Genomic DNA, 57,671 nt, shown 5'->3' with positions numbered 1-57,671 from the left:
GCTGTCCACACCGGCTGTAGGGATATGCAAAACGAGGATGCCATCCACAGAACTGTCACGCAGTAACGGCTTTATGGCGTTGGCGTACATGTCAGCATCGGCCTTGGCATCAATTACTAATGGATTCCAATACGACCAGCTGCTTCCGAGTGCGTCGTCCAAATGCTGACACGCTTCGTCTGTCAGCTCAGCAAGCTCTCCGCCTCCCTTTAGCAACAGATCAGTGGCAATAAATGCCGGTGCTCCACCGTTTGTGACAATAGCCAACCGTTTACCTTTCAGAGGCTTTGACCATGCAAGCGCCTGAATGGTGTCAAAAACAGAGTCAATGGAATCCATCCGAAGCATACCGGCTCGTTTGAATGCGGCTTCGTACACTTCGTCCGCACCCAGAATCATGCCTGTATGTGCAGCCACAGCTTGCTCTGCCGCATGGGATTTGCCCGCTTTAACAACGATGACAGGCTTTGAACGCGAAAGCGCACGCGCAGCAGACATAAACTCGCGGGCATTGGCGACTGACTCAAGGTACAGCAGCACGGCACGGGTATTCATGTCTCTGTTCAGATAATCCAGCACTTCGCTGAAGCCCACATCTAGCACATCTCCGAGAGAAATTACGTGAGAAAAGCCAAGAGATTTGGACACTGCCCAATCGAGCACAGAGGTAAACAGGGAATCTGACTGTGTGACAAAGGCAACTTTGCCCGTGGTAAATGGAGATGAAGCAAGACTGGCATTAATGCCGAGGGAAGGATTGATGAAGCCGAGCCCGTTAGGCCCCAGCAAACGTACAGAAAATTTATGCGCCAGCGCAACGAGTCGTTCACGCTTACGAGTGGCTTGCTTTGTGTTGAACCGTGAAAAACCGGAAGAAAACAGAATAGCGTTCTGTGTTCCACGTTTACCAAGCTCTTCTATGTAATAAGGAACCTCGTCTGCATCAACGCAAATGATGGCAAGATCCGGTGTAATAGGAAGTGTATCAATGGCAGTGTAAACAGGCTGACCGAAAATAGTATCCGGCGAATCCGGCTGTGTCACAACCGGAAGTATTGGCCCCAGAAATGTACCGCCGAGCAAATTTTGCATGCAGTCACTGGCAGGGGTTCCAGACTCTTCAGAAGCACCAATTATTACCACAGAGGTCGGTCGAAACATCTGTTTTAGCGTCGAATGACTCACACAGACTCCTACGATTGGTTCCGGTTGGGATTATGCAACAGCAAGTAAAAAACACTGTAGTTGAAACTCATGGTAAGTTCAAACAGTTGTATTGCTTTTACCTCTGCAAAATCAGCCCCCTTGAATTCAGCCTTCAACCATACCTTTGCCATGCCATTCACTGTGCCTTTTTCTACCGCTTACCGGTAGCCATGTTATTCACCTTTCGATTCATACCGTTCACCGAAAAAGAATGTCTTTTTTGAAACAGATGGTTGCATAGTGCAGTTGTTCATTAACAAACCGAAATGCTCTCGCAGGTTACATATAAAATGTTTCCACCTTTCCCTTATGGTTTGTTTGCGGTTGTGGCGAATACTATTCCTTGCAGCACCAGTATACGCCACAACCGGAACATACAAATTTTCGGGTCAACATGCGATGCAGAAGCATCTGGAAGACCACTGCCGTATGATGTCACCATTTATTTCGAGGAGAATCCCATGAGCCAAAACAACATCATTTCCATGCAAGATGAGCAGCGTCTGTTCACCCCTTCTAAATCCGTAGGCGTAGGAACTCATATCCAGTCCCTGGAAGAATATGAGCGTCAGTATAAGCGTTCTATTGAAGACAATGAAGGGTTCTGGGCGGGACGGGCAAATGAGTTGCTTGACTGGTTCTCCCCGTTCACCAGTGTGCTTGAAGCAGACATGGACACACCGGACATCCGCTGGTTCACCGGCGGCAAGTTGAACGTTGCTCATAACTGTCTTGATAGACATCTGGGACTTGGCCGTAAGGATAAAGCAGCTCTTATCTGGCAAGGGGAGCCGGAAGGAGATGTAATTACATTCACGTATGAGGAACTCTACGAAGAAGTATGTAAATTTGCTAACGTGTTAAAAAAATACGGAGTAGGCAAAGGCGACCGAGTAGCCTTGTACATGCCGATGATTCCGGAATTATCCATTGCCATGCTTGCCTGTGTTCGTATTGGCGCAGTGCATTCAATCGTTTTTGCAGGCTTTTCTGCCCTCAGCCTGCAAAGTCGCATGATAGATTGTGAAGCAAAAGTGCTTGTTACCGCAGATGCTGTTTTACGCTCCGGTCGCGTAATTCCCCTTAAAGCTAATGCAGACGATGCACTGAAATCCTGCCCGAGTGTTGAACACGTTGTTGTTGTAGACCGTGCAGGTATTGCAGAACAAGGCAAACTGGAATGGACGGACGAGCGGGATATCTGGTGGCATCAGGCAATGCAACAGCCTGACATCAAGCCTTTCTGCGAGTGCGAGCCTATGGATTCTGAAGATCCGCTGTTTATTCTGTATACAAGTGGATCAACAGGAAAACCAAAAGGCGTTGTGCATACTACTGGCGGGTACCTTACCTATACAGCGCACACATCACAGTGGGTTTTTGATATTCAAGAATCCGACGTGTACTGGTGTACCGCTGATATCGGCTGGATTACCGGTCATTCTTACATCGTATATGGCCCGCTGTCCCTCGGTGCCACAACCGTTATGTTTGAAGGTGTTCCAAGCTACCCTAGCCCGGATCGTTTTTGGCACATCGTAGAAAAATTCGGCGTTTCTATTTTTTACACTGCCCCGACAGTTATCCGCGCCCTTATGCGCGAAGGAACAGAGTGGACCCAACGCCACGACCTTTCTTCATTGCGGGTACTTGGATCCGTTGGTGAACCGATTAACCCTGAAGCATGGATGTGGTATCACGATGAAATAGGCAAAGGTAAAACTCCTATCGTCGATACTTGGTGGCAGACAGAGACAGGCGGCATTATGATTGCTGCACTCCCGTTTGCGACTCCACTCAAACCGGGGTCTGCGACTCTTCCACTTCCGGGAATTGATGCTCGGATCGTGCGCTCTGACGGAACAGATGCCGAGCCGAATGAAGGCGGACATCTTGTTATCCGTAAACCATGGCCGGGTATGCTTCGCGGCGTCTTTGGTGATCCGGAACGCTACAAAAGCACCTATTTTGAAAAATTCCCCGGAATGTATGAATCCGGTGACGGTGCTCGCGTAGATAGTGACGGCTATTTCTGGATCATGGGGCGCCTTGATGACGTAATCAACGTATCCGGTCACCGTATGGGCACAGCTGAAATTGAATCAGCATTGGTTGCTCATCCTACGGTTGCAGAGGCAGCAGTAGTAGGAATGCCGCACGCTATCAAAGGTGAAAGCATTTATGCCTACGTGACCTTAAAGGCAGATGAAGATGAGACTGAAGAATTGCGCGCGTTACTTCGCACCTGGGTTCGAAAAGAAATCGGACCGATTGCTACGCCGGAAGTATTGCAGTTTGCAGAAGAACTGCCAAAAACTCGAAGTGGTAAAATTATGCGGAGAATTTTGCGGAAAATTGCTTCAGGAAGCACTGGCGATTTTGGTGACACATCCACTTTGGCCGACCCAAGTGTCATCACCGAACTCGTTGAGGGTCGTACAGAGCTGACTGGAAGCTAGGCTTCAGCCTTCTACCGCTCTTCCCGGAGACAAAGGACGCAATCTGACTGCTTCAATGGTGCACAGCTTATCAGCACATGTTGGAGGTGTTGATTGCGTACCTTTGCTCAAGGGATGCATGAAAACATTCATAGCATTCCCCCCCTTTGAATTAATTTTGGGCACTGAACAGATGGTAACATTTGTTCAGTGCTTTTTTTTGATAACAAACTCTGCACACGGAATGAGACGATTCCATGTGCAGAAATGTTATCTAGTAGAGCATACCAACGGGCGTAACGCGGTATGCTCTGATTCACCAGCGAAGAGCGATGAAATTTTTCTATAAATCGCTAAACAATGGTTACAGAAAAAAGCTGAGTATCGAGACAGATACTCAGCTTTTTTTCTATAGCACTCACTAACGGCTATTTAGCCGAATAACATTCTCGCAGTATGTTGCGTTAACTGTGGCGGTAATACCGTCCATCAGTTTCCCCCGCAGTCACAAAATCAAAAGATTCTTCTGCGAAATAGAGTGAGATATTACCTACTCTATTTGTGGTATAGTTTGAGTACTATACCCCCCCGTGCCCCGATGAAGATAAATCTTCACCCGGCTATCCCCTGTTCTGCACCCTGAGGTGCAGACAAATGCGTGCAAAATCTTCCATGAGCCTTACTATTCCCCAGCGGGGCTCAAACAACCTTTTCCCCAAGATTGTCGGAAGATTTTACACCTTCAGGCGTAGTACAGTATCGTATAGGACACTGCTGACCGAAATTTGTAATCCCGTCGTCAACTGTTGCATTGTGACGAGCAGTCTTTGTGTTTCTATTATAGCAAGCACAATGCCAACTTTTCAAAATTAATTAATTATAATATTTCAGTTGGTTATGATCTGTAGAAAAAGTGATGAAAACAAAAAAGTGTCTCATGAGACGTCTCATGAGACACTTTGAGACATCCTGAGACGCCTTCAGTATTTTTATTTCGGGATAATTATCCCAAACCAAGCTCTTTTAATTTTCGGTACAAGGTCGCTCTGCCCATACCAAGCAATTTAGCTGCCGCTGTTTTGTTGCCATTGGCAGAAGCAATCGCTGCCTGAACTTCTTCAACAGAAACGGTATGACAAGGCACACGCGCCTGTTGCATGGAAGCCGGCATATAGGCATTCGGGCTGATAAGCGGCTGCGGGGAGTAATGTGAACCATACCCGCCGCCATAACCACCACCGTACGGCGGATAACGAACAGTATCAGAACTGGACAACGGATCTGCACCCAGAATCTGTACAGGCAGGTGATCCGGCGTAATACGTCCGGTTCGGGCAAGAATAGAAGCATGCTCGATAGTATGTTTCAATTCTCGAATGTTACCCGGCCAAGAATGGTTCATGAAAACTTGCATAACCTGCTCTGATAAACCGGTGATAGAAACCCCGAGAGTATCGTTGAACATATCAATAAAGAACTGCACCAGCAGCGCCAAATCATCCAGACGCTCACGCAACGGCGGAAGGTGCACGTTCATGACATTCAGTCTGTAAAACAAATCTGAACGGAACACGCCCTGCGCCACACGCTGCTGTAAGTCTGCATTGGTTGCAGCCACAATACGTACGTTAGCTTTGCGAGTTACTGTATCGCCCACGCGTTCAAATTCGTGTGACTCAAGGAATCTGAGCAAAAGAACCTGAATACGTAATGATACGTCACCGATTTCATCAAGGAAAATTGTTCCGCCTTCAGCAGCTTCAAAACGACCGACCTTATCTTTGGTTGCACCGGTAAATGCTCCGCGAACATGACCGAACAACTCGCTTTCCAGCAAGTTTTCAGACAACGCTGAGCAGTTCACACGAACAAGCGGCCCGTCTGCACGGGCACCGTTATGGTGCAACGCTTCTGCCACAAGCTCTTTGCCCGTACCGGATTCACCGGTAACAAGAACAGTTGTGTCCAGATCAACAAGGTTTTCAAGCATTGAATACAAGTTGAGCATACTTTTGCTGGTACCGATAATGTTCTTGAAGGAACGTCGCTCCTGCAACTGTTCTTCCAGAGTAACAAGGCGGGTAATGTCGCGCAGCATAAGCATAGCGCCACGTTGCCCATCAGCACCGGATGCAAACGGCGAGCAGTTGATCATAAAGATATGTCTTGCGTCAGCATCCAGCAGCAACTCGACTCGTTCTTCAACAATCCGTTCACCGTATGAAAGCACGTCGTGGAAAAATTCATCACAGCGCAATGCAAGGTCAGGCATAACCTGCGGCAGCAGCTTACCCACAACATCATCCTGCATAACACCGAACAGATCTTCACCCGCACGGTTAATACTTTGCACGGTAAGTTCCGGATCGACAGAAATCATCACGTCCTGCATGGACGAGAACAGCAACTCTAAATGCTGTTTGTATGTTTCTTTTTCTTGAAGGGTACGTCTGAGCTGTCTATTGGAAGCGCTCAATTCTTCTGTACGGCTGGTAACTTTTCCTTCCAGTTCGCTGTTGCTTTCAGAAAGCTGCTTGTAGAGAAAAAAGTTTTCAATGGCGATGCTTGCTGCAACAAGCGTCATAGAAAGGAGATAAAACGAGACATCTTCTGCCGGCTCGTCGCCCTGCAAAACGCCCACAAACATCCCCACAGGCCCTGAAGAGGTCTGTAATGGATGCAGCAACACGTCTCCAAGTCCTTCGGAGGTGACAGTCGTAGGCTGATTGCGGCGCAGCGCCCAGGAAAACATATGGTCTTCCATGAGCTTACGGCACGCATCGGTAATGCTGGCTTCTTCTGTTTCGGATGAACACCATGACATAACAAAATCATGCGATTCATCATCCACCAGCAAAAATGCCATCGTCTTAAAAGGGTGGATAGCCTCTACATTGGCAGCAATTTCCGTGAGCATGCTTGAAACATCGGCAACTTCACTTAGCCGATATCCAAAATGCCCCATTCCTGTTGCTGCCTCCAGAATCTTTAACAACGCCTGCCGGCTCTCCGGTGTATTGTTTTTATCTGGAGAAACAAATGCTTCATGCTCTACCATCTCACCCAACTTTGCTTATAAGTACGACGTCATCAACCGAAAAGCACGCACTCTCCGGCTCTCATGCCCGCGACAACTCGTAAACTGCGCAAGCGCAGTCCGTTGCCTTTCTCTCTTGAATTACACCAGCTACACCAAGGCTGCAACACCCGCATGGCTACATACCGTCGGTCAAAATCTCCAGAGTATCTGCAAACTGCCTATCATATTGCGAAAGAATAGGGGCGAGTGCAGAAGGAGAAATCTTTGTTTCATCCAATGTAGCTGAAAAAAAGTCCGGCAAATGGAATGTGCAGAAATCTTTTCTACGCAATCCGGTCGCCATAATCGTTGCCAAATGCACAATACTCGAATCTGTCGGCAATGGTGACGACAGAGGCGTGTAGCAATGGCGAACAATATTTGTCAAAGTTTCCGGAATATTCCATGACTCCAACAGAGCTGCGCCCACTTCCGCATGGTTAAAGCCGAACACCGCTCGTTCAGCAACCGGAAGGGGAACATCTTTTTTACGGCTCAGCAGTACGGCCTTACACATAGATGCAGGGTCATAACTGATCATAAGCAACATACCGACAGGCTGTAACAACCCGCCGACAAACAGGCGTTCTTCCATCAACTCCGTGCAGTGTGCACCAAGCAGACGAGACAGAATACCACAGGAAATCGCATATTCCCAAAAGTCCTGAACGTTAAAGACGGTATCCGGAATCCCGGAGAAAATGTGTACAACACTCAGTCCCAAGGTCAGCGTCGTCAATTCGTTAGAACCAAGAATTGTCAACGCACGTTCAATGCTTTCGATACGGGATGGAAACCCATAAAACGGGCTGTTAACCAGTTTCAAAATGCGGGCGGCAAGTCCGGTATCTTTAGACACGATACCAGCAAGCCTGCGTGATGTCGTGAACGGAAACTCCAATTCACGAACAATCTCATAATAAATATCCGGAAACGATACCAGCTCCAGTTGTGTTTCAACAAGATCCTGAGGCGTAACCATTCCCGGACGCAGAGTACTCTTTGCTGCCTGATCGTATAGACCGCGCATGTTCTCTGCTGTCATCACAGAAAAATTTCGGCTGCGTATAGCCTTCGTTGTGCGTTTTATACACTGAACTTTAAACTGGCGCATAAAACTGGAACCAGCTTCCTGCCCACGGAATGCCTGTGTAACAAACCGTTTGGCAAGTAATTGCGCTTCATCCGCAACAGACTCTTTTTCCAGCTGAGCCTGACGTGAACTTTCGCGTGTACCCCCTATTATATCGGCCTCTACCACTCCCCATGCTTTAAGAATTGTAATCTTTTGTTCATCCAGCTCTACACCGGCAGGAAACAGACGTTTTCCCTTCATCCCCCGAACTTCGTCTTGAAGCACCATACCGGATTGAAGCAGGTCAATACTGAGTTTTCCCACAACCATCTCCTGCTATAAATAATCACAATGCAACGTAACTTATCTATCTAAAATATGATATAATTCATAGTCCTCATTGCCGTAAAAAACTCTATACACTGTTGGTAAAATCATACATAGGTATAGAAGAACCATCTTGTAACCTGTATGCTACAATTCTAGATTCATAAATATAGTAAACAATCACGCACAATGGTGTAGTCATGTCAGAACACAGCAGCAAAGCTAAGCAAATCGTTATTCTAGGCGGTGGATTTGCCGGACTCTGGGCAGCAAAAGAGTTCGGGAAAAAAGATGGATACCAAGTTACAGTTATCGATCGTAACAACTATCATCTATTTCAACCTCTGCTTTATCAAGTTGCATCCGCAGGACTGGAACCGGAGCAGATTTCATATCCACTCCGCGGAACCTTCCGTAAAATGCTGAATGTAGAATTCCGCATGGCCGAGGTAACCGGACTTGATTTAGAAAAAAAAGTCCTCCTCAGCGATGTAGGGCCTATCCACTACGATGGTCTTATTATCGCTCTCGGCAGCGTCACCAGCTACTTCGGCGTTCCCGGTGCAGAAGAGTTTGCCTTCTCGCTTAAAAGTGCAGAAGAAGCCATCGACATCCGTAACCATATTCTTTCCTGCTTCGAATACGCACAGCACGAGCCAGACCCTGCAATACGGGAACAACTGCTCACCTTTGCGATTGTAGGCGGCGGCCCTACAGGCGTTGAGTACGCGGGCGCTCTTGCTGAACTCGTACACACTTCACTGCGTAGAGACTTCAGAGGACTTGATAAGAATGATGTAAAAATCATGCTCATCGAGGGAGAAGACGGCCCTCTCAAAGGCTTTCCTGAAAAATTACGCAGCTACGCTAAAAAAAGACTTGAACACCTTGATGTACACGGCACCTACAAACAGCATGTAGTGCAGGTTGAAGCGGACAAAGTTACCCTGAAATCCGGTGATGTCATTTCCACACGTACAGTCCTTTGGACAGCCGGTATTCGCGGCAACAACGTTGCCGAAAAAATGGGAATGCCTCTGGGGCATGCAAACCGCATTATAACGACACCTGAACTTAATCTTGCAGATAACCCTGAGGTATTTGTTGCCGGAGACCTTGCCCTACCGATGGATGGGGATACTCCAATCATTGGCCCGACTGTTGCTCCAAACGCAATCCAGCAGGGCGCACTGGCAGCCAAAAACCTCATGAACTTTTTTGAAGGTACAAAGCTTGAGCCGTTCTCCTACTTCGACAAAGGCTCACTTGCCACCATCGGCCGCTCCAGCGCAGTTGTTCATCTTGGAAAATTTAAAATAACAGGCTTCTTCGCGTGGGTGACATGGCTCATTGTTCACCTGCTGTATCTCATCGGATTCCGTAACCGAGTCATCGTATTTATTAACTGGTCGTTCGAGTATCTCTTTTTCGAACGCGGTGTACGGCTCATTATGCCAAAAGCAAAAGATACAATTCCGCACGGAAAAGCAGATGAATATGAACCTTCAGGCACCGAGGGCGCGGCATTGAACGAACGCTCTACAAAAGAAAAATGAATATAGCCTGCTAAGGTTGATAAGTATGAAAAGTACAGGCAGTATACAGTCATGATAATGGTTCTCTTAACGATGCCATATAACTACTGCCCCGATCGCTCTCTGTAAAAGCTACAGAGTACCGACAGAGCCTTTTTTAGGCAGATTGAGACAACACGATGCAACGAAAGACGCACCTGAACCGGCAGAAATCTTACTGTTCTGCTTGTAGTTACCTGAACGTTTCCGGGAATAATCATTTTGAAATACATAAGAAAACGTATGCATTTCAAATAGCTTCCTGAACTGACAGCCAACAGCCGGTGTATTTTTAAGCTGCACAGCACCTATCCTCGAGATGTGTGTCCTTGTGCGAGTTTGTCATCAACCTGAGAGGATGTGCTTATGATTTTAAATGCTAATCAACTGACTGCACTGCGCCAACGCAATGATGAAGAGCTGCGCAAAGACCCGCAAAGCTACGGCTACCCTGCACAGACGATACGGGACTTGCTTCATACAATTGAAGCAACAAAGAAAGAAAAGAAAAAGTGGAAACGTCTTGCGCAGGAACGCGGCAGCGTCATTGAAATTATGAAGAAAGCACTGGAAGAAGAAGTCTAGCGTAACGTTCACCGAACACAAAAAAAGGAAAGGGAGTACCCTTTCCTTTTTTTTATTTCTTCGGATCTTTTGTTCCGGAGTATGTGCAGGCATTACGGATCATTCTGTAATGCCCTTCTTTATCTACTCCAATGGGACGCCCGCACAGGCAAAACACTTTCCCGTCGCGTTCATCTATCTCAAAGATTTTTTTTATCCGATCTTTATGACATCGGACGACTTCGCCCTTGCCGATCTTAAAATACTTCCAGAGTTTTCTACGGCACGCGGCACACTTAAATGTCAGCATTAGTATCCTCCCGAAGTATATACGCAAGCCTTTTGAACCTAAGCGCTGCGATGTCTGCAACCCATTAGCTAATCAGTCCATCAGCTAATCGGGGCAGACTACAATAAATTAAAAATCAGGTGCTCTGTCAAATTCAAGAGTCTCACCGGAAACAGGATGTGCAATCTTTAAATAACGAGAGTGCAACATAAGACGTTCACCGGGCTTACGTGTGCCGTACAGATTATCCCCGACAATTGGACATCCAAGCCCGAATTTATGGGATGAATGTACACGAAGCTGATGTGTACGTCCTGTAATGAGATCAAACGCTATCCGAGTCTGCCCGTCAGAGTAATCAAGCTTTTCCCACAAAGTAAGACAACGCTTGCCCTGAAGCGGATCATAAATGCGAATAGGGCTGTTAAACCAGTCCAGACGCAACGGCAGATCAATTGTACCACTGTCCCCGCGAACTTCACCATCGAGAATTGCTTCGTACTTTTTCCCTACGCGTCGTTCACGAAACTCTGTGGACAAATCGCGTTTGGCTTCAGCTGTAAGCCCAAGAATAAGGATGCCGGATGTAGACATATCGAGGCGATGCGCTTCTGGATGTTCAATACATCCGGGAAACATTTCACGCACGCGGCTGACAACACAGTCAGCTTTTTCCGGCCCTTTTCCCGGTACAGAGAGCAGTCCCGCAGGCTTATATACCACTACGCAATGTTCATCTGCGTACAAAACGTCTATTGAAAGATGCGACGCATCATATGTATCAAACATAAATTTATCCATCGTTATTGTAACCCGCAAAGCATAAAGCCGAGAATCGGCTGGCATTTTTCTTCGCACGCTTCGTAAAATTTACCGTGCTGCCGCGTTTGCGATTTATTTTCAGCTCCATAGAAAAACTCTGCAATTCCAAGCGGAGTCAACTGATTCTGCTGCGCATAATGAATCAGCTTAGGAGCACAACAATCTGCCGTACCGGTTCGCATACCCTGTTTGCTGTAGAAAACTTCTTTAAGCGGCTTTTTTCCGCCTGAAAAATTTCCCAGAATATACAATCCGTACAGTTCATCCATTAAAGAGCGAGAGCGAGCTTTTCGCTCCTGCTTAAGCTGTTGCAGAAGTGCCTTGTCGGAAGGAGCAAGCCCATTAATCTGATCCGTATAATCGTTCACGATCTTGTTCCCCACAGAATTTACCGCATTATACTGCGCTAAATCCATTACAGGCGGTGCCCATCCGGGGATTTCGTACAACCTGTCATACTGACCGGAAAAAGCACGCACAATACCCACGGTACCGTCCTGCTTTCTGCAAACCATAATGCCAAGCATCTGCCCCAACGCGGAGCCCCATAAATACTCCATACTGTAGCGCGGGTTTCCCGCAAGTGCGTCCACTTGTGCCTGAATTTTCTGCTGATCCGCAACACTGTCGGGAATAGGGAGAAGCATGTCGCCTTTGGCCTCAAGCTGCTGCCGCAATTCATGCGCATAGAGTTTCGCATGACCGTACGGTAGCGAATGCGAAACACCACACGCGACACAATGTCCGAATGCGGATGCTTCTTCAGAAAACTCATCTGTACACGTATCCAATGGGATAAACACTCGCATCTCCTTGCGCTCAATATGGCAGAATTCACTGCTCTGCACCGAAAGGTATATAGGCACTGAATGCAAGAACAGCAAGAAAAGATAGGCACACGGATAGCAGGCAGGCACGGCGGCACAAATGCTACCCTGCAAACGCAGAAAAACGAGATGATAAACATCTCGTTTTCTGTTGCAAACCTACCGGACAAAATCAGTATATCCTACAAAGAGCCTCTGACTGTCGACGAAAACTTGCGTTGGCGAATGCCGTGCAGCAACAATCTTCAGCAGAGGAAATCCATTTATTTAAAGAAAACTCCGGTAGTTGCTCGATGTTGCCATCGATTGCGTTGCAAATAGGTTTGGAGGGATTGGAAACCCGTATCCGCGGTCAGGAAATGCAAATTCAGAAAGTCTAAACTTGCAGCGCTGTTTTCCAGCCCGCACGCATTACCTGTTCCAGACCCTATGCAATATTTTTTCTAGTGGCTGCCGCAGCCTTCTGTGCTGTGACTGTGGTCTGCGCCGCCGCCACAAGTGAATTCCTGAGAGAAATGTGGAAGAGTACCGGCGATGAATGCGCTTACTGCATCCTGAACGCTTGCTGCGCCGTTGCCGTGCAGAACTTCGATACCAACCTGATTAAAGCCCATCAGAGGACGCATGCCCATGCCACCGGAGATGATAGCCTGAACTTTGTGACCTGCAAGGTAATTAACAGGAGCCATACAGCCACCCTGCTCATGCGGGATGTTAGGAATGATTTCAACATTAGCAATGCTGCCGTTTTCCACGGAAATAAGGGTGTACATCTGGCAATGGCCAAAATGTGCGTCTACGCCTGCTTCAAGTCCACCTGGTGCTGCAGATGGAACTGCTACGAGAGTTGAGGACATATTGTCTCCTTGTAACCTGTCAAAAATTCGGTGCTGCAAGGGTAATTACAGCTGTGAGAGTACATTGTTCCAGATACCGGCAAAATCAGTGTACATTGATGAATCATATTCTGTAACGGCCTTCCGCTCCACCATTGCTGCTGTAACAACATTGGAGTGCGGAACTCGACCAGCAACCGGGTACCCCTTTTGCTCGCAGAATGATTCAATCTTTTCTGTCATGTCGGTATTTAAATCGTATTTATTAATGACCACGCATCCTTTAACTCGGAAGTGGTCACATAATGCGGCAACGCGTTCTAAATCGTGCAGACCCGATGGAGTCGGCTCAGTTACGAACACGGCAAGATCAGTTCCGGAAAGTGAGCTGATAACAGGACAGCCGATGCCCGGTGCGCCGTCTGCAAGCATAATCTCGTAGCCATACTCTTTGGCGGTCTTACGAGCTTCATCTTTCAGCAGTGCTACCAGTCTGCCGGAGTTTTCTTCTCCGGGATACAACTGTGCATGAACCAACTGCCCGAAACGGGTATGTGATCTGTACCATTCGCCACATTTTTTTAAATTAAAATCAATAGCGTCACCCGGACACAAAGCAACGCAGACTTTACAGCCTTCGCACTTGATCGGGTCTACTGTATACAATCCGTCTTCTTCTTTGATTGCATCAAAACGACAACGCTCTAAACAGTCGCCGCACTTCATACAATCGTCCTGACGGATATGAGCTTCATAACCGGACCAGAACTCATGAGTCTGATATTTTTCAGGCTGGCTGAGAAGATGGAAATCCGGTGCATCAACATCCAGATCGCAAAGGATTGCATTGTCTGCAAGATGGGCAAAAGCACCGGTAACTGATGTTTTACCGGCTCCGCCCTTACCGCTGATTACGAGAATCTCATGCATGGACGGACTCCTGAATAGAACGGGTCAGCTCTTCGAACACAGGTTTAAGTGAAGGAACAGCTTCTGTAATCACTGATCCCATAGAATACGCTTCTGCAATGCCTCTATCGTACGGAATTTCCGCCCAGATAGGGATATTGTGTTCTTCACAGAAGGCATAAACCTGCATGTCGCCGATGCCTGCTTTGTTTACAACAACACCCGTTGGTTTGTTGAAAACTGAGAAGGCTTCGTAAGCAATTTTAAAATCGTAAAATCCAAACGGGGTCGGCTCCGTTACCAGTACTACGCAGTCCGCGTCTGCCACTGCGCAAATCGCAGGGCAACTCGCACCGGGAGGAGAATCTAGTATAACGTCACGAGTCTCATTCTCATAGGATGAGAAGACATCGTTCTTAACCAACTTCATTAGTGGAGGACACATCGCCTCACCGATGCGAAGTCGACCCATATGGAACGCAATATCACCGGAAGTGCCATGGCACAGCTCGCCCAGCTCGCGAGAACTCTCTGTTAATGCACCGGTTGGACACACAGCAATACAACCGCCACAACCATGACACATTTCAGGAAATGTTAATAACGTATCCCCAATTAATGCAATTGCCTTAAACTGGCACAACTCAGTACAGGCACCACAAGAGGTGCACATCCTCTCGTCTGCTTCGGGAATTTCGATATAACCTTTCTCTGTTCCGGTGATGCTAGGATGTAAAAATAGATGAAGATTAGGCTCTTCAACATCCAGATCAACCGCAGCAACGGGGGTTTTCCAGTTCGCTGCTAATGCAGCAGTAACTGTTGTTTTACCAGTACCACCTTTGCCGCTAGCCACTGCAATAATCACTAGAAACGACCTCCGCCTTTACGACCGCCGCCCTGACCGCCGCCCTGACCGCCACCTTGGCCGCCACAACGTCCGCCGCCTTGTCCACCCTGACCTCGTCCGGTACCCTGACCACGTCCGCCGCCCTGTCCGCGACCGGCACCCTGACCAGCTCCCTGAGCCTGCTGAGTAGGTTGGGCCTGTTGAGTAGACTGAGCAGCACCGCCGCCCATTCCACTTTTGCCCTGAGAGTTAGGTGTGGAAGCAATAGTGATATTGCCACTGTTAAATTCTTCAACTGCTTTACGCACAGTCATGTTTTCAACATCCTGTCCAATCTGAACCTTCGCAGCTTCAAGTGCTGTAAAGGCTTTAGGACCAACATAACCGGTGAGCACAACCTGTGCGCCGCTACCTGCTACATTCTGAGCAGCCTGAATGCCTGCCCCTTGAGACATTGTCTGTGAAAGACCATTATCCAAGTAAGTAAACTCAAGGCTCTGAGAATCTACAATCAAAAAACCAGGCGCTCGTCCGAAACGAGGGTTAACAGTATCATCAAGTGTTGGGCCATTGGTGCTGATTGCTATTTTAATTGATTCCATCGTGTTACTCCTTGGTGATGTCGTTGCATCAGAAAATGGTCATTTTTGACGCCGCAAGCACACATAACTGTGCACCGGGCTTACCTCTCTGTTTGCTTACCACCAGAACAACAAGGCTGTCCTGTTTCGTTCTTAGCTTGTAAGTCTGCTTCAAATTTATAGTCTCCACCTTCAACTCGAATGGCGCATCCGTTTGAAAGGGCAGTTGCAACTGTTTTTCGTGCTCCTGCTAAAATGCGTCCGAGTGTAGGACGGGAAACACCCATTTGTGAGGCAGCTTCTTCTTGTAAAAACCCTTCAGCATCGATCAACTGTAGTGCTTCAAACTCATCTACAGATATCTCTAATGTTGTTAAGTCCATCATCGGAATTCCCTGCGGCTTATAAAACACCACATGGGGCATCCGCCTGACAACACGGGTTATTTTTCGTCTGCCCACAAATTCTCCTGTTCGGTTAGTAAGTACTCACAATTTATGCATCCGCTTCTCAAAGTCAACAGAAAAAATGAGCGTAGGTTCAAAAAAATCCATAACTATCTGTTTTATAATGAACATACGCTCGAAACTTTTTTGCCGTCATCTCGCTCAGTTAACGAAACGAATCTTCTTTATAATCGCACTACTACCTTTTGAGATGGTGGACACTGTGTTACAACCGCCCCCGTCAACTGCCTCATTCTAAAAACAAAATTTTCCCGAAAATTTCATTCTCCAGCTTCTGCTCCAGCTTCTGTCCCACCCTCTTTTTAAAAGCTTTTTCCTGAATATCTGGTGACTTGATTTTAAAAAAAGAGTATTTCCGCCCGCAGTAAGACCATCCACGGTACACAATACCTGCTAACTTAAGCTTCGAGACACAAATGCATTCTGAATATATGAAAGGCCTACTCCTGACCGCGTTAGGCGTACTTGTACTGAGTTTTGATTCGCTTATGATCCGGCTCATAGGAGCACAATCGTTTGACCTGCTCTTCTGGCGAGGGACCCTGTTAAGCCTCATGGTATTCCTCTGGTGCCGACACAGCCTCCCAAAGCAGCCTCTTTTATCATTCGACCGTGCTCTGATCAGATCGGCACTGCTCTTTACTGTCAGCACTATCTGTTTTGTTTCTGCCGTTTCGCTGACATCAGTAACAAACGTCTTGGTTATGATCAGTACCCAACCGCTGTTTGCCGCAGTATTCGGACGAATTTTTCTTAAGGAAAACCCGCCACCCATCACATGGGTAGCCATTTTTGTATCGATGATTGGGATATCGTGGGTACTTTTGGGTTCATGGCACAGTCCAAACATTATTGGTGACATAATCGGACTGGGGTGCAGCATTGCTTTAGCAGGTAAATTTGTAAGCGATCGTGCGGCCGGTACGCGAAATATGACGCCCAGCCTTATTCTTTCGGGAGCAGTTACGGCAGGTATCAGCGCTCTTGCGGGACATCCGATAGAAATTATCAATAACGGATGGGGATGGATGCTCCTGCATTGCATCATCATCGTTCCTATTTCATTCATCCTCATAACATTAGGCCCTAGACGCATTCCGGCAGCAGAAGTAGGCATGCTGATGCTTTTGGAAACAGCAATCGGTCCGTTATGGATATGGCTCTGCCTTAACGAAATGCCGAGCCAGAGAGCCGTAGAGGGGGGCACTCTGGTTGTGGGGACACTCTTACTCCACGGCCTTGTTAAATGGCGAACCAGCCAGCCCCAAGTCGCAACGTCGAATTAAGAACAAAAAAAGCCTTCATACAAATGTATGAAGGCTTTTTTTTAATATTTTATCGTATTCCTACCGGCGTTCTTTGCTTCGTAAAGCTTTATGTCCACGCGGTGTAATAAGGAATCAATTGTCTCGTCAGGATGATGCTCCGCAAGACCGATCGAAAAGCTCATGGGCAATTCTGTTCCGCCATATTCACAAGGCATTTTCTCCACAAACTTTTGAATGGCATCGGCAACATCCATGCACTCATCCAATCCCATCTCAGGAAGATGCATAAGAAATTCATCTCCACCTATCCTGAACACAGAATTACATCGCTGTGCTGATGCATTAAGACAGAAGGCAGAATGCTTTAGAAGATGATCACCAGCCGGATGTCCGAATTGATCATTAACCTCTTTAAACAGGTCAATATCAAGCATGAGAACTGATAATGTCTTATTCGTATATTTTGACTTTTGAATTCCGCGTGCCAGCGCTTGCATGCCAGCCCTGCGGTTACCAACACCTGTAAGTTCATCCTTTAAGGACAATTCCATCAGGCGTTCATTCAAAAAAGAAATTTCTTCCTGCTTTACGCTCATCATGCAGCGCTGAACAAAAATATAGATCGCAATTGTTATTGAGAAAAATGCGATAAAAATTCTAGCCAACGAATAGTATTTATTCGTTATAGGATCGTGTCCAAGCCTGAGTGTCCAAGTGCCGTTAGGGACTTTAATAGTCATGGCAACATCATTGCCTTCAACCCACTTATCTGACGAAAACAACACAGCCGGATCTTGAGAATCAGGGTTCTCACCTTCCAACTTTATATACAGCCCCTGCTTTTCCAACTGCCGCACCCTATCCGGCAACACATCGTCCACCAGAAGAAGAGCAATGGTAAATCCCCAGAAAGTGTCTACACCGTCTATGTCTCTAAACACAGGCTTTCTGGCGATAACGGCATATTTACCGTTCTGGATAAGCTTTATGGGACCAACAAAAGTCACCTCACGACTCTGTATTGCAAGGTTAGCACCGTCATCGCGCCTTTTATCAAGCAATAGGTCATGTCCGAGAGCACGCTCATTTCCTTCCAAAGGGTATATGTAGGACACAACACCATTTGGTGCGAGTTGAATAGAACTGGTGCCAGAGCCAAGGGCGAACAACCGCTCTCCCCATTTGGAGAAATTCGTAACTTGATAATGAGTAGATTCAAGAAGGGCATGAAGTGTTTCAGTCACAACTATACCATAGGAGAGATTGCGTTGAATTTCCTGACCGATCAAAGCGCCTGTATTAAGGAGGGTATCATGGATAAGTGCTGTTTCATGCTCTGTATCCCGACGGATAAGCACTTCGACAAGACTTATCGTAATCAAGGTCATGCAGATACAGAGAATCGCGGTACCAAGTATCTTAACATTATCCTTTCTCTGCATATAACGCTCACTAAGCTAAGAAAAGTTTTTCAAAAAATTCAGATGAAACCATTAAAGCTGCACCATCCTCAAATAATGAATCTGCTGCTAAAGAATCAAGCTTCTTACAACAGTAACTATTCCTAAAGCAATAGCGATTTTAGTAAGGTATCGATAAAGGCACTCATAACTACATGAAAATTGTTGCACCACGCACGATCCCAAGACGAGCCCTCTCACGTTAAAAAAAATGATCAAATTAACCGCTGCTTGCCCCGCACAACATTCTGGCAAGTGCAGAAGCTTCAGCTTCAATAACTGACACATCGTTCTCAACTTCCATTGACTGGCCGGTTGCCCGAAGCACTTTCACGTCAAACCCAAGCATTGCTAATGTTTCTGTGTACCGTTCAACAACATCAAGATGTGTATTTTCATCACTTGCCTGACTTAAAATGAGCACGGCAACTTTCCCCTCGGGAATGCGATTCACAAAAGGATAATCCTTGGAATAATCAACCGCCACATGTGACCACGTACGATCCATGAGCAGTTTGAGCTGACCTGAGATATCTCCCAAGTAAACTGGACTGGCAAGCACCATGACATCAGCAGTACGCATGGAATCTAAAGCTTTTTTCCCGTCATCTTCAAATGCACAATGATCAAGCTTTGTGTGGCATGCCTCACACCCCTGACAGCCGCGGTACTTCATACTGTTCAAAGGAAAAATCTCAATGTCGGCACCCAAACGTTTTGCCTCTTCTGTAAAAGAAGCCGCAATTCGGCTGCTTGATCCTTTGATTCGTGGACTTCCGAGAATGCTGACAACTTTTTTCATATTATTCTCCGAACCATGTTCTGTTTGCTCAGGATAAAGCTCAGTTAACCAATGCACACTGCAAACAATTTCATATAATCCTAAACAGTTGCATACTATTTAATATCACTTTTTAGGACTATTTTCTGTCAATCTACATTAACAAAGCCCTCCGGGATGATGAATATCATCCCGGAGGGCTTTGTTTGCATACAAAACGAACTATGTGGAGAAAGGACAGTATGAACCCGTCACAACTGACAGAGGTCAGTAGTTCAGTCGTGAAAGATAAAATTTAGACATAAAAAAAGTCCTCATACTTACGTATGAGGACTAGATTTGCGTGGCGGAGCCGACGAGACTCGAACTCGCGGCCTCCGGCGTGACAGGCCGGCGTTATAACCGACTTAACTACGGCTCCGCAAAAATGGTGGGCGGTACAAGGCTCGAACTTGTGACCCTCGGCTTGTAAGGCCGATGCTCTCCCAACTGAGCTAACCGCCCGATGGAGAAGTTTCTATATGCACAGCCTTCCGAAGTCAACAGAAATTCGAACTTCTATGCACTTTTTCTCCGAACTATAGTACCTACTAAAGTCTTTTGAGCCTGAACATTATAAAATGGCTGCATCCTCACAACCCACACCTGCAATACTCTCGACTTCCGTAGGCTCATCACAAAAAAACGACAGTAACTTTCGTCACTGCCGTTTACATGCAACATTAGCTGATTCAGAAGCGATTCTGAACCAACGTACACACAAACTAACTTACTTCTCAGCGATAACTTCAATCTCAAACATGGAATCCATCGGAAGACGGGAAACTTCCATTCCACTGCGTGCAGGGAATGGCTCGTTAAAGAAGTCTGTGTACACTTTTGCAAGGTCTGCAAAGTATTCCAACTTAGTTGCAAACACAGTAACTTTAATAACTCTATCCAATGAAGTGCCTGCCGCTTCCAGAACATGCTTAATATTTGTAAGAGTCTGGCGAGCCTGTGTTTCTGCATCTCCAGCTACTTTTCCTGTTTCAGGATTAATAGCGAGCTGACCGGCAGTGAAGACAAGACCTGCAGCTTTGATTGCGTGTGAGTATGGACCTGCAGCTGCTGGTGCTTTATCGCTTGTAATTACGGTTGCCATTCGATTATTCTCCAAAAATTCAAAAATATAATAAAAAATACAACAAGTTAAAAAGCGAAGCGCATTAAGCCTTCGCAAGAGTAAACTCGAGTGTATTCCTGTGACAGAGTGTTCAGCATAACTCTATCGTACTACATAATATGGAAGAAACATTACTTCAACGGATTTCTCTATAAGAAACGTACGTAGCCTACTGTTTATCGACAATAAAAACGTCATAGCTATACGTATCGTCAATGCGCCGAATCATTTTCTTATCAAGCCGCTATAAACATAAATCCGTTGCAAACATAAATTGGACAAAAAAAAGGACTGGATAAAAATCCAGTCCTTAAAAATGGTGGGCGGTACAAGGCTCGAACTTGTGACCCTCGGCTTGTAAGGCCGATGCTCTCCCAACTGAGCTAACCGCCCGAAATTTTTCGGTCGTAAAACAAGACTATATATAGTCCGCTTTACTAAAAAGTGGCGGAGCCGACGAGACTCGAACTCGCGGCCTCCGGCGTGACAGGCCGGCGTTATAACCGACTTAACTACGGCTCCGCATTTCTCTTACGAGAAAAAATATATATTCAATTGTATGAAGCTTTCGCCTCTTGCTTTCAAGTGGCGGAGCCGACGAGACTCGAACTCGCGGCCTCCGGCGTGACAGGCCGGCGTTATAACCGACTTAACTACGGCTCCGCTTCGTGATTGAATGGTGGGCGGTACAAGGCTCGAACTTGTGACCCTCGGCTTGTAAGGCCGATGCTCTCCCAACTGAGCTAACCGCCCATTCAACGAGGACACGTTTTAGGGAAAACCCGCTCAGGTGTCAACAAGAAAGCTTGAAAAAAGTACTTTTTTTATTTTCTATTCTTTCGCAAGCCCCGCAGAGTTCATGTTTTCCCACAACTCAACTGGCTCCCAAAAGGCTTTCAACAGATAAAAAAATCTATTTTACCATATGATTACAGAAAAGCATTACGCAACGTCAGCTCACACTTAAAAATCTGGCTCTGAAATAAACTCTAACACTTCTTGTGTCTTAGGATGCACAAAACGCAGGTACGCTGCATGTAACTTCATCTGCCCCGCCTGAGTTCCATTCCCATAAAGCCGATCTCCCACAATAGGAAAACCCAAGCCATAAAGAGCATGTAGACGCAATTGATGTGTTCTGCCTGTATGCAAAGCAAATTCTACACGAGTATACGCACCTTCAACACCAAGGTTGCGCCATTCTGTCAAAGCCTGTTTTCCATTTTCATGATCAACAACACTATAAGGCCGGTTGTTTAAATCCATCCTCAGCGGCAAAGATATCGTACCGCCTTCTTCTTCAAGCTGCCCTTCAATGAGGGCTATGTATCGCTTGCTCACTTCTCTATTTTGAAACTGTTCAGACAACTCTCGCTTTGCACGCTTTGTCAAAGCCAGCACAAGCAAACCGGAAGTATCCATATCAAGCCGATGAACAGTTGGGATTTTAGTGCAGTGCGGATAACGCTCACGAATTCGTGTTTCCACGGAATCCTGATTCTCTTCCCCTTTTCCCGGCACAGAAAGCAACCCGCTGGGCTTATTTACCACCACAAGCTTGGTGTCTTCGTAAACAAAAGTAAGGGAAAGCATACACACTCCAATAAATATCGTTGTTGGATTCTTATGTAGTAAGGAAGGAAAGGTGAAGCAAGCAGTCGAATGAAGAATTGTTTCATCTGATAGAAAATCAGGCAATGAAAAGGAGGGCTGCCTTCATGTGTTCTCTAGAGAACATTTGAACAGAAAGCACATTGAAGCGCCAACTCAGGGCTAGAAATAGAAAAAAGCGCTTAAGCTTTCGCTTAAGCGCTAAAATTTCATGGCGGAGCCGACGAGACTCGAACTCGCGGCCTCCGGCGTGACAGGCCGGCGTTATAACCGACTTAACTACGGCTCCGCATTATATGGTGGGCGGTACAAGGCTCGAACTTGTGACCCTCGGCTTGTAAGGCCGATGCTCTCCCAACTGAGCTAACCGCCCACTATGAGGAAACACTATCTAGTGAATCCAACTTGATGCGTCAACATCTTTCTTTCAATGCAATGTGCATTTGCTAAAAGCTGTTTCTCTCAAGCGAAAAAGCTTCTACGTAATTTCAAATTTACCCGCAAGTCTTTTTTATATTTTTTATACTTTTTTTATTGAACAACATCATAACTATCTATTTAAATTGATTTTATCTTACACCCTTCACACAACCACTGTTCACTTATTCAATAATGCAAATCTAGTCCCGTTTAATTTTTTTTACTTGCTAAAAACCGCGCCAACTCAGGGCGGAGACATTAGAGACCTATTATAATTACTTAAAATAATGAGAAAAAACTTGTGCGCGTTCTATATTTTACGCTACAACAGCTTCAGACCTGTGTTGGGATTATTGACCACAATCTCAAAAGATTACTGACCATAATCTTTAAAGCAGTTTTAAAGAAAGAAGGATTTTCACACATGAAACGCATTATTATCCTGATGCTCGCTTGTACTATGGTATTTGGTGCCGTAGTTTCAAGTTCAGCTACCGAATTTAAGGCTTCCGGTACTCTCGACATGGCTTTCGAGTGGCTGGACAACCCAAATCCACGCGAAGCTAGCAATGGCGATTACTTTACTGCCATTCAGCGTCTGCGTACCAAAATTGACATCATCGCTAACGAATCCCTGAAAGGTGTTTACTACCTTGAAGTTGGTACCATCCGTTGGGGTGATACAGACACCTTTGGCCGCGGAAGCGGTGGTGCTATCGGCACCGACGGTGTAAACGTAGAAACTAAACGTCTCTACCTCGATTTCCAGATGCCTCATACTTCCCTTTCACTTCGTATGGGTCTTCAGGGTCTCGCATTTCCTGGCCTTGCTAACAACAACCCGGTTCTCGATGACGACGTAGCAGCTGTTGTTGCTAACTACGCTTTCTCAGATCGTTTCAACGTTGTAGCAGCATGGGCTCGTGCAGCAGATACTGAAAACTACACTCCTGCAACACCTACTAGCAAAACAAAGTACGACGTATTCACCATCATCGGTGGTTTGAACTTTGAACCTGTTACTGTTGTACCTTACATTGCTTACGCTACAATCGGCCGTAACGCAGACGTTAACTCAGGCATTCCTTTGGGCGTTCCTTTAGCTACAGACGATCGTGACGTATGGTGGCTCGGTGTTTCTGCTCAGTCAGCTTGTTGGGAACGACTCAATTTAGCTTTCGACTTTGTTTGGGGTCAGTCTAACGGTTCCGACATGCCTGCTGGTTTAACTAATGTTAACAGCCGTGACCAGAGTGGCTTCTACGCTCTCCTCCACGCTGACTACAAAATGGAAAACTACACTCCTACTATCGACCTCTGGTATGCATCCGGTGATGACGACAGCGAAACAGGCGATGGTAACTACTTGCCAGAAATCTCCGCTGGTGGTCTTGCTCTGACCAACCTCGGTACTGACGGTGGCTTCTTTGACACCACAGATAACGCATTTACTCTTTCCGGTATCGGCACCATGGGTGTTGTTCTCGGCATTACTGAAGTTACCTTCATTGAGAACGTAACTCATGACTTTAAAGTTGCATGGATGCAGGGTACATCTGATTACTCTAGCACTGCTGTAGTTGACACCTTCCCAACTGACGAAGACAGAGCTTGGGAATTCAACATCGATACTAACTGGCAGATGTACGAAAACCTCGCAGCTATCGTAGAGCTCGGTTACCTGAACCCAGACTACAAGTCTGTTTCCGGTGAAGAAGCTGTATTCAAAGCAGCTTTAGGTTTCCAGTACTCTTACTAGTACGCATCCCTGTGGTCAGCGCATAGCCGCGCAAACAACGCAGTTCCAGCCGGAGGATTTAATCCTCCGGCTTTTTTTATGCAAAAAATCCGTACATCACCCAGGAGCAATATACGGATTAACCATTCAAGATGTTCGTCCACAGTTCAAACAACCAACTTTCAAAACTAGCTACATAGAACTAATCCATTTGAAAAATAGGAAGTTTCCAACCCAGAGCATTTTCTGGAGACATACCTTGCTGACTCCAAAACTCTCTATGCGCCCCTTTGTACCCCCAAAGCTCACCTTGATAGCGCTTTGGTAAAATAAGTCGCGAGAACGGCTTATCAAGCTGTTCCATTTTTTCAACAAGCAAACACCGCAGCGCTTCACTCCGCACCATATTCCCCATAGCCGGATGAAACGGTCCCGCAATGAGGCTGTCAGTCAGCCCATCTTCCTGAGCAACCCCTATTCGGATAACACGGATACCATGCTGCCAAAGCTTTAGTATTCCCATCCCCAAAGCCTCAACTGTTTCATCTAATCCCCATGGCGAAAACTCACCACGAGCATACCAGCGAGCCAAAACAGTATTATCGAAGACAAGACATGGATAGAGACGAACAACCGCCGGAGCCAAGGCACATGTCTTTTCTATATCAGTTTGAAATATTTTTTTATCCATTCCCGGAAGACCGGGAAGCAGCTGAATGCCCAGCTCCAAAGAACTTTTTTTAACAATATTGCAAGCACTTACTATCACTCCTTCCGTATACCCGCGCTTGCTATTGGCTAAAACTGTGTTATTATAGGTTTGTACGCCTAGCTCGACAGTTTTAAGACCTAAATTTCGTAGTTTCGATAAACGTTCTGGATCAACAGCATCAGGGCGGGTTGAACAGCGAACCCCTGTAACCTTTCCGGACTCAATATATTGTCCAGCAAGGGAAACCAGACGTTCCTGCCATTCAAATGGAATTGCAGTAAATGTTCCGCCATAGAATGCAACTTCGTACCCGGCACCGTCTTCCGCGCTTGCAAGAGTCTGCTGCAACGACGTGTAAATATTTTTCAACTGTGATTCAGCTGTTCCAGTCTGAACCGTTTGTGAACAATACACACACCGAGTTCTGCATCCGGCAAAAGGCATGAAAACAGGCAGAATCCGTGTCTTGCGGCTTACTGGTTCTGGGTGAGAAAAAATCATTCCGAACGTAACCACCTTTATGTATTAATTTTTTTAGTTTTTTTCTTTAGAAAAAAAATATATAATGCTAAGAAATGGACGAAACGCCCGCGGTTTCTGGCGTAATTTCCCATAAAATAACCGACTATTTACACATCAACAGTGTAAACATATAAAATTACGTAAAAAAACTTGATTGCTCATGGACATTGAGTATATACACAGCGCGGCGCATGACTGGAAAAGATAAAATCATCCAGCCGATTACCTGAACAATGTAACAAAAAATCATTACAGCACTATGAGTACTCAAGATTGTATTTTTTGCAAGATCATCAACGGTGAGATTCCCTGCGCGGAACTTTACTCAGATGACAACGTATTGGCTTTTCTAGACATTGGTCCGGTAAGCAAAGGCCACACGCTTATTATCCCTAAGCAGCATTATGCGAATATCTTTGATATTCCAGCTGAACTTGCCCCTGCCATCATCAAAGCACAACAGGTTGTTGGCAAAGCTATACTTGCCACTACGGGGGCAACAGGGTTGAATATATTCATGAACAACCATCCAGATGCCGGTCAGCTTGTTTTTCACGCTCACTGGCACCTGATACCCCGCTTCAGTGATGATGGCCTGAAGCATTGGCCACAGGTAGCATACGACTCTATTAAAGAGGCACAGCATTTAGCCACCAGCATTCGGCAGCACATATAAGAGCCGTTACCCCACGAAAATGGGAGGATAACATGGAAGGGAAAACCCTTACAAAAGCTGACATAGTAGATTCTATCTACGAAAAAACTGACAGGAACCGCGCAGAAGTTAAAAACCTCGTAGAATCCCTGTTAGATATCATGAAGAGCGCGATCAAAAAAGATCACGCACTTCTCATCAGCGGATTCGGAAAACTTGAAGCTTACGACAAAAAAGCTCGTAAAGGCCGCAACCCGCAGACCGACGAGACTATCACTCTGCCACCGCGCAAAGTTGTAGTATTCCGTCTGTCCCGCAAATTCCGTGCTGAACTAAACGGTTAGTTCTCGACACGGTTAGTCAGGCACACCCTGCACCTGCACTGTGTGCCTGTACATCTTACAAAAAAACCCGCGTAAAGCGGGTTTTTTTGTGCCTATTTTCCTGCAAAAATAAAGGCGCCAGAAAATTCATTCGTGAGCGTTTTTTTGGCCCGCTCCGCAGCCGTATAAGTAAAGTAGGGACCGACATGCACTTTCCAGATACTGGAACTTACATCCTGAAACAATCGGCAGGAACGCCCATTACGGACAATCTTCTGCCGAAGTGTCTGGGCGTTGAACTTATCCCCGAAGGAACCAACCTGAATATAAAACGATCCACTATTCTTTTTCGATGTGGATGCATACTTTTTATGCTCTGGGCCACCAATGGCTTCAATCTTTACTGAAACTACACCGGGTCCAAGCATACCAAGTTTCTTTGCTGCTGAATGGGTCAAATCAACAACGCGGCCTTCAACAAAAGGGCCCCTGTCGTTAACTCGTACAACAACAGATCGCTTATTCTTCATGTTTGTTACGCGTAGAATGGTTCCAAACGGTAAGTTCTTATGCGCAGCTGTCATACCGTACATATCGTACCGTTCACCGTTTGCAGTTTTTCTACCGTGGAATTTTTTACCGTACCAAGAGGCTTTTCCGTACTCAATAAAGCCCTTGGATGATGCCAATTTTGTGTAGCGCTTACCCCATACAGTATAGGAACCGGAAGTCTTATGCTTCGCTTTTACTTTGGTAGGGGCTGAATATTTCTTGGGTGAAGAAATGTGTGTCTTTCCACACCCGACAAGCGAAATAATACATGCAATACAGAGTGATAAAACAAAAATCCGCAATGAATACTCCTAAAATATAATACAACTAAAATAGAATATTCACTGGCTATAATATTAAAAGAACGCATGCCGCAAGAGGCAACATGCGTTCTTCTATCGTCTTTACGTTATCTAACAAAATTCTTCGGGCTTCTTATCCTCTTCCAATTCGCATTCACGCTGTAAGAGCTGCTCGAGCATAATATCTGCACCGATAACACCAGTAATATTATCATCACTGTCTGTTACAGGAGCGGACACCGTTAATATAAGCTGTCCTGTAAAATGAGATGTGTACAGGTTAGTAATATGCAGCTTACCAGTTTGAACCGGCTGTTTGAACCACTCTCTGGATGAGAAATCGTAACCGATTTCAAGAACTTCGTACTGTTCCTTAAATCGCAGATCAGTAATTTCTGATGCGATCAGGCCACCTTCTTTGTCAGTAAGATAGAGATACTGAATGAAAGGATAGTCGTGCACAAAATCTGTAAGGCAGCCGTAGTTCTCTTTTGTGAGAATAACCCGGCAATCTTCGGAAAGCTTGGAAATAAGCTTAGCCGCGAGATTATGTGCAACTTCTTTCAAGTTATCAAAATCAGTACGGAACATTTCCGGCATGTATCGACGCACAAGGCGTTCCATTTCTTTGTTAGAAACAGAAGTGGAGCGACCTTTTTCATACGCTTCCATAATGCGGCTGTACACTTTACCAACAGCAGGGTGACGTTTTGAAACTTCACTATCGCCTGAAAGTTTAAGTGTCTGGTTAATCCAGTACGCAACACCGGCTCTACCGGATTTATCTGTAATGATAATCGGCACAGGGCGGTTAAGAAGACGAGTAGTGTCGAATACGTTGTAAATCTCTTCGTTTTTAGCAAGCCCGTCCACATGGATACCTGCACTTGTGGCGTTGAAGTCACGTCCAACAAACGGATAGTTATCCGCCACTTTGTACTCAAGCTCGCTTTCGAAGTATTCACTAATTTCACTGATTACTCGGGTATCAGCAGCTTCGTCGTGACCGGTAAGGGAGATGTATTCAATAATAAGCGCCTCAATAGGCGAGTTACCGGTACGTTCACCAAATCCGAGTAAGGTTCCGTTAGCGCCACCACAGCCATGCAGCCATGCTGTTACAGCGTTAACCAATGTTTTATGAAAATCGTTATGTCCGTGCCATTCCAACCATTCACTTGGCACGCCGACTTCATCCGTAAAAGCGCGGACAATACGAGGAACCGAACGCGGGAGAGTTGCTCCCGTATACGGAACACCGTAGCCCATGGTGTCGCACATACGAATTTTAACCGGCAGGCCGCTCTGACGGGAAAGATCCATCAGTTTTTCTGCAAATGGCAGACAGAAGCCATAAATATCTGCGCGGGTAATGTCCTCAAAATGACAGCGAGGAGAAATACCCCAGGCAAGAGCCTGTTCCACTACATCAAGGTAGTTGCGCATTGCCTGTTCACGATCAAGTCCTAGCTTTAAGTAAATATGGTAATCAGAGACGGAGGTAAGCATACCCACTTCTCTAAATTCCATACTCTTAGCTATTTTCAAGTCGTTTTTATGGGCACGAATCCATCCGGTAATTTCCGGATATTTGTAGCCCCTTGATCGGCAGGCATCGATGGCACGTTTGTCTTTGTCTGAATACATGAAGAACTCGGAGGCACGGATTAATCCGCTTCTACCACCAAGTCTATGCAGCATGTCAAAAATAGTTTCAATTTGCTTTACCGTGTACGGAGGTCTTGCCTGTTGACCATCCCGAAAAGTGGTATCGGTGATGAACATTGGTTCCGCAGGACGCGGTGCCACAAAAACATCATCAAACGCGATACGGCTAATCTGCTTGTAAGGATACAGATCACGGAAATACTCACCTTGTTCAAGGTTCTCGAGTTTAAGCTTCGATGTCGCGCGGTTTAGATGAAACAAGGTCACTGTTCTTTACCCTCCTTGGAGACGAGTCATTTAACAATTCTTCAATATTTTGGCGCACTGTAGCAGCTTTGGTACACGCAGGATTTATCTGCGCTGCTTCTATTGCTGCCTCTAACGCCTCATCAAGGCGTCCTCCTTCCAAAAGCCCTTCTGCTGCCAGAATATACATTTCTTCTGGCACCGTTCCATAAATAGAAGAGATTAAAGTGTCATAGTCGTTGCCGAATACGCCCCTGACCAGCTCGTTACGTGAATATAACAATCTGGAAAGCAACAGGTTTTGCTTGTTGTGAGCGCAGTAGATGCAAAAGAGTGTTTTGCAGCGTGAAAGCAGAAAAGAAATACGGGCAATTTCGCGAGACATACTCTCGCGGGTTTCCCCGAGGAGCTGTGAAAAAGGTTCCACAATATCCTGAATGCCATTTTCCGCAGCAGGCTTCTCCAATGCTTTAAACATAGGAGCATAGTGCTGTTGCTGGTAGGCATCTTCTTTTAACTTGATACATTCGTGAAACACATAACTGATAGCCCAGTCCAGAGCTTTGGCTACTACAGGAGCCTGTACGTCTGTTCTAAGCAAATGATGAGCGGTGTCTTTTAAGCGCCAAAGCAGTCCCTTGTTCATGGTACTGCCCAGCAGATCACGCACTTGTGTAAACGAAACCGCACCGGAGTCTGAAAAACGTGCAAACTGTTCTTCCAGAATGCTCGATACCATACAAAAATCACGCATGATATCGCGTGCAAACTCTTCTCTATTGGCTTCTATCCATCGGCGGGACATGATCACCTCATCTCGGGTTGCATCGGTCACAGTACACGATTTTACAAAAAAGGCAAAACCGGCACTAAACAAAGTCCCCATTGCGCAAAGCAAGGAGGACAACTGAACCAACTATCAGAACTCGTTGATTATTCAACTGATACGAATTCTTCGCAACTTTTTTTTTGCTGGGCCAGTTACTCCACCATCTTTTCTGAACAAGACGGAGCGTAAAAAACACTCCCCTGGTTACGTTAGTAACATTATATATGAACATTTTATACTGACGTTTTTTGGGCAAAAAAATAACGGCAGCTCCTGAATATTCAGGGCTGCCGCTAGTTGTGCAAAAAATACAATATCTTTCGCACAGCCAAGAAATGGCTACTAGTTTTCGCTGAGTAAAACTTTCGCTACAGAAACATCATAAAAAAGCATCGGGTCGGCATCGCGTCCCATTCCTTTATACATTTCTGCAGCCTGTTTGATGGCTTCATATGGCACCCAACCGTGCTGATCCCATACCTGCTCATTATCTGCACGCCAAATGCGGAATTCAATATCATCTGCATTACGACGTACATATACACGAGTTTTCTTATCATTCGGTGCCGGATAGTAGTAATGTCCGAGCTGATCTTTCATAACAAACCTCACATAGTTCTTGTGTGGCTTTGACCTCATTTATGCAGCGAGGTCAAGTCTGCGGGGCTGCGTTTTTTTCCAAGTTTGCATCCAATTTTTTCCGGGAAAAGGTTTTTACATCTTATTACATCTTAATCTTGCAGACATTTTTCAAAAGACCTGAATTGTGAAAAAAAGCACTTGTAGAAATATCCACTTTCTTTTTATGAAAGTTCGTTATGTTACCACCTGCCTGCAAACTTAAATTGTCAGCCTATGACGCAGGGTTTGCGTTGTTTTTCTGCAACTTACAAATAGAAAATGCTATACACAAACTTATCAAATACACTTGACAAACCGAGGCGTTCTTTCTAGCAAGAGATAACTTTGTCCAAAAAATCACGCCCTTTTTCAGGAACGAAATCTTAGACCAGATTTACTCCTATAAGGTGCGTCCATCTTGACCGCTATCAGATCGCCTGCGGTGGGATGGAAGTGTCTGGTGTAAAAACACATACCAACTTTTTTTGTGGAGGTAAGGTAATGGCGAAACACGCAACTCCGATGTTGGATCAGCTCGAAACTGGCCCTTGGCCAAGTTTTGTCTCCGACATTAAGCAGGAAGCAGCAACGCGTGCTGCTAACCCTAAAGGCCTTGATTACCAGATCCCTGTAGATTGTCCTGACGATCTCCTCGGCGTTCTGGAACTTTCCTACAACGACGGTGAAACTCACTGGAAACACGGCGGCATCGTAGGCGTATTCGGTTACGGCGGCGGCGTTATCGGTCGTTACTGTGACCAGCCTGAGCAGTTCCCTGGCGTTGCTCACTTCCATACCGTACGTTTGAACCAGCCTGCTGGTAAATACTACACCACTGATTTCCTTCGTCAGCTCTGTGACATCTGGGACCTCCGTGGCTCTGGTCTTACCAACATGCACGGTGCAACTGGTGACATCGTACTTCTCGGTACAACAACACCACAGCTTGAAGAAATCTTCTGGGACGTTACTCACAATCTGAATAACGACCTTGGTGGTTCCGGTTCTAACCTGCGTACCCCAGCAGCTTGCCTCGGCGAGTCCCGTTGTGAATACGCATGTTACGATACCCAGGCTGCTTCTTACAACTTGACCATGGAATACCAGGACGAACTTCACCGTCCAGCATTCCCATACAAGTTTAAATTCAAGTTTGACGGCTGTCCTAACGGTTGTGTAGCTGCTATGGCTCGCTCCGACTTCTCAGTTGTTGGTACTTGGAAAGATAGCATCAAAATCGATCAGGAAGCTGTTGCTGCTTACGTTGCTGGCGAATTCAAGCCAAACGCAGGCGCACACTCCGGTAAAGATTGGGGCGCATTCGACATCGAAGCTGAAGTTATCAACCGTTGTCCTTCTGCAGCAATGAAGTGGGAAGGCGGCAAACTCGCTATCGATCGTTCCGAATGTGTTCGTTGTATGCATTGCATCAACACCATGCCTCGTGCTCTGCGTATCGGTGACGAACGTGGCGCTTCCATCCTTTGTGGTGCGAAAGCTCCTATTCTCGACGGTGCACAGATGTCCTCCCTCGTAGTTCCTTTCATTGAAGCTTCCGGCGATTTCGAAGAAATCAAAGAAGTTGTTGAAAACATTTGGGACTGGTGGATGGAAGAAGGTAAGAACCGTGAGCGCCTTGGTGAAACCATGCGTCGTCTCTCTCTCCAGAAACTTCTCGAAGTTACTGGTCAGACCCCGACTGCTCACAACGTTCAGGAGCCTCGTCACAACCCATACATCTTCTTCAAAGAAGAAGACGTACCTGGTGGTTGGGACCGTGACATCAACGCATACCGCAAGCGCCACCAGCGCTAAGAAGAGGAGCACAATAACATGGCATTCATCTCTTCCGGTTACAATCCAGCGAAACCAATGGAAGGCCGTATCACCGATATTGGCCCACGCGAATTCACAGAATTCCTTCCTCCAGTAATCAAGGCAAACAAGGGCAAGTGGGCTTACCACGAAATCCTCGAGCCTGGTGTATTGGTTCACGTTGGCGAATCCGGCGATAAAGTATTTACCGTTCGTGTAGGTGCTGCTCGTCTTATGTCTGTTACTCATATTCGCGAAATTTGCGAAATTGCTGACAAACATTGTGACGGCCACCTCCGCTTTACTACTCGTAACAACGTTGAATTTATGACTGACAGCGAAGACAAACTCGCTGCTCTTAAAGAAGATCTTTCTTCCCGTAAATTCGACGGTGGTTCCCACAAATTCCCTATCGGTGGCACCGGTGCTGGTATTACCAACATCGTTCACACTCAGGGTTGGGTTCACTGCCACACTCCTGCAACTGACGCTTCTGGCCCAGTTAAAGCTGTTATGGATACAGTTTTCTCTGACTTCCAGGATCACCGTCTGCCTGCACCAGTTCGTATCTCTCTCGCATGTTGTATCAACATGTGTGGTGCGGTACACTGCTCCGACATTGGCCTTGTTGGTATTCACCGTAAGCCACCAATGATCGACCACGAGTGGACTGATCAGCTTTGTGAGATTCCTCTCGCAGTTGCTTCTTGTCCTACCGCTGCTGTTCGTCCTACTAAGATCGAACTCGACGGTAAGAAAGTTAACACCATCGCTATTAAGAATGAGCGTTGCATGTACTGTGGTAACTGCTACACTATGTGTCCTGCTCTTCCTATCTCCGATGGCGAAGGTGACGGCGTTGTAATCATGGTTGGTGGTAAGGTTTCTAACCGTATCTCCCAGCCTAAATTCTCTAAAGTTGTTGTAGCGTACATTCCTAACGAAATGCCTCGCTGGCCTACACTTACTGAGAAAATCAAACTCATCATCGATATCTACGCTGACAACGCTATGAAATATGAGCGTCTTGGCGATTGGATTGAACGCATTGGTTGGGAAAAGTTCTTCGAACTTACCGGCTTCGAGTTCACCGAGCATCTCATTGATGACTTCCGTGACCACGCTTACTACACCTGGCGTCAGACTACCCAGTTCAAGTTCTAAGCAAAGTTACTTCGAAATTACGCCGGACGAGGGTTTCCCTCGTCCGGTTTAACGCTTAAACGCTAAAGGGGCTTCCCATGGAAGAATCAACTAAAATTATTGTTGACTTCATTGAGTCCAAATCTAAGAACAAATCTAAATTTTACTTCAACGATTTCCTTCCGCTCTTTCCGGATATGAAACCTCGTGCTGTGAAAAAGATCCTCTCTGAGCTCGTTAAAACTGAAGTAATGGAATACTGGTCCTCAGGTTCCACTACCATGTACGGTCTCAAAGGTGCTGGCAAACAGGCTAGTGCTGAGCACGAAGATTAATTTCTTTGTTCTACAGAGCGTAAGGCGTATGGGCTTTTGTCCATACGCTCTTTCTATTTGGTAGCCCCACTCCATAACTCGTAAAACTTGTGTAGCAAGGCATTATATGACAATACCTCGACTCATTATTGCCGGACTCAGCGGCGGCACAGGTAAAACCATCACCAGTCTTGGCACTACCAGAGCGTGGAGCCGTAAAGGACTATGTATCAAGCCTTTCAAAAAAGGGCCCGATTACATTGATGCCAAATGGCTGGCGCTTGCTGCACAAAATCCTTGTACCAATCTCGACCCATATCTTCTGGACAATGCGACTCTCAACTCCCTGTTTGCAACTACAGCAACAGGATACGACGGTGCGCTTATCGAAGGAAACCGTGGTTTGTTTGATGGTAAAGATGTAACGGGAACCTGCTCCACGGCAGAACTTGCCCGCATAATCAACACCCCCGTCATCCTTGCAATGGACTGTACCAAAATGACCCGTACAGCTGCTGCAATCCTCACCGGCATGCTCAACTTTGAAGAAGGCGTTCACATTGCAGGTGTAGTTCTCAACCGCACGGCAACCGACCGCCATCGTTCCATCCTGCGCCAGACAATTGAGCACTACACAGATGTTCCTGTGCTCGGTTGCTTACCAAAGATTAAGAACAATCCTATTCCAGAACGGCACATGGGACTTATTTCAAACGCAGAGTACGAAGGAACAAACTCCGCACTGGAGCAAGTTGCGGATATTATCGAAGAGCATCTTGATGTAGAAAAGATGTGGGAGATAGCTTCTAGCGCCCCAAAACTTTCTGAGCAGCCTAATGTGTGGGACGTAATAGAAAAGGTCTCTACAGGTGCAAATGCGACCTCAAAAATAGATAGTCCATGCGCAACCACAATGCCAAACTGCCCGGAAGTTGATCCAACCATTACGCCTCGCATCGGTTACGTGCATGACGACGCCCTGTGGTTCTATTACGATGAAAACCTGCAAGCCCTGCAGCACGCAGGCGCACAACTCATCCGTCTTTCCATTACATCCGATAAAGACTGGCCGGAAATTGATGCACTCTATTTAGGCGGCGGTTTCCCCGAAACCATGCACGAGTCCATCACTGCCAATAAAAAAATCTGCGAACACGTACGTGCGCTCGCAGAAAAAGAAATGCCAATCTACGCCGAATGCGGCGGATTCATGTATCTATGCAAAGCCCTTGTTCAGGATTCAACAACATCGCCCATGGCAAATGTGCTTCCTGTTCAAACTCAGCTGTGCAAACGTCCTCAGGGACTCGGCTATATTGATGCAGAAGTTATTGAACCAAACCCGTATCATCCACTGGGCTCTGTAGTCCGCGGGCACGAATTCCATTATTCAAAATGTATTGTGGAAAATGGACAGCCAACATTCGGCTTCCGTATGTCGAAAGGCTTCGGAATGGGTGAGCGCTTAGACGGGCTTATCTACAAGAATGTTTTTGCATCCTACACCCACCTGTTTGCACTAGGCGAACCGCACTGGGCAGTAAACTTTGTTCGAGCAGCTCGAGAATTCAATTCTGGCAAGACTGTTACTGCTGCTAAATAAGAACGGGATAAACATGTAGCAGCGCTAAATGCCTCCGGCGTATCTGCGATGCTTGAATTCTTTTGTCTCCGACGGGCAAGGGCTCTGCCCTGCACCCGCAAGGGGCTCGCCCCTTGACCCCTATTTATTCGCGAAATCAGAAAGTCTGTTATGCCGTTGGAAGCCGCGAACAAGCTACCTTTTTAATATGAAATTAAATAACGTAGCAAGAGGGATAATTAATCTTTCTTTTTCCCGTCATACATCTCAACATATTTTTTGTAGCACCTAGTCACAGGTGATTCAGGATCAAGAATATGTTCTAGATCCCCAAGATCGTCAGGCCGCGGTGGAATTTTCACCAGTGCTTTTTCAAACGTCGGCATAGTAATGTCATCAAGAGCCTCTCGTCCCCGCATCAACTCGACCTGAACAGTATCAAACATATCTTTTCCAAGAAATGCATTCACCCGCTCAAGAACATCATATGTCTGCGCAGAAAGTTCGTACTGAGCCATGTTATCTTCAGCACCAATAATAATCGTACGGTTTTTATGACCCAAAGGACGACCGAGCTCTGCCAGCTCCTCGCCCATAACCATGTCCCAATTCTGCCATAATGGCACAAGTGGCATGTTGCGGTCTCCGCCCTTCTCATACAGAAGCTTCTTAAGCATTTTGCTTGCGCTATGTTCCATAATTCCTCTCAACTTGTGTAAGGCTAATGCCTCCGGCAGACCTGCGGTGCTTGAATTCTTTTGTCTCCGACGGGCAAAGGGGCCAGCCCCTTGCATCCCCGCGAGAGGGACGCCCTCTCGACTGCGTTGACGTACAGGTGAGTTGTTGACCGTAAACAATGGTCAACAGTTCCAAGCTAAAATCACGGCTATCAGTATACTCTCGCTTCTCAATAAAGCTAGTACACCTGATTTCTTTACCTAAATTTGTTCGTAACCATGTATTATCATACTAAAGAACAAACAAAAAAGACTCCCCCATAATGGCGGTCAAGGGGGCCTCCCCCTTGCGGGTGCAGGGCAGAGCCTTGCCCGCCGGAGGCATCTGTCTAGAAAAAGCTAAAAACTAAACGCGTTTGTACTTGTTCTGCTTTTTAATTGAGAGAAGTAAATCTTCACCAAGCTGTTGGGCACTGTGATAGAAGCTTACAATCTGCATCATGTCACGCATAGTAATACGCTGAATCATACCATCTTCACGTAGATGTTCCAGCCGCTTATCAGCACTAAACAAAGCTTGCTCCAGCTTGCGGTTGTCAGGAATAACATTTCGCCCGATCGCACGCATTACATCCTGCGATTCTTTGACCACTTTACGAATTTCAGCTTCCATAATGATGCAGTAATCACTGTCTCGCAGCTCGTGCACAACGTGCAGCATGGCACGCAAGTGTTCTACACTTTGAACGAGCGTCTCAATTTTAATATCGAGCATGGCTGAATCGTCATCAACAAATAACCGCTCATGACGCAGGTAGCCACGGAACAATTCTCTATTGTAGTGAATCTCGTCTTCAAGATCGATAAGCATACCTTTGCAGGTATCACACTTGAGAGCCATGAATGAGTCTATGATGAGTTCGAATTTGTCTGCACAGCGCGTAAACTGTTCCTGCAAGCGTTCTTTAAGTTCTTCGCTTGCATGGTGCGGCCAGATAAGAAGCGCAACGATGAATGTTGAACATACACCGATACTAATCTCTGCTACGCGGAAAAGGGCATACTGGATGTAGTCACCGGAGGCTTGCGGAGCGAGCATAACAATGGTGACGGTGATAGCAGCCATGGAAAAGCGGTTTGTATAACGCTTAAGATATGCGCAAAGCCCAACGGTTACGAGGAACCCTGCGAGGCGACCATGGTCTGTAGGCGGAACAAGATATAGAGCTGTCATGCCCATAGTCGCACCGATGGCAGTACCCACAAGACGGTACCCGCACATCTGCATAGACGCGGCAACGTTACGCTGCATAACAATAACAGCGCTAATAACAGCCCAGAAACCCAAGTCCGGGTCAGTAAGTGATGCTAGAACATAAGAAAGAAGTGCAGCAAGTGCGGTTTTTACACCATACTTGATAAATTCTGTTCGCTGGCGCGAACCTGGAAACAGCATTGAAAACGCTCCTGTTGAGCAGGCAGTCTGTGCGGATTTCTCGCAGCAAAATCTATCTGCAAGCTAAGTTATCCGTAATATTTTTTATGCCTGTGTACTTCGGGCAAGCAGTATAGCAAGCAGAGAACACATGCAAGAATTTTGTCCTAAACAAGTTCCATAAAAATCTGAATTATCAATAAAATAAGAACACCGTATTCAATATAAGTCTCTACACATCAACAGTTACGCCTTATAACTTTGTGCGCCAATCTCTAAAATTCAGTATATCTTATTTATAACCACTCGATCATGAAACTACTCTTTTCATAGTGCGAAGTATCCATGAGTAGCGCAATTATGAAAGTCGGAAACTGTTTTCCCCCAATGCTTTTGCGAGAATTACACTAATTGTTATTCACGGTTGATTTACTTGACTGTATCTCAAACCTTAGATAAAGCTGTATCAAGTTTTCTTGATGCAACTCAATCAAGACAGCCGAAAATAGCATAGGAATATAATATGTCGACCATCCTTCCTGTATTCAAGGCGCTGGCAGATGAAACCCGCCTGAGATTACTGCACGTTCTCAACAGGTACGAGCTTAGCGTAAACGAGCTTGTTACCATTCTGGAAATGGGGCAGTCCCGCGTATCACGCCATCTTAAAATCCTCACTGGCGCAGGCCTTTTGACCTCTCGCCGCGATGGATTGTGGGTTTTTTACAGTGCGCCACCAGAAGGCGAAGGAAGAGAGTTTATTGACGCTGTTGCAGCGTTTATTGACGAAGATGAGACTCTTGATTCCGACATGGAAATGGCTGCGACCATTATTGAAGAACGTGTTCGTAAAACGAAGCAGTTCTTTAATGCCATCGCCGAAGACTGGGATCAGCTCAACCGCGAAGTTATCGGTGATTTCGACCTGCCGGGTGCTATTCTCGAACGTATGCCACGCTGCAAAGTTGCTGTGGACTTAGGCTGCGGAACAGGAACCTTGCTTGAGCGTATGCTTGAGCGTTCGCTGAACATTATTGGCGTAGACGGTTCCCCACGTATGCTGGAGCTTGCAAAGCGCAGATTGGTAGAAGACGAAGACCGTATTTCATTACGGATCGGCGATCTTGAACATCTTCCATTACGTGATGGCGAAGCAGATTTCGCCACCATCAACATGGTATTGCATCACCTTTCCCATCCAGGAAAATCCCTGAAAGAAATCCGACGCGTTCTCCGCAAAGGCGGCCTGCTTGTGCTTGCCGACTTTGATAAGCATGACAACGAAAAAATGCGTGCAGACTACGGTGACCGCTGGCTGGGTTTTGATATGACAAATTTGGCGCTGAAGCTCACAGAGGCAGGCTTTGCATTACGTCAAAGCACGCTACACCCTGTACGCAACGGACTGACAATTCATCTTATTGTAGCTGAAAATACACAATAAATTTCTTAGGAGAAATTGAGAAATGACTGACGCAAGCCGCGCTATCAAGCTTGATCTGAGCCTCGAAAATAAAGTTGCTGACATGTCTCTTGCTGACTTCGGTCACAAAGAAATGCAGATTTCCGAACGTGAAATGCCGGGCCTCATGGAGACCATCAAAAAATACGGCACCGAGAAGCCTCTTACAGGTCTCAAAGTTATGGGCTCCCTGCACATGACCATCCAGACCGCTATGCTTATCAAAACTCTGCACGCTCTTGGCGCAGACATCCGTTGGGCTTCCTGCAACATTTTCTCCACTCAGGATCACGCAGCAGCAGCAATCGTTGATTCCGGTATGGCAAAAGTTTTCGCATGGAAAGGCGAATCTCTTGAAGAATACTGGTGGTGCACCGAGCAGGCACTTACATGGCCTGACGGTTCCGGTCCTGACCTCATCGTTGATGACGGTGGCGACGCAACTATGCTCATCCACAAAGGCGTAGAAGCAGAAAAAGACGATTCCATCGTTAAAAAAGCATACGACAACAAAGAGTTCCAGATTGTAATGGATCGCATTGCTCTGTCCCTTCAGGAAAATCCTGGCAAGTGGACACGTATCGCTAAAAAAATCAAAGGTGTTTCTGAAGAAACCACCACTGGCGTTCACCGTCTTTACCAGATGGAAAAAGAAAACGCTCTTCTCTTCCCTGCTATCAACGTTAACGACTCTGTTACCAAGTCCAAATTTGACAACCTCTACGGCTGCCGCGAATCTCTTGCAGACGGTATCAAACGTGCTACTGACGTAATGATCGCTGGTAAATCCGTAGTTGTTCTCGGTTACGGCGACGTTGGTAAAGGTTGTGCTCAGTCCATGCGCGGCTTTGGTGCTCGCGTTGCTATTACTGAAATTGATCCAATTTGTGCGCTTCAGGCTGCAATGGAAGGCTACGACGTAGTCACACTCGAAGACATGGTTGGCACAGCAGACATCTTTGTGACCACTACCGGTAACTTCAACGTTATCACCGGCGCTCACATGGAAATGATGAAAGATGAAGCAATCGTTTGTAACATCGGTCACTTCGATAACGAAATCGAAATGGCATACCTCGAAGGCGACAACGGTTGTACCGTTCTTAACATCAAGCCTCAGGTAGACAAATGGACTCTCCAGTCCGGTCGTACCATCATCGTACTCGCAGAAGGTCGCCTCGTTAACCTCGGTTGCGCAACAGGTCACCCTTCTTTCGTTATGTCCAACTCCTTCACCAACCAGGCTCTTGCTCAGCTCGAGCTTGCTGCTAACGACTCCCTCGAGAACAAAGTTTACACTCTTCCTAAACACCTCGATGAAGAAGTTGCACGCCTCCACCTTGATCGTCTTGATGCTAAACTCACCAAGCTTACTGAAGCTCAGGCTGAATACCTCGGCATCGACCAGAACGGTCCTTTCAAAGCAGATCACTACCGCTACTAAGTCGGTACTGAACATAGAATTAAAAAAGCCGCAGTTACTGCGGCTTTTTTTTGTCCAAAACTCGGCTTATGAAGTTTTACAAGGTTTGTTTCTGCAACCACCTTGGAACTCCTTTGCCTCCGGCGGCCTAAGAACCTTTCTCAGTAGAACGGTTCTTAGGAATCTCCAAAGACTTTTACCTGCGAGATCGCCCTATTGGTTATGCTGCCTCGCGGCTTATGCTCCACTACCTTTTGCATAATAAAAAAGGCTGTTCCTTGAAAAAAGAACAGCCTTGCAATAGCTTATGGGTCACAAAAAGTTTGTTACGGTAGAAGAGTTATTTCATCGCCTGTTTTAATCTCGCCGCCCTTAAGGACTCGTGCAAAAATCCCCTCGGTCGGCATTACACAGAAACCGACAGCTTTATGAATTTCACATTTAGAATGACACTTCTTTCCGATCTGGGTCAGTTCTAGCAATGTAGAGCCGATTGTAAACTGCAACCCGACACGTAAAAAAGTAATCGGAAATCCGCTCACAAGTAGATTTTCTGCAAAATCGCCAGCCTTCAGCGTCGGAAGCTTATGGCGCATCTTGTCCACGCTCTCGACAGCAAGCAAACTAACTTGCCTGCCACTTCCTGCATGCGCATCGCCTTCAATGCCATGCTCTTCAATGAGCACAGCAGAATCTACAGGCTTCTTTTGCTCGCCTTTTTTCTTACTCACACAAATAGCTAAAACTTGTCCCATCTCAATACCCCGTTATTCTTAATCAGAATGGAATAATGCATACCGCACGTTATAACTAGAATACGCTAAGCTATCACTGTACTACCATCATTCAATTCTAGAGTACATCTTTGCACAACAAACTGTAGCTACATTAATTTATTGAGTATTTTTTTCTAAAAAAATCGAGATGAGCTTTGAGAAACAAAAAAGGCCAACTTGCAAAACAAGTTAGCCTTCACATAAAATCAGTATTTTTTATTCAGAGCAGTTTTCTAGCGAGAATAGACATCCGAAATAAAATCTTGCAACGCGCCAGGGGTAATTTCATGCCCGTTCGTGGTCATATCTTTAATGACCATAACAGAACCACGCAGTGTGGATGTTTGCGCCATGGTTAGACAAATATTATGCGGCACATGCGCCCGTTCCTGCAACAAATCGAGTTGCCAACCGGAATTATTTTCAGACCAATGAATTGTGTAGCAGTCATCCTCAACAAAATGCGTCATCAAAGAAGCACGCAAATCATTAAGAGTAATTCGGCTGTTACCGCGCCCGTGTAGTGGAGTATACTCGCCTTCCCGTTCCTGAATAAGAAGCGGCATTGCAAGAATCTTACGCGGCGGATCATGAGAAATAGCTTCGCGCAGTGGAACAAGTCTGTGCACTTTTGCTTTCTGAACCTGACTCTCAAGCTTTGGGGTAGGTTCTGTACAATCTGAATGAATAGTAGGGTCAGCAGAAACGGTACAGGAAATAGCATCCCATAAGGCTTCTGTGCGTTCCGTTAATACACGAAGTTCTGCAAGTACTGGATCAGATGATGTTGTGCCGGATGTACGCACATCTGCAAGCCCAAGCTGCTGCAAACGAGATTCTATGGAGCTCATTTTTTTAAGCATCTGTTCCTGTTTCAAGGAAAGATTCACCATGCTTGTCGCAAGACTGCTCATTGCCTGCTTGTAATCGTCAGGCAAAACGACTTCTACAACTTCATTGTCTTCTTCCGGCTCTTCAAAAACCGGCGGAGCAATAAAGTCAAAAAGCTCAGCAAGGCGCTGATGCGTTTCTTCGATTGAAAGTCCAGCGCTGAACAAATCGCGTATTGCGCGACACACCTCAAGAGCCTCATCTGTGAATTGAATCGGCTTTCCCTTGCTCGCCACAGGAATGCAATCTGGAAACTTACGTCTGTAACTTTTTACAGTTGTCTCTGAGACGCCCAAAATTCGGGCAATTCTCTTGTGAGTCAAAGGCATCTGGCTCATGTTTTCCTCGCAACTTCAGTAGTATAACGGTACTCTAATCGATAAATTATTTACAAAAAGAGTGCAACACCCCACCTACAACAGGAGCTATTCTTTACTCAACGTGTAGCGACCTTGTCTACATGGTAGCGAACAGCACAGATATTGCGCACTACACATCTAGAGAACACAGTGTTTACTGTAACTTCGTGCATTCATTATCGTAAAATTACACATAAAAAAAAGGGCTGTTGACATTCCCCTCTGTTACAATAAATAACGAGCTACCGTTACGCAGCTTTTTGTCATTTTCTTTGCAAAATAACAACGTCTGTCTACTCAAAAACGGTTCCGTATTGGTTTCAGTACGTACAATATGGTACAATTTCGAACAGGCAACGCACGCTGTTCTATATATCAAAAAGTTACTGGGAGACCTCATGAAATTCACAAAATTTTTTGTTTTCGTTCTCACGGCAATCTGTTTTGCAGTTCCTGCAATAGCTGCAACACAAGTACAGCTTGCGGTTGTTACGAAGCCCGGTTCAGCACAGTACGTAGCGGCTGAAAAATTTGCAGAGCTGATCAAAAAGCGTTCAAGCGGTGAGTACACCGTTAAGTTGTACCACTCCGGTTCTCTAGGAAAAGAAACAGAAATTTTGCAGCAGGTTCAGCTTGGTGCAATTCAAATGGCAATCGTCACCCTTGGACCTTTCGATACCTTTGTTCCCGAAATCAAAGCGATAGCATTCCCGTTTCTGTTTAAAGATTCCGAAACAGCAGACCGTGTTCTTGACGGTCCCGTCGGCAAAGAAGCACTCGATTCATTGGCGCAAGCCGGTTTTAAAGGATTACAGTTCTCCGAAAATGGCTTTCGTAATCTTTCCAATAACCGCGGCGCAATTCATTCAGCGAAAGATGTGAAAGGACTGAAGCTACGAGTAATGCAGTCAACATTCCATAAAGAATTATGGCGCACTCTTGATGCAAACCCGACCCCGATGGGCTGGCCTATTTACTCCGAATTACAGCAGGGAACCATTGATGGTCAGGAAAATCCATTGTGGGTATTTGACGAATACAAATTGTACGAAGTGCAGAAATATCTCGCCCTAACGGGACATGTATATTCAGTTCACATCGACATTGCCAATCTTCAGTGGTTCGAAGCATTGCCAAAAGAAACACAGACAATGTTCGAAACTGCCATGCGTGATGCCGCAATCTACCAACGCAAAGTAAACCGCGAAAAAGAAGCAGAATACCTTGCCACTCTCAAAGAAAAAGGGATGATCATCGACGAAAGCCCTGACATGAAATCTTTCCGCGAGATGGTAAAGCCTATGAAAGACATGGACATGTACAAAGAGTCAAAAACACGTGCCCTGTTAGATAAACTTCTCGACGCCACTCAGTAAGAATTAATTTTTGAAATAAAACATGCACGGTGCAGCTTTTATCCATCAACAACTAACCGATCTTTATTAATAAAGGTCGTGTAGCGGCGCACGAAAAAAACTAAATGAAGCATCATCAACGTATGTAAGAGCTTGGCTTTTTCACAGCAACGCCTTCTAACCGAAGGTGAGCTTTCGCCCCGTTCGGGAACAAGTGCTCTCAATGTGCGACGCAATGTGCAGATTTATCTCAATCTATTCGGGCCGTGCACTTGTACGGCCCTTTATTTCATTAATTCTCCCTTGCGCATAACGCGTAAAAAAGGAGAAAATGATCTATTACTCACAATTATAAAATGGACACCCTTTATGCTCCGCAGCATTGCCTCTGTTGTTACCGCTGTAAGTAACGGCCTTGATACTGCCTGTCGCTGGCTTTTATGCACATGCGGCATTGCCATGGCTGTTGTCACAGCCTCGCAAGTTTTCTTCCGTTATGTTCTTAACAACTCTCTGTTCTGGTCAGAGGAATTAGGGCGGGTGCTGCTTATTCAGCTCACATTTTTTGGTGCAGCAGTTGCGCTAAAAGCACATGCGCATATTGGGTTAGATTTTATGGTGCGTAATCTTACAGAAAAAGGACGCAAAAACGCTGCACTGCTCGTGCAAGTTCTCAGCTCAATCTTTTTCTTTGTTATGATGTGGTACGGGTTTCAGTTTGCAATGTTCCTCAGATTCCAAACAACTGCAACACTCGGCATCTCACGCATGATCCCGTTCCTTGCTATTCCCATCAGCGGAACAATCATGCTTGTTCATTCCCTGTCCTGTTTTTTTGAAATTTTAGAATTTAAGCCAGATCCAGATAGCCTCTCTCAAACTGTACACTCTGGCTGTGCAATCTCACCAGAAGAGGAGAATAAATAAATGACTCTCCTCCTCTTCGCCGTACTCATACTTCTCTTTTGCCTTAATGTACCAATTGCTGTCGCTGTTGGATTAAGCGCGGTTATTGCCTTCGTCATTGATGGTAATATGAACATGATCCTCATCACCCAGCGGCTATACGCCGGAGCTGATTCTTTTCCACTTATGGCTGTACCGCTTTTTATGATCGCAGGACAGCTCATGGGCGCAGGTGGCATATCGAAACGAATCGTTAATTTTGCAGATGCACTTGTCGGGCATCTGTCCGGCGGACTTGCAGCCGTTTCCGTTGTATCCGCCATGTTCTTTGCCGGAATTTCCGGCTCTGCCGCAGCAGATACGGCAGCTGTCGGCGCAATCCTCATTCCCTCAATGGTACGACGAGGCTACACGCCTGCATTCTCCGGTGCAGTCCAAGCAGCCGCAGGTTCCATCGGTGTCATCATTCCACCGTCCATCCCTATGATCATTTTCGGGGTACTCACAGGCGCATCCATCGGAAAACTTTTTGCCGCAGGCATTCTTCCCGGCATTCTCATGGGGCTCAGTCTCATCGGCGTTTGTGTCTGGAATGCAAAACGTACAGAAACAACCGAGACCACCGCAAAGCGTGCCTTCTCCCTAGCCCTCGCAAGCAAAGCATTTACCTCTGCAATATGGGCACTCGGGGCACCATTCATCATAATCGGCGGCATACTCGGTGGTGTATTCACAGCAACAGAATCCGCCGCTGTGGCTGTTGTCTACGCTCTCTTCGTCGGCATGTTCATTCACAAAGAACTCAGCATAAAAGACCTTCCGAACCTGTTCATATCCGCCAGCATTACTTCAAGCGTTGTGATGTTCATAATCTGTGCCGCATCCATCTTCTCATGGTACATGGCAATTCAAGATATCCCAGCCTCAATAGCGTCTTCAATTCTGTCCCTCACAGACAACCGGATAATTCTCCTCCTACTCATCAACCTGCTGCTCCTGATAGCAGGAACAATTTTAGAAACAACCGCGGCACTCATTCTCTTTGTGCCAGTTCTAGTACCCATGCTTCCAACCCTCGGTATCGACCCCGTCCAGCTTGGCGCAATAGTAGTAGTGAACCTTGCCATCGGCATGCTCACGCCGCCACTCGGGGTATGCACAATCGTTGCCTGCTCCATAGCACACACACGAATAGGAACACTCGCCAAAGCAATTGTTCCTTTCCTCGTTGTTCTGCTCCTTGATCTTCTCCTCATTACTTTCTGGGCTCCATTAACAACCTATCTTCCAAGTTTATTCTTTAAATAAAAGCAAGTTACGATAGTTATCAACAGCATGTTCTTAATATGTTGCTAACTTGTTCACAATTTTCAAAAGTTATGCACATTTTTAGGAACATTTTACGAACATCTATAAATAAGTTTGCCTTCGGCAAGTCTACGACGCTTTTTGTCTCCGACGGCTCTCCGAGGGACAAGGGCTCTGCCCTGTACCCGCAAGGGGGACGCCCCCTTGACCGCGATTTTATTGCGATCAACTTTTTTAAGTTACACTTTCACGCGGCTTAACCAAACTGACTTGAACAAAAAAGAGCTGTCCTACATACACAGGACAGCTCTTCTCTATTCTTTTGAAAGGTAGTGAGGCATTAGCCGCGAGGTTACATAAGCAATAAGCTTACCTCGCAGATAAAATTTTTTGGAGAGTCAATGAATCTTGTTAAGGCGGAACATCTCCCCCCTTAACGTAAATTTTATTATTAACACTTTTATGAGTTGCACTTTTGCGCGCTTCACCCCACTGACTTGAACAAAAAAAAGCTGCCTAAATATATAGGACAGCCCTTCTCAATTTTGCAAAAGGTAGTGAGGCATTAGCCGCGAGACTACATAAGCAATAAGCTTACCTCACAGATAAAAGTTTTTGGAGAGTCAATGAATCTTGTTAAGGGGGAACATCTCCCCCCTTAACGTAAATTTTATTATTAACAACTTTTATGAGTTGCACTTTTCCGCGCTGTCCCCACTGATTTGAACAAAAAAGGGCTGTCCTACATAGACAGGACAGCCCTTCTCAATTTCGCAAAAGGTAGTTAGGCATAAGCCGCGAGGCTACATAAGCAATAAGCTTACCTCGCAGTTAAAAGTTTTTGGAGAGTCAATGAATCTTGTTAAGGGGGAACATCTCCCCCCTTAACGTAAATTTTATTATTAACGCTTTTATGAGTTGCACTTTTGCGCGCTTTCCCCACCGATTTGAACAAAAAAAGGGCTGTCCCACATATATAGGACAGCCCTTCTCAATTTCGCAAAAGGTAGTGAGGCATAAGCCGCAAGGCTACATAAACAATAAGCTTACCTCGCAGATAAAAGTTTTTGGAGAGTCCAGAGAAGCCTTTTTTCAAAAAGGTTCTCTGGCCGCCGGAGGCACGCCCCGCAGGGTAGCCAAAGGCATCACGCTGATAAGCGTCGCCGGAGGCAATACAAAAAACTTATACCAACCTCAATAAACTTTTATTTGTATACAGCACCGGAAGAAGCACTTTTAACCATGCGGCTGTAGCGCTTGAGCAACGGCGAAGTTACTTCTTTTTCCAGCGGCTTCCAGCCTTTTTTGCGCTCTTCGATTGTTGCTTCGTCTACGAGCAAATTGAGTTTGCGCTCTGGAATATTGATCTCGATTTTGTCGCCTTCATTTACGAATGCGATGAGACCACCGTCTGCTGCTTCTGGGGAAACGTGCCCGATTGCGGCACCGCGTGTTCCGCCAGAGAAGCGACCGTCGGTGATGAGCGCAACGTCGGAACCAAGTCCGATACCGGCGATTGCGGCTGTGGGTGACAACATTTCGCGCATACCAGGGCCGCCTTTAGGGCCTTCGTAGCGGATAATGATTGCATCATTTTTATTAATTTTCTGTCCCATGATGGCTTCAAAAGCATCTTCTTCGGAGTTGAATACGCGTGCGTTTGCGGTGCGTACCATCATCTCCGGTGCTACTGCGGACTGCTTAACCACGGCACCTTCTGGAGCGAGGGAACCGTAAAGAATTGCGATGCCGCCTTCTTGGGAATATGGATCTTCGATTGGACGAATGACGGTTGGATCACAGTTGGTAGCATTCATCTCTGTAAGGTTTTCACCAAGAGTTTTGCCTGTGACGGTCATTACGTCGAGATTGAGTGCGTCTTTTTTACGCAGTTCAGCAAGAACAGCTGGGATACCACCGGCTCTGTGGAGATCTTGAATGTACTGATCACCTGCTGGAGAAAGCTTGCAGAGGTTCGGTGTTTTTTTGCTGATCTTATCGAAGAGCTCGAGTGAAATATCAAGGTTTGCTTCACCGAACACGGCTGGCAAATGCAGCACGGTGTTAGTGGAACAACCAAGTGCCATATCTGCGGTGATTGCGTTGGAAACGGATGCTTCTGTCACAATATCGCGAGGACAAATGTTCTTTTCGAGCAGTTCCATAACTTTGAAACCGGCAGTTTTTGCGAGACGGATACGCGCAGCAGATGTTGCTGGAGTTGTTCCGTTACCCGGCAAAGCAAGACCGATGGTTTCTGAGAGACAGTTCATGGAGTTTGCGGTGAACATACCCGCACAGGAACCACAGCCCGGACATGCTGTCTCGGAAAGGTCTTCCAACTCTTCTTCTGTCATCTTACCAAGCTTAACTTTACCAACGCCTTCAAATACGTTGATGAGGTCAGCACCACCGCCGCCTTTGGTTGTTCCTGCTGCCATTGGTCCACCGCTAACAAGTACGGATGGAACGTTCATACGCAGCATTGCCATAAGCATACCCGGAACGGATTTGTCACAGTTAGGAATAAACACAAGGGCATCAAACGGGTGCGCAGTTGCCATGATTTCAATAGAATCAGCGATGAGTTCACGACTTGGCAGCGAGAAGCGCATACCTTCGTGGTTCATTGCCAGGCCGTCACAGACTGCGATGGCTGGGAACTCCATAGGAGTACCGCCAGCAGCACGAATTCCAGCTTTTACAGCGTTTGCGATGGTATCCAGATGAATATGACCGGGAACCACCTCGTTGGCTGCGTTAACAACACCCACTAACGGGCGGGAAATTTCTTCGCGTGTAAGCCCGAGAGCATACAGTAAGGAGCGATGCGGCGCTTTTTCAAGGCCACCTGTCATTTTTTTACTACGCATAGTTAAGCTTCCTGTAGTGTTTCTGGTCAGTCGAAATATTTGCTGCTGCAACAGTGCACAGCATTAGTTACGTACAGCAACCCAGCTACTGATACAACCGACACACATCGGTATAAGCACCAGTAATAATGCTTGATCTACAGGCAGGAAGTGGAGTTCCCAGTGGAGTGGCGCAAAGTTAAACGTATCTTTCAAATTCCACCATGCTGCATATAAGCCCATAATACCAAGCATACCGCCAACACTGCCAAGCAGTGCGCCGCCAACTAACAGCGGAGTACGAATATACCAGTTTTTGGCGCCCACCAGTTTGAGTATTTCAATTTCATCTTGTCTACTGATGAGCGAAAGCTTCATGGTGTTCCCTACCGCTATGGAAAGAATAAGCACTAAAAAGACCAACACCGGAACTGTTACCGTGCCGGAAATCTTTTGCCATGCGCGACTTACCTCGTCTTTCAGGCTGCTGGAACGAACCGTTTCAACATCCGGTAGACGCTGCAACTCAGCTAGTGTTGTATCTTTCCATCCGGTCAAATCGCCAGAGCGATGCGCAAACTTTATCACTGCCGTGTACGGCAACGGACTATTATCTGCCAGCAACACTCCTGCGCTTCCTTTCGGGAACGTGGAACTTAAATCTTTCAACGCTTCTTTCGGCGTGTAGGTAAGAACCTTTGTCACACCGTCCATCTTGTGGAGCGATTTCCACGCTGTTTGAACCCGTTTAGGCGAAGCACCTTCTTTCCAATACATCTGGAAGGCAATTTCACCACGTGTCACACGTAACTCGTTATCCAGATTACCCACGCCAAGCAGCATGAGTCCGGCAAGAAAAGTAATAAACGTAACGGCAAGCAGCGTCATTAACTGCGCCCAAGGATGCAGGGCGATATCACGAACACCTTGTCTAATAAGCTTGAAGAATACACGCATTAGAAGTGTTCCTCCGCAATACTATCAGAAAAGATCTCTGCCCCGCGCCAGTTTGCGGCAGCAATTTTACCATGCTCCAACCGGAGTTGTCGCGCCTCAGGATGCATTCGCACAAGATCATTGTTGTGTGTTGCGACCACAACGGTTGTTCCGTGCATGTGGAATTGTTTAAAAATACCCATCATGCGCGCTGCAAGCTCTTCATCAAGGTTCCCTGTCGGTTCATCAGCAAGAAGAATCTTAGGGTTAACCACAACAGAGCGGGCAACTGCAACCCGTTGCTGCTCGCCACCGGAAAGCTCTCCGCACAGCATGTTAATGCGTGGTTCGAGCCCTAATCCGCGCACAACAGCGCGTACTCGTCTATCAATATGAACCTTAGTAAACCCTCGAACTTCGAGCGCCATGGCTACATTTTGGAAAACGGTGCGGTACGGCAGAATTTTAAAATCCTGAAAAACAACACTCACCTGTCGGCGCAGGTTGGGAATCTGTCGCGGAGGTAACGATTTTAAATTATACCCCGCAACATTTACGTTACCGCGCATAACCGGAAGCGAGGCATACAACAAACGCAAAAGCGTGGTTTTGCCAGCACCGGATGAGCCAGTGAGAAAAAGAAACTCGCCCTTCTTCAATGAAAAGGAGCAGTTTTTCAACGCCCAGTACGGTCCGAAATTATGCGATAAGTTTGTAACGTTAAGCAAAGCACTCCTGCCTTGTAAAAAGCTGATGGATATTTGTTGTATACAATTATGTAAAAATCAACAAAATTAACACGCGGACAGAGCAGGATACGCACTAGTCGCGTTCTTTTCAAGGAATGACAACCTGCTAGAACAATGCGGAACATAAAATAAATTACAGCGCAATGCCTGACAATACGTAATTCTCGCCAACCAGTCGTATCTATTCATATAGTTGCTACTACGACCAGAAATATAATTATTTTTTTTCAGATTACTTCGTTTTTTTGATCTCTAACTATGCTGAACCATAAAAAAAGGCTGTCCTTTATATAAAGGACAGCCTTTTACTTTTCAAATAATGCACAATGCCACAGCTAAATAAGCGGGCTTTGCTGCAACTAGAAGTCTGTGGCCACAAAAGTAACCAGACTCTATTGTTGTTTATGCTTCGCGATGCGGAGCAAGTTCAGCGAGGAAGTTAGGGTCAACTTCAAAGCCGAGTTCAACAGCTTTATCTACGTTTTCAATAGCAACAGCGAAATCTTCACGCTCAAGAGCTACGAGAGCAAGGTTGTTGTACGCAGGTGCAAACGCAGGGTAGCTGGCGATTGTTTTTTTGGAAATTTTTTCACTCTCATCGAGTTCGCCAAGCATGTAATGCGCAGAAGCAATGGTAACCTGAGCCTGAACAAAGTCAGCATCCCATTTAAGTGCTTTTGTAGCGCATTTAATTGCTTCTTCAGCGTCACCCTGCTGAATGTGAACAAATGCCATGTTTGCCCAAGGCACTGGGAATTTAGCACGGCACTGTGCAGCTTCTTTGTTGTACTGCATACAACCGTCAAGGTCGTTACGCTGCATGCAGATACCACCAAGCTGGATGTAAGCTTCGGCAAAACGGCTTGAGTTACGAACACATTCAAGGAATGCAGCCTCTGCACCGCTCCAGTCACGAGCTGAAAGAAGTGCTACACCAAGGTTGTAATGGTGGTTAGCACATTCTGGGTTCTCATCAATCTCTGTACGTAAAAATGCAACGTATTCTTCGATACTTGCGAATTCTTTATTCGTCATGATCTATATGCCCTTCTTCAATCAAGAGGTTGTAATACCAAACGCAGAAGTCGAAAATGCCGCGGTACTTCTCATCCTTATTGACAATGCCGACGGCTGTTTCTAATGCGCCGCGACCGTAGTCATTGGAATAATTGCCTCTATGAGACTGGAGAAACTCGCGAACGAGCTGCTGAGTGGTGCGCTTGGAAATATCCATACGCAAATCCATAGGATCGTTCGGTTTTGGAAATGGATCCCAATTATCATATCCGATGCGGTCAATAAACTTACGACGACGAGGCGCCATCTTTTCGTACATGAACCGCTTCTGTTTTTCCTCTTCCGGTGTCAATTCGTGCTCTGCACCAGTACGGTACATGCTCGCAGAAATACTCATTACTTGTCCTTTTTCTTAGGTTCTTTAAGACCAAGAAACTCTTCATTGTAGTTTGTAATCAGCGCCATTGACACAGGAACAAATACGCCCGGCAATTCGGTGTAGTTGGACTTAATCGCTTTGCACAGCTCAAGGCTGATTTTTGCAAGACGGTCCTGAATAGTATCTAAAGATACAGTAGGGTACGGTTTGCCGGCTTCAAATTTTGAAAGTCCGCAAGTATGCGCTTTGCCGCCGATATTGGTAGGAATACCGTATAAACGACATGTAATAGGACGAGCGTCGTACATGGTACATTTGTCTTCACTGTTCAACAGTGGACAACGAATACGCTCTTTAGCCATCGCTTCGAGTAATTCACGAGGCTCAACACCATTCATGGAATCGCGGTACAATTGGCGCTTACGTTTGTAGATCAAACGGTCCGCGGTGTTAGCAGCTTCAACGATGTTGGAGCGCAGTTCACCAAACGGATACTGTTCGAGAAATTTGTGATTTATGTACAGCGCTTCGATCAGGCTTATGTCAAACAACGCATGACAACAGTCGCTACAACCGGAGTCACAGCTAATACAGTCGCCGTGCATGTCGGCTACACGATTAAAAACAGTATCTACTTCGGCTACAAGTGCCTCGTATTGTGCAAAAAATTCAGAAAAATCCAGCTTCATCAGAAAACTCCCTACCCCCCGTAGACTTGCTAAGTGTCCCGATTTGGTAGCTTTTTATACATCAATGATTGGAGCAATAAATTTCTAAGTGATATTGAAACAGGCACTCGCAACCTTGCACCTGTCTGCTACAAATCATTAGTAACGAAATGTACAACTGGCAAGGGAAGAACAGCAGGAGAATAAAAAAATTTGCGGCGATGCGTTGAATACCAACAGTTACAGCAGGAAGTAATTTTTTGCTCTAAAAGATCACTGAACAATTTACAGCTAATATACGGGGAGATTAGCCTACCCATATATGAAACCGGACAGCGAGATTGCCCACTGTCCGGTTCAAAAATCAAAGCATGCGAAAAAACGCACGTGTTGAATTACATTTCTTCAACAACGATAGCGTCTGCTTCACAAACTTCAACACAGGATTCACAGCCAAGACATTCGTCAGCGTTAGCTGGTGCTGCTTTGCCGTCCTGCATTTCAAAAACTTCAACTGGACATACGTCTACGCATTCTGCGTCGCCAGTACATTTTTCTGTATCAACAGTTACATTATAACCCATGGTAATCCTCCAGGTTTGATTTGGTTCAGATGAACCGTAATAAAAGCATCAACACCTAGCGACTAGGTTTGGTGCGTTAATCTCATCGAAACCTGCAATTAGCCCTGTCCTGTCATCAGTGTCAAGACCTGAAAAACATTATCTTCACTCTTTGCAGTTTTTTTTATGTAAATATCGCACACTATTTAACATTTCCAGTAATTATAGCTCTATATATCCATACGCACACGGTAGCCTTTACCATCCCTCGCGACAAAAAGAATGAGCGATGAATCCAGCCTGTGAGTAAAGAACACCTGATATAGTGCTTTCATACTCGTAATTTTTTTCCCGCTGATGTTCACAAGCAGGTCTCCCGCCTGTAGTCCAAGCTTTGCAGCAGGGCTACCTTTGCGAATTGATTCAATAACTAAATATGTTTGTCCTTTTCGCAGCGAAAGTCCCCATCGCCCGCGCAATTGTCTTGCAGCGAACGCTTCGGAATATGGCGCAGTTCGCAATTCAATTGTCACAGGTTCACCATCACGCATATACGTGAGATTTACAGCTTCGCCCTTCGTCATATTCTTCAGTAACTGCACATAGTGCCTGTGGTCTGTCACCAACTTGTCATTTACTTCAATTATTGTGTCGCCAGATTTAATTCCAGCATCAGCAGCAGGAGTTCCATCAAAAACAGATGTTACAAGCAGCCCCTTTGTGGATGACAAGCGTAACCATGCAGCAGTGTTTTCATCCAAATTTTGACCGGAAAGCCCAAGCCACACAGGAACAATGTGCCCCGTTTCCAGCAGTTCCGTTACTGCTCTGCGCGCCTTATCTATAGGGATAGAGAATCCAATATTTGCAGCCTGACGCAACATTGCTGTGTTAATCCCCACCAGCTCTCCAGCAAGGTTGATTAACGGGCCGCCGCTGTTTCCCGGATTAATGGCAGCATCAATCTGGATAAGATCCGTAATGGTAGCGTTACCCGTTTTAATAGAACGATCCAACGCAGAAATAACGCCGGTCGTCACGGTGTGGCTAAATCCAAGCGGGTTGCCGATAGCAATTACCGTTTCACCGGGCATCAAGTCATCAGACTGCCCCATTGGTAATGCTGGCAAGTCAGAAGCTTTATCGAGCTTTAAAACCGCAAGATCAAAGTCCGGATCAGAACCAATCATGCTAGCAGTAAACGTACGACCATCAAGCAACGTAACATTAATCTGTGCTGCGCCCTGAATAACGTGTGCGTTGGTTAATACAATCGCTTTTTTTGAATCAATAATTACACCGGAGCCAAGAGTCTGTTCTTTTACCTTCCGTCGCCCCTGCCCCCGCTGAAAAAATTCATCAAACAGCGGATTACGAGGCAATAAATTTGCAAAAGGATTTACAGCGCGTTCAACAATCCTGTCTGTGCTGATACTTACAACAGCAGGAGCGGCTCTTTGCACAGCCGACACAACAGGAGTGATACGAACACTGCCTTCAGTCTTTAACTTTGTGTAATTATTCTGAGCAAATGCAACACTTGAGCTAAGCATGATTATAAGGAGGATTGCGAAGATTCGGCGCATCAGATACCTTTATCCCGTTCTTGGTAGTTAATAGTAAACTGGCGTTCAGGTACACAGACTGTAAGTACGTCTGGGTAAAAAAGCCATAGCCATCATGCATAAAGTCACCACAACAGACTATTCCGGCTTATAATTTTGCCATTATTTCAGGAGATTTCATGACACCGTCTTTATCGGATCACACTTTCAAGGTTGAACCTGTTTCTACCTACGAAAACACCGCAGAAAATGAAGCTTTGCTGCGTGATCTTCTCCAAAAAATCAAGCCGGTTTCTGACACGCTGCGTCCAGCAGCAAACCACCGTCTTGATCATCTCACAAAGCCCATAGGCAGCCTTGGCAAATTAGAAGAACTCGCCGTTCGCATGTGCTGCATTCAAAACAAGACGCTGGGCATCGCCGCTGATCCGTTACGCATATACGCCATAGCCGGTGACCACGGCGTAAATGAAGAAGGCGTCTCAGCCTTCACCCAAGATGTGACGCGCCAGATGGTACAAAATTTCTGTGACGGCGGTGCAGGCATCAACGTACTGGCAAACACTGCCGGTGCCGAGCTCTGTGTAGTCGATCTCGCCTCAAAAGGTGGCGATTACCCAAACCACCCGTCACTCATCCAATGCAAAATTGCTCAGGGCACACAAAACATCGCAAAAGCACCAGCTATGAACCGTGAAATGTGTCTACGAGCGCTGCTCATCGGTGCCACTCTGGCAAACAAAGCACTCGCAGAAGGTTGCCCTGCCATTGGTACCGGCGAAATGGGGGTATCAAACACCACCCCGTCGACAGCCCTCTACTGTGCCTACCTGAATCTTCACCCGCAAGACATCACAGGTGCCGGCGGCGGTCTTGATCCCGAAGGCGTCACACGCAAAACCCATGTCATCGAACGCGCGCTCTCTCTACATTCAGCCACAATAGAATCCGGCGATACTGTAGACATCCTCGCAACCCTCGGTGGTTACGAAATTGCCGCCCTCGCAGGGCTCATCCTCGGCGGAGCAGCAAACAATCAGCTCGTACTCCTCGACGGGTTCATAGCAACAGCAGCATACACAGCAGCATGGAAGCTTTGCCCGACAATCAAAGACTACACATTCTTCTCTCACGCATCAGCCGAAGCAGGACACAAACAAATTCTCGCCAAGCTCGATATCGATCCGCTTCATGATCTCGGCCTACGACTCGGCGAAGGCAGCGGCGTGCCGCTCGCGCTGTTCCTCATGCGCTGTGCCTGCAACACCTACAATCAAATGACCACGTACAGTGACGCCGATGTAGAGCCGCCTGACAATTTATAGTTAGAGCTGTCTTCAACGAGCCTCTGGCGGCGCTTATCAGCGGGATGCCTTTGGCTACCCTGCGGGGCTTGCCTCCGGCGGCTTAAGAACCCTTTTGAAAAAGGGCTTCTTAAGAATCTCCTAAAACTTTTATCTGCGAGGCAAGCTTATTGTTTATGCAGCCTCGCGGCTTATGCATCACTACCTTTCGAAAATGAGAAGGGCTGTCCTATTTATGTAGGACAGCCCTTTTTTTGTTCAAGTCAGTGGGATTAAGCCGCGTACGAAATCTATTGACGAGCGTTCATCGCATAATAAAAAGTTTGAAGGGGGGTCTGGGGGGAAACTTGCAAAGTTTCCAGCCCAGCCGCCGGAGGCAAAATAACAAAACGTCAGATTCCTAGCGCACTAACTTTGATTAAGTAGCCATTGCCTGCCGTAGGCGGCCTGTCCGAGTGATATGCACCCGTCGTTTGGTGGCAACTGCGTATGCTGAATAACGGTAAGCCCTAGCGCGGCGAGCGCTTTAGGCAACTCAGTGCCGATGGTGAAACTTTGCATGACTCCGCCCGAAAGAGCTATGACGTCGATTCCGGTGGTGCTTGCTGCGTGTGCTGCAAGCTGTGCACAACCTTGAACGAGTCCAAGATGAAATTTTCTGGCGATGATGCCTTGTTCTATGCCCTGCTGCCAGTCTTGATAGCACTGAAGGAACAAAGATTGGCTGTCTAATTCAATGAGACCATCATGTTTAATGAGCGGGCACTCGTAGGCTTCTGTCACGGTGAGGTCTTGCGCGTCCTCTAGGAGAATTGCTGCTTCACCTTCGTAGGTTACGTCATGACAAATGCCGAGCATGGCGGAAACTGCATCGAATAAGCGTCCACAGGAGGAAGTGAGCGGCGTATTAATGTTGCGCTCTAGCAGCTGCGGTAAGAATTGGGACTGCTGGCTGAACTGATTCTGCCATGTCCATTCTTTGTCGCTGATTGTAATTCCGGCGTTCCAGAGGATACCTTGTGCAATACGCCAAGGTTCACGGATGGCTGTTTCACCACCGGGAAGCGGAATATGCGACAATCTGCCAAGCCTGTTGTGCTCTAATGACTGTTTGTTAACGCTTAGAAGTTCGCCACCCCAGATGGTTCCGTCTTCACCGTAGCCGGTACCGTCTAACGCAAGCCCAAGGGCAGTTCCGATAAATTTATTTTCTGCCAGTACACTATATATGTGCGCTGCGTGGTGCTGAAGCCCGAGCACAGGGATGTTGTGTGACTTGCCGTATTCGCGGGCAAAGCGAGTTGTCATGTAATCGGGATGCAGGTCATGAACAACTGCCTCGACGGTTACCTCAAGGGTTTGCGGCAGAAATTCGGCTATCTCTTCGTAGAAAGAGTAGACTTCCAGATTTTGCATGTCGCCAATGTGCTGCGACACGAATGCTTCATTGCCTCGAGTGTAACAAAGCGTATTTT

At 46.3% G+C, this 57,671-nt stretch carries 50 protein-coding genes and 8 tRNA genes (2 of these 58 running past the window's edge); 17 read left to right on the top strand and 41 right to left on the bottom strand.

All coding sequences use genetic code 11. The annotated features are described in order from the left end of the window. A protein-coding gene (locus ACZ5V1_RS16210) for a bifunctional acetate--CoA ligase family protein/GNAT family N-acetyltransferase (protein ID WP_464389723.1) crosses the window boundary here: on the bottom strand, positions 1-1,185 show its beginning. 1,533 nt of this gene lie to the left of the window's left edge; 1,185 of the gene's 2,718 nt are visible here — the first part of the coding sequence; the start codon lies at positions 1,183-1,185; its stop codon lies off the left edge, out of view. A gap of 482 nt (positions 1,186-1,667) precedes the next feature. Here ACZ5V1_RS16210 and acs point away from each other — a divergent pair, with 482 nt between their 5' ends. Next, positions 1,668-3,665, top strand: a complete 1,998-nt coding sequence (gene acs / locus ACZ5V1_RS16205) for an acetate--CoA ligase (RefSeq protein WP_464389722.1) — start codon at positions 1,668-1,670, stop codon at positions 3,663-3,665. A 982-nt stretch (positions 3,666-4,647) separates the two neighbouring features. Here acs and ACZ5V1_RS16200 read toward each other — a convergent pair. Next, positions 4,648-6,702, bottom strand: coding sequence for a sigma-54 interaction domain-containing protein (locus ACZ5V1_RS16200; protein ID WP_464389721.1), 2,055 nt, complete (start codon positions 6,700-6,702; stop codon positions 4,648-4,650). Positions 6,703-6,859: 157 nt separating this feature from the next. Then, positions 6,860-8,122 carry an HDOD domain-containing protein gene (locus ACZ5V1_RS16195; protein ID WP_464389720.1) on the bottom strand — a complete coding sequence of 421 codons (1,263 nt, stop codon included), beginning with the start codon at positions 8,120-8,122 and terminating at the stop codon, positions 6,860-6,862. 203 nt (positions 8,123-8,325) lie between these two features. Here ACZ5V1_RS16195 and ACZ5V1_RS16190 point away from each other — a divergent pair, with 203 nt between their 5' ends. Continuing rightward, a complete protein-coding gene (locus tag ACZ5V1_RS16190; RefSeq protein WP_464389719.1) occupies positions 8,326-9,681 on the top strand; it encodes an NAD(P)/FAD-dependent oxidoreductase in 1,356 nt (451 codons plus the stop codon). A gap of 384 nt (positions 9,682-10,065) precedes the next feature. Next, a complete protein-coding gene (locus ACZ5V1_RS16185; protein WP_464389718.1) occupies positions 10,066-10,284 on the top strand; it encodes a hypothetical protein in 219 nt (72 codons plus the stop codon). Between the two features lie 52 nt (positions 10,285-10,336). Here ACZ5V1_RS16185 and ACZ5V1_RS16180 read toward each other — a convergent pair whose 3' ends face one another. From ACZ5V1_RS16180 to ACZ5V1_RS16145, 8 genes are all read right to left on the bottom strand, one after another. After that, positions 10,337-10,573 (bottom strand): hypothetical protein, encoded by a 237-nt coding sequence (locus ACZ5V1_RS16180; protein WP_020000856.1) that lies wholly within the window; start codon positions 10,571-10,573, stop codon positions 10,337-10,339. Positions 10,574-10,681: 108 nt separating this feature from the next. Then, a complete protein-coding gene (locus tag ACZ5V1_RS16175) occupies positions 10,682-11,341 on the bottom strand; it encodes an RluA family pseudouridine synthase (protein WP_464389717.1) in 660 nt (219 codons plus the stop codon). 14 nt (positions 11,342-11,355) lie between these two features. Continuing rightward, entirely contained in the window at positions 11,356-12,177 is an 822-nt protein-coding gene (locus ACZ5V1_RS16170; RefSeq protein ID WP_464389716.1) for a hypothetical protein, read from the bottom strand. 467 nt (positions 12,178-12,644) lie between these two features. After that, the gene (locus ACZ5V1_RS16165) at positions 12,645-13,058 is read right to left on the bottom strand and encodes a NifB/NifX family molybdenum-iron cluster-binding protein (protein ID WP_464384897.1); all 414 of its coding nucleotides are present in this window, start codon (positions 13,056-13,058) and stop codon (positions 12,645-12,647) included. Between the two features lie 45 nt (positions 13,059-13,103). Further along, complete coding sequence (locus ACZ5V1_RS16160; RefSeq protein WP_464389715.1) at positions 13,104-13,967, bottom strand: ATP-binding protein; 864 nt, start codon at positions 13,965-13,967, stop codon at positions 13,104-13,106. Further along, complete coding sequence (locus ACZ5V1_RS16155; RefSeq protein WP_464389714.1) at positions 13,960-14,814, bottom strand: nucleotide-binding protein; 855 nt, start codon at positions 14,812-14,814, stop codon at positions 13,960-13,962. The genes ACZ5V1_RS16160 and ACZ5V1_RS16155 overlap by 8 nt, the downstream gene beginning before the upstream one ends. Next, positions 14,814-15,398 carry a NifB/NifX family molybdenum-iron cluster-binding protein gene (locus tag ACZ5V1_RS16150; RefSeq protein ID WP_464389713.1) on the bottom strand — a complete coding sequence of 195 codons (585 nt, stop codon included), beginning with the start codon at positions 15,396-15,398 and terminating at the stop codon, positions 14,814-14,816. Before ACZ5V1_RS16150 ends, ACZ5V1_RS16155 begins: the two co-directional genes overlap by 1 nt. Before the next feature lie 80 nt (positions 15,399-15,478). Beyond that, complete coding sequence (locus tag ACZ5V1_RS16145; protein WP_464389712.1) at positions 15,479-15,838, bottom strand: DUF134 domain-containing protein; 360 nt, start codon at positions 15,836-15,838, stop codon at positions 15,479-15,481. A gap of 422 nt (positions 15,839-16,260) precedes the next feature. Between ACZ5V1_RS16145 and ACZ5V1_RS16140 the strand changes: the two genes are divergently transcribed. Then, on the top strand, positions 16,261-17,130 hold the full coding sequence (locus ACZ5V1_RS16140; protein ID WP_464389711.1) for a DMT family transporter: 870 nt from the start codon (positions 16,261-16,263) through the stop codon (positions 17,128-17,130). A gap of 41 nt (positions 17,131-17,171) precedes the next feature. Here ACZ5V1_RS16140 and ACZ5V1_RS16135 read toward each other — a convergent pair whose 3' ends face one another. The 12 genes from ACZ5V1_RS16135 to ACZ5V1_RS16080 form a co-directional block, all read right to left on the bottom strand. Beyond that, complete coding sequence (locus tag ACZ5V1_RS16135) at positions 17,172-18,554, bottom strand: diguanylate cyclase (protein WP_464389710.1); 1,383 nt, start codon at positions 18,552-18,554, stop codon at positions 17,172-17,174. A gap of 238 nt (positions 18,555-18,792) precedes the next feature. After that, complete coding sequence (locus ACZ5V1_RS16130) at positions 18,793-19,374, bottom strand: flavodoxin family protein (RefSeq protein WP_464389709.1); 582 nt, start codon at positions 19,372-19,374, stop codon at positions 18,793-18,795. Positions 19,375-19,697: 323 nt separating this feature from the next. Then, positions 19,698-19,774: transfer RNA gene (locus ACZ5V1_RS16125), tRNA-Asp, on the bottom strand. Positions 19,775-19,781: 7 nt separating this feature from the next. Next, positions 19,782-19,857 (bottom strand) — tRNA-Val (locus ACZ5V1_RS16120). 265 nt (positions 19,858-20,122) lie between these two features. After that, positions 20,123-20,497, bottom strand: coding sequence for a Rid family detoxifying hydrolase (locus tag ACZ5V1_RS16115; protein ID WP_464389708.1), 375 nt, complete (start codon positions 20,495-20,497; stop codon positions 20,123-20,125). A 338-nt stretch (positions 20,498-20,835) separates the two neighbouring features. After that, positions 20,836-20,911: transfer RNA gene (locus ACZ5V1_RS16110), tRNA-Val, on the bottom strand. A gap of 52 nt (positions 20,912-20,963) precedes the next feature. Next, positions 20,964-21,040: transfer RNA gene (locus ACZ5V1_RS16105), tRNA-Asp, on the bottom strand. 64 nt (positions 21,041-21,104) lie between these two features. After that, positions 21,105-21,181 (bottom strand) — tRNA-Asp (locus ACZ5V1_RS16100). Between the two features lie 14 nt (positions 21,182-21,195). After that, positions 21,196-21,271 (bottom strand) — tRNA-Val (locus tag ACZ5V1_RS16095). 210 nt (positions 21,272-21,481) lie between these two features. Continuing rightward, positions 21,482-22,111 carry an RluA family pseudouridine synthase gene (locus tag ACZ5V1_RS16090; protein WP_464389707.1) on the bottom strand — a complete coding sequence of 210 codons (630 nt, stop codon included), beginning with the start codon at positions 22,109-22,111 and terminating at the stop codon, positions 21,482-21,484. Between the two features lie 230 nt (positions 22,112-22,341). After that, positions 22,342-22,418: transfer RNA gene (locus tag ACZ5V1_RS16085), tRNA-Asp, on the bottom strand. An 8-nt stretch (positions 22,419-22,426) separates the two neighbouring features. Continuing rightward, positions 22,427-22,502 (bottom strand) — tRNA-Val (locus tag ACZ5V1_RS16080). A gap of 471 nt (positions 22,503-22,973) precedes the next feature. Between ACZ5V1_RS16080 and ACZ5V1_RS16075 the strand changes: the two genes are divergently transcribed. Then, the gene (locus tag ACZ5V1_RS16075) at positions 22,974-24,308 is read left to right on the top strand and encodes an outer membrane homotrimeric porin (protein ID WP_373792887.1); all 1,335 of its coding nucleotides are present in this window, start codon (positions 22,974-22,976) and stop codon (positions 24,306-24,308) included. Positions 24,309-24,489: 181 nt separating this feature from the next. Here ACZ5V1_RS16075 and ACZ5V1_RS16070 read toward each other — a convergent pair whose 3' ends face one another. Beyond that, a complete protein-coding gene (locus tag ACZ5V1_RS16070; protein WP_464389706.1) occupies positions 24,490-25,500 on the bottom strand; it encodes an elongator complex protein 3 in 1,011 nt (336 codons plus the stop codon). Between the two features lie 280 nt (positions 25,501-25,780). Here ACZ5V1_RS16070 and ACZ5V1_RS16065 point away from each other — a divergent pair, with 280 nt between their 5' ends. Continuing rightward, positions 25,781-26,197, top strand: coding sequence for an HIT family protein (locus ACZ5V1_RS16065; RefSeq protein WP_160716516.1), 417 nt, complete (start codon positions 25,781-25,783; stop codon positions 26,195-26,197). A gap of 32 nt (positions 26,198-26,229) precedes the next feature. Then, positions 26,230-26,520 (top strand): integration host factor subunit alpha, encoded by a 291-nt coding sequence (locus tag ACZ5V1_RS16060; protein WP_020000871.1) that lies wholly within the window; start codon positions 26,230-26,232, stop codon positions 26,518-26,520. A 92-nt stretch (positions 26,521-26,612) separates the two neighbouring features. Here ACZ5V1_RS16060 and ACZ5V1_RS16055 read toward each other — a convergent pair whose 3' ends face one another. The 4 genes from ACZ5V1_RS16055 to ACZ5V1_RS16040 all read right to left on the bottom strand — a co-directional run bounded on the left by ACZ5V1_RS16055 (position 26,613) and on the right by ACZ5V1_RS16040 (position 30,696). Next, positions 26,613-27,353, bottom strand: coding sequence for a septal ring lytic transglycosylase RlpA family protein (locus tag ACZ5V1_RS16055; RefSeq protein ID WP_464389705.1), 741 nt, complete (start codon positions 27,351-27,353; stop codon positions 26,613-26,615). Positions 27,354-27,464: 111 nt separating this feature from the next. Next, positions 27,465-29,288, bottom strand: a complete 1,824-nt coding sequence (locus ACZ5V1_RS16050) for a triose-phosphate isomerase (RefSeq protein WP_464389704.1) — start codon at positions 29,286-29,288, stop codon at positions 27,465-27,467. Next, positions 29,248-30,072, bottom strand: coding sequence for a hypothetical protein (locus tag ACZ5V1_RS16045; protein ID WP_464389703.1), 825 nt, complete (start codon positions 30,070-30,072; stop codon positions 29,248-29,250). The genes ACZ5V1_RS16050 and ACZ5V1_RS16045 overlap by 41 nt, the downstream gene beginning before the upstream one ends. 366 nt (positions 30,073-30,438) lie before the next feature. After that, entirely contained in the window at positions 30,439-30,696 is a 258-nt protein-coding gene (locus ACZ5V1_RS16040; protein ID WP_464389702.1) for a hypothetical protein, read from the bottom strand. A 522-nt stretch (positions 30,697-31,218) separates the two neighbouring features. Between ACZ5V1_RS16040 and dsrA the strand changes: the two genes are divergently transcribed. The 4 genes from dsrA to ACZ5V1_RS16020 all read left to right on the top strand — a co-directional run bounded on the left by dsrA (position 31,219) and on the right by ACZ5V1_RS16020 (position 35,592). Further along, entirely contained in the window at positions 31,219-32,532 is a 1,314-nt protein-coding gene (gene dsrA / locus ACZ5V1_RS16035) for a dissimilatory-type sulfite reductase subunit alpha (RefSeq protein ID WP_464389701.1), read from the top strand. 18 nt (positions 32,533-32,550) lie between these two features. Continuing rightward, a complete protein-coding gene (gene dsrB, locus ACZ5V1_RS16030) occupies positions 32,551-33,696 on the top strand; it encodes a dissimilatory-type sulfite reductase subunit beta (protein WP_464389700.1) in 1,146 nt (381 codons plus the stop codon). 77 nt (positions 33,697-33,773) lie between these two features. Further along, entirely contained in the window at positions 33,774-34,010 is a 237-nt protein-coding gene (locus ACZ5V1_RS16025) for a dissimilatory sulfite reductase D family protein (protein ID WP_160713225.1), read from the top strand. A 106-nt stretch (positions 34,011-34,116) separates the two neighbouring features. After that, positions 34,117-35,592: a cobyrinate a,c-diamide synthase gene (locus ACZ5V1_RS16020; protein ID WP_464389699.1), complete on the top strand. Its 1,476-nt coding sequence runs from the start codon at positions 34,117-34,119 to the stop codon at positions 35,590-35,592. 218 nt (positions 35,593-35,810) lie between these two features. Here the strand turns inward: ACZ5V1_RS16020 and ACZ5V1_RS16015 are convergent, their stop codons facing one another. Next, positions 35,811-36,269 (bottom strand): DciA family protein, encoded by a 459-nt coding sequence (locus ACZ5V1_RS16015; protein ID WP_464389698.1) that lies wholly within the window; start codon positions 36,267-36,269, stop codon positions 35,811-35,813. Between the two features lie 385 nt (positions 36,270-36,654). Next, positions 36,655-37,704, bottom strand: coding sequence for an FUSC family protein (locus ACZ5V1_RS16010; RefSeq protein ID WP_464389697.1), 1,050 nt, complete (start codon positions 37,702-37,704; stop codon positions 36,655-36,657). A 502-nt stretch (positions 37,705-38,206) separates the two neighbouring features. Here ACZ5V1_RS16010 and ACZ5V1_RS16005 point away from each other — a divergent pair. Continuing rightward, the gene (locus ACZ5V1_RS16005; RefSeq protein ID WP_464389696.1) at positions 38,207-39,127 is read left to right on the top strand and encodes an ArsR/SmtB family transcription factor; all 921 of its coding nucleotides are present in this window, start codon (positions 38,207-38,209) and stop codon (positions 39,125-39,127) included. Positions 39,128-39,149: 22 nt separating this feature from the next. After that, complete coding sequence (gene ahcY, locus ACZ5V1_RS16000) at positions 39,150-40,589, top strand: adenosylhomocysteinase (RefSeq protein WP_464389695.1); 1,440 nt, start codon at positions 39,150-39,152, stop codon at positions 40,587-40,589. Between the two features lie 305 nt (positions 40,590-40,894). On the opposite strand, the gene ACZ5V1_RS15995 is transcribed toward ahcY, so the two are convergent. Continuing rightward, complete coding sequence (locus tag ACZ5V1_RS15995) at positions 40,895-41,323, bottom strand: MOSC domain-containing protein (RefSeq protein ID WP_160713209.1); 429 nt, start codon at positions 41,321-41,323, stop codon at positions 40,895-40,897. Between the two features lie 254 nt (positions 41,324-41,577). Beyond that, the gene (locus ACZ5V1_RS15990) at positions 41,578-42,573 is read right to left on the bottom strand and encodes a MerR family transcriptional regulator (RefSeq protein ID WP_464389694.1); all 996 of its coding nucleotides are present in this window, start codon (positions 42,571-42,573) and stop codon (positions 41,578-41,580) included. 419 nt (positions 42,574-42,992) lie between these two features. Here ACZ5V1_RS15990 and ACZ5V1_RS15985 point away from each other — a divergent pair, with 419 nt between their 5' ends. The 3 genes from ACZ5V1_RS15985 (at position 42,993) to ACZ5V1_RS15975 (ending at position 46,163) form a co-directional block, all read left to right on the top strand. Then, complete coding sequence (locus ACZ5V1_RS15985; protein WP_464389693.1) at positions 42,993-43,970, top strand: DctP family TRAP transporter solute-binding subunit; 978 nt, start codon at positions 42,993-42,995, stop codon at positions 43,968-43,970. Positions 43,971-44,318: 348 nt separating this feature from the next. Continuing rightward, the gene (locus ACZ5V1_RS15980) at positions 44,319-44,876 is read left to right on the top strand and encodes a TRAP transporter small permease (RefSeq protein WP_464389692.1); all 558 of its coding nucleotides are present in this window, start codon (positions 44,319-44,321) and stop codon (positions 44,874-44,876) included. Further along, the gene (locus ACZ5V1_RS15975; protein ID WP_464389691.1) at positions 44,877-46,163 is read left to right on the top strand and encodes a TRAP transporter large permease; all 1,287 of its coding nucleotides are present in this window, start codon (positions 44,877-44,879) and stop codon (positions 46,161-46,163) included. 1,205 nt (positions 46,164-47,368) lie between these two features. Here ACZ5V1_RS15975 and ilvD read toward each other — a convergent pair. The 8 genes from ilvD to ACZ5V1_RS15935 form a co-directional block, all read right to left on the bottom strand. Further along, complete coding sequence (gene ilvD, locus ACZ5V1_RS15970) at positions 47,369-49,036, bottom strand: dihydroxy-acid dehydratase (RefSeq protein ID WP_464389690.1); 1,668 nt, start codon at positions 49,034-49,036, stop codon at positions 47,369-47,371. Positions 49,037-49,099: 63 nt separating this feature from the next. Next, positions 49,100-49,972 (bottom strand): cell division protein FtsX, encoded by an 873-nt coding sequence (locus ACZ5V1_RS15965; protein WP_464389689.1) that lies wholly within the window; start codon positions 49,970-49,972, stop codon positions 49,100-49,102. After that, positions 49,972-50,679 carry a cell division ATP-binding protein FtsE gene (ftsE, locus tag ACZ5V1_RS15960; protein ID WP_464389688.1) on the bottom strand — a complete coding sequence of 236 codons (708 nt, stop codon included), beginning with the start codon at positions 50,677-50,679 and terminating at the stop codon, positions 49,972-49,974. Before ftsE ends, ACZ5V1_RS15965 begins: the two co-directional genes overlap by 1 nt. Positions 50,680-51,102: 423 nt before the next feature. Further along, positions 51,103-51,735, bottom strand: a complete 633-nt coding sequence (locus tag ACZ5V1_RS15955; protein ID WP_464389687.1) for a tetratricopeptide repeat protein — start codon at positions 51,733-51,735, stop codon at positions 51,103-51,105. After that, complete coding sequence (locus ACZ5V1_RS15950; protein WP_464389686.1) at positions 51,725-52,114, bottom strand: hypothetical protein; 390 nt, start codon at positions 52,112-52,114, stop codon at positions 51,725-51,727. Before ACZ5V1_RS15950 ends, ACZ5V1_RS15955 begins: the two co-directional genes overlap by 11 nt. Further along, positions 52,114-52,785, bottom strand: coding sequence for a YkgJ family cysteine cluster protein (locus ACZ5V1_RS15945; RefSeq protein WP_464389685.1), 672 nt, complete (start codon positions 52,783-52,785; stop codon positions 52,114-52,116). Before ACZ5V1_RS15945 ends, ACZ5V1_RS15950 begins: the two co-directional genes overlap by 1 nt. A 374-nt stretch (positions 52,786-53,159) precedes the next feature. Further along, positions 53,160-53,348 (bottom strand): ferredoxin, encoded by a 189-nt coding sequence (locus ACZ5V1_RS15940; protein WP_160713187.1) that lies wholly within the window; start codon positions 53,346-53,348, stop codon positions 53,160-53,162. 209 nt (positions 53,349-53,557) lie between these two features. After that, positions 53,558-54,913, bottom strand: a complete 1,356-nt coding sequence (locus ACZ5V1_RS15935) for a trypsin-like peptidase domain-containing protein (protein ID WP_464389684.1) — start codon at positions 54,911-54,913, stop codon at positions 53,558-53,560. A gap of 158 nt (positions 54,914-55,071) precedes the next feature. Between ACZ5V1_RS15935 and cobT the strand changes: the two genes are divergently transcribed. Continuing rightward, positions 55,072-56,217 (top strand): nicotinate-nucleotide--dimethylbenzimidazole phosphoribosyltransferase, encoded by a 1,146-nt coding sequence (cobT, locus tag ACZ5V1_RS15930; protein WP_464389683.1) that lies wholly within the window; start codon positions 55,072-55,074, stop codon positions 56,215-56,217. A gap of 387 nt (positions 56,218-56,604) precedes the next feature. Here the strand turns inward: cobT and hypF are convergent, their stop codons facing one another. Further along, positions 56,605-57,671: the 3' end of a carbamoyltransferase HypF gene (hypF, locus tag ACZ5V1_RS15925; protein WP_464389682.1), read on the bottom strand. Its footprint extends 1,270 nt past the window's final position; only the last 1,067 of its 2,337 coding nucleotides appear in the window; its start codon lies off the right edge, out of view — the gene reads right to left on this strand; it ends in the stop codon at positions 56,605-56,607.

It is taken from the genome of Halodesulfovibrio oceani subsp. galateae (genome assembly GCF_055397225.1).
This window is presented reverse-complemented; position numbering and strand designations above follow the sequence as displayed.

Bases quoted from the DNA above. Each gene is read 5' to 3' on its own strand.
- ACZ5V1_RS16010 (WP_464389697.1), bottom strand. From the start codon at position 37,704: ATGCTGTTTCCAGGTTCGCGCCAGCGAACAGAATTTATCAAGTATGGT.
- ACZ5V1_RS16185 (WP_464389718.1), top strand. From the start codon at position 10,066: ATGATTTTAAATGCTAATCAACTGACTGCACTGCGCCAACGCAATGAT.
- ACZ5V1_RS16115 (WP_464389708.1), bottom strand. From the start codon at position 20,497: ATGGCAACCGTAATTACAAGCGATAAAGCACCAGCAGCTGCAGGTCCA.
- ACZ5V1_RS16040 (WP_464389702.1), bottom strand. From the start codon at position 30,696: ATGAAAGATCAGCTCGGACATTACTACTATCCGGCACCGAATGATAAG.
- ilvD (WP_464389690.1), bottom strand. From the start codon at position 49,036: ATGCGTAGTAAAAAAATGACAGGTGGCCTTGAAAAAGCGCCGCATCGC.
- ACZ5V1_RS16130 (WP_464389709.1), bottom strand. From the start codon at position 19,374: ATGAAAAAAGTTGTCAGCATTCTCGGAAGTCCACGAATCAAAGGATCA.
- ACZ5V1_RS16165 (WP_464384897.1), bottom strand. From the start codon at position 13,058: ATGTCCTCAACTCTCGTAGCAGTTCCATCTGCAGCACCAGGTGGACTT.
- dsrA (WP_464389701.1), top strand. From the start codon at position 31,219: ATGGCGAAACACGCAACTCCGATGTTGGATCAGCTCGAAACTGGCCCT.
- ACZ5V1_RS16060 (WP_020000871.1), top strand. From the start codon at position 26,230: ATGGAAGGGAAAACCCTTACAAAAGCTGACATAGTAGATTCTATCTAC.
- dsrB (WP_464389700.1), top strand. From the start codon at position 32,551: ATGGCATTCATCTCTTCCGGTTACAATCCAGCGAAACCAATGGAAGGC.
- ACZ5V1_RS15990 (WP_464389694.1), bottom strand. From the start codon at position 42,573: ATGAGCCAGATGCCTTTGACTCACAAGAGAATTGCCCGAATTTTGGGC.
- ACZ5V1_RS15975 (WP_464389691.1), top strand. From the start codon at position 44,877: ATGACTCTCCTCCTCTTCGCCGTACTCATACTTCTCTTTTGCCTTAAT.
- cobT (WP_464389683.1), top strand. From the start codon at position 55,072: ATGACACCGTCTTTATCGGATCACACTTTCAAGGTTGAACCTGTTTCT.
- ACZ5V1_RS16180 (WP_020000856.1), bottom strand. From the start codon at position 10,573: ATGCTGACATTTAAGTGTGCCGCGTGCCGTAGAAAACTCTGGAAGTAT.
- ACZ5V1_RS16200 (WP_464389721.1), bottom strand. From the start codon at position 6,702: ATGGTAGAGCATGAAGCATTTGTTTCTCCAGATAAAAACAATACACCG.
- ACZ5V1_RS16020 (WP_464389699.1), top strand. From the start codon at position 34,117: ATGACAATACCTCGACTCATTATTGCCGGACTCAGCGGCGGCACAGGT.
- ACZ5V1_RS15980 (WP_464389692.1), top strand. From the start codon at position 44,319: ATGCTCCGCAGCATTGCCTCTGTTGTTACCGCTGTAAGTAACGGCCTT.
- ACZ5V1_RS16005 (WP_464389696.1), top strand. From the start codon at position 38,207: ATGTCGACCATCCTTCCTGTATTCAAGGCGCTGGCAGATGAAACCCGC.
- ACZ5V1_RS16190 (WP_464389719.1), top strand. From the start codon at position 8,326: ATGTCAGAACACAGCAGCAAAGCTAAGCAAATCGTTATTCTAGGCGGT.
- ACZ5V1_RS16090 (WP_464389707.1), bottom strand. From the start codon at position 22,111: ATGCTTTCCCTTACTTTTGTTTACGAAGACACCAAGCTTGTGGTGGTA.
- ACZ5V1_RS16045 (WP_464389703.1), bottom strand. From the start codon at position 30,072: ATGTCCCGCCGATGGATAGAAGCCAATAGAGAAGAGTTTGCACGCGAT.
- ACZ5V1_RS16015 (WP_464389698.1), bottom strand. From the start codon at position 36,269: ATGGAACATAGCGCAAGCAAAATGCTTAAGAAGCTTCTGTATGAGAAG.
- acs (WP_464389722.1), top strand. From the start codon at position 1,668: ATGAGCCAAAACAACATCATTTCCATGCAAGATGAGCAGCGTCTGTTC.
- ACZ5V1_RS15935 (WP_464389684.1), bottom strand. From the start codon at position 54,913: ATGCGCCGAATCTTCGCAATCCTCCTTATAATCATGCTTAGCTCAAGT.
- ACZ5V1_RS15955 (WP_464389687.1), bottom strand. From the start codon at position 51,735: ATGACGAATAAAGAATTCGCAAGTATCGAAGAATACGTTGCATTTTTA.
- ACZ5V1_RS15985 (WP_464389693.1), top strand. From the start codon at position 42,993: ATGAAATTCACAAAATTTTTTGTTTTCGTTCTCACGGCAATCTGTTTT.
- ACZ5V1_RS16175 (WP_464389717.1), bottom strand. From the start codon at position 11,341: ATGTTTGATACATATGATGCGTCGCATCTTTCAATAGACGTTTTGTAC.
- ACZ5V1_RS15945 (WP_464389685.1), bottom strand. From the start codon at position 52,785: ATGAAGCTGGATTTTTCTGAATTTTTTGCACAATACGAGGCACTTGTA.
- ACZ5V1_RS15995 (WP_160713209.1), bottom strand. From the start codon at position 41,323: ATGGGACAAGTTTTAGCTATTTGTGTGAGTAAGAAAAAAGGCGAGCAA.
- ACZ5V1_RS16135 (WP_464389710.1), bottom strand. From the start codon at position 18,554: ATGCAGAGAAAGGATAATGTTAAGATACTTGGTACCGCGATTCTCTGT.
- ACZ5V1_RS16140 (WP_464389711.1), top strand. From the start codon at position 16,261: ATGCATTCTGAATATATGAAAGGCCTACTCCTGACCGCGTTAGGCGTA.
- ACZ5V1_RS16150 (WP_464389713.1), bottom strand. From the start codon at position 15,398: ATGGAATCAATTAAAATAGCAATCAGCACCAATGGCCCAACACTTGAT.
- ACZ5V1_RS16075 (WP_373792887.1), top strand. From the start codon at position 22,974: ATGAAACGCATTATTATCCTGATGCTCGCTTGTACTATGGTATTTGGT.
- ACZ5V1_RS16160 (WP_464389715.1), bottom strand. From the start codon at position 13,967: ATGCATGAGATTCTCGTAATCAGCGGTAAGGGCGGAGCCGGTAAAACA.
- ACZ5V1_RS15940 (WP_160713187.1), bottom strand. From the start codon at position 53,348: ATGGGTTATAATGTAACTGTTGATACAGAAAAATGTACTGGCGACGCA.
- ACZ5V1_RS16070 (WP_464389706.1), bottom strand. From the start codon at position 25,500: ATGATTTTTTCTCACCCAGAACCAGTAAGCCGCAAGACACGGATTCTG.
- ACZ5V1_RS15950 (WP_464389686.1), bottom strand. From the start codon at position 52,114: ATGAGTATTTCTGCGAGCATGTACCGTACTGGTGCAGAGCACGAATTG.
- ACZ5V1_RS16025 (WP_160713225.1), top strand. From the start codon at position 33,774: ATGGAAGAATCAACTAAAATTATTGTTGACTTCATTGAGTCCAAATCT.
- ahcY (WP_464389695.1), top strand. From the start codon at position 39,150: ATGACTGACGCAAGCCGCGCTATCAAGCTTGATCTGAGCCTCGAAAAT.
- ACZ5V1_RS15965 (WP_464389689.1), bottom strand. From the start codon at position 49,972: ATGCGTGTATTCTTCAAGCTTATTAGACAAGGTGTTCGTGATATCGCC.
- ACZ5V1_RS16065 (WP_160716516.1), top strand. From the start codon at position 25,781: ATGAGTACTCAAGATTGTATTTTTTGCAAGATCATCAACGGTGAGATT.